The sequence below is a fragment of the Streptosporangium sp. NPDC023615 genome, assembly GCF_040640155.1.
In the GTDB taxonomy this organism is placed as follows: Bacteria; Actinomycetota; Actinomycetes; order Streptosporangiales; family Streptosporangiaceae; genus Streptosporangium.
The window spans coordinates 56,595-109,027 of record NZ_JBFABE010000023.1 but is presented as its reverse complement, the minus strand read 5'-3'; the positions used below and the strand labels follow the sequence as shown (position 1 = coordinate 109,027).

Annotated in this window: 50 protein-coding genes (1 of these 50 only partly in view); 28 read left to right on the top strand and 22 right to left on the bottom strand. The window is 69.1% G+C overall.

The window, feature by feature from the left end:
• The first annotated feature begins 518 nt into the window (after positions 1-518).
• The 19 genes from AB0G16_RS18670 to AB0G16_RS18580 all read left to right on the top strand — a co-directional run bounded on the left by AB0G16_RS18670 (position 519) and on the right by AB0G16_RS18580 (position 24,471).
• Complete coding sequence (locus AB0G16_RS18670; RefSeq protein ID WP_362806104.1) at positions 519-1,811, top strand: folylpolyglutamate synthase/dihydrofolate synthase family protein; 1,293 nt, start codon at positions 519-521, stop codon at positions 1,809-1,811.
• 67 nt (positions 1,812-1,878) lie between these two features.
• Positions 1,879-2,217, top strand: coding sequence for a DUF4233 domain-containing protein (locus AB0G16_RS18665; protein WP_362806102.1), 339 nt, complete (start codon positions 1,879-1,881; stop codon positions 2,215-2,217).
• A gap of 11 nt (positions 2,218-2,228) precedes the next feature.
• The gene (locus AB0G16_RS18660) at positions 2,229-4,052 is read left to right on the top strand and encodes a hypothetical protein (RefSeq protein ID WP_362806100.1); all 1,824 of its coding nucleotides are present in this window, start codon (positions 2,229-2,231) and stop codon (positions 4,050-4,052) included.
• A gap of 106 nt (positions 4,053-4,158) precedes the next feature.
• Positions 4,159-4,569 carry a nucleoside-diphosphate kinase gene (gene ndk, locus AB0G16_RS18655; protein ID WP_362806098.1) on the top strand — a complete coding sequence of 137 codons (411 nt, stop codon included), beginning with the start codon at positions 4,159-4,161 and terminating at the stop codon, positions 4,567-4,569.
• A gap of 192 nt (positions 4,570-4,761) precedes the next feature.
• Positions 4,762-5,793, top strand: a complete 1,032-nt coding sequence (locus tag AB0G16_RS18650) for a rod shape-determining protein (protein ID WP_362806096.1) — start codon at positions 4,762-4,764, stop codon at positions 5,791-5,793.
• Positions 5,793-6,713, top strand: coding sequence for a rod shape-determining protein MreC (gene mreC / locus AB0G16_RS18645; RefSeq protein WP_362806094.1), 921 nt, complete (start codon positions 5,793-5,795; stop codon positions 6,711-6,713). Before AB0G16_RS18650 ends, mreC begins: the two co-directional genes overlap by 1 nt.
• 3 nt (positions 6,714-6,716) lie before the next feature.
• Complete coding sequence (gene mreD, locus AB0G16_RS18640) at positions 6,717-7,244, top strand: rod shape-determining protein MreD (RefSeq protein WP_362806092.1); 528 nt, start codon at positions 6,717-6,719, stop codon at positions 7,242-7,244.
• A 58-nt stretch (positions 7,245-7,302) separates the two neighbouring features.
• Positions 7,303-9,369 (top strand): penicillin-binding protein 2, encoded by a 2,067-nt coding sequence (gene mrdA / locus AB0G16_RS18635; protein WP_362806091.1) that lies wholly within the window; start codon positions 7,303-7,305, stop codon positions 9,367-9,369.
• Positions 9,370-9,511: 142 nt separating this feature from the next.
• Complete coding sequence (rodA, locus tag AB0G16_RS18630; protein WP_362806106.1) at positions 9,512-10,669, top strand: rod shape-determining protein RodA; 1,158 nt, start codon at positions 9,512-9,514, stop codon at positions 10,667-10,669.
• Between the two features lie 210 nt (positions 10,670-10,879).
• The gene (locus AB0G16_RS18625; RefSeq protein WP_362806089.1) at positions 10,880-12,790 is read left to right on the top strand and encodes a TIGR03960 family B12-binding radical SAM protein; all 1,911 of its coding nucleotides are present in this window, start codon (positions 10,880-10,882) and stop codon (positions 12,788-12,790) included.
• A 101-nt stretch (positions 12,791-12,891) separates the two neighbouring features.
• Entirely contained in the window at positions 12,892-13,671 is a 780-nt protein-coding gene (locus AB0G16_RS18620) for a TIGR03936 family radical SAM-associated protein (RefSeq protein ID WP_362806087.1), read from the top strand.
• A 97-nt stretch (positions 13,672-13,768) separates the two neighbouring features.
• Positions 13,769-16,876, top strand: a complete 3,108-nt coding sequence (locus AB0G16_RS18615; RefSeq protein WP_362806085.1) for an Rne/Rng family ribonuclease — start codon at positions 13,769-13,771, stop codon at positions 16,874-16,876.
• Positions 16,877-17,207: 331 nt separating this feature from the next.
• Positions 17,208-17,510: a 50S ribosomal protein L21 gene (gene rplU, locus AB0G16_RS18610; RefSeq protein WP_362806083.1), complete on the top strand. Its 303-nt coding sequence runs from the start codon at positions 17,208-17,210 to the stop codon at positions 17,508-17,510.
• A gap of 19 nt (positions 17,511-17,529) precedes the next feature.
• Positions 17,530-17,799, top strand: coding sequence for a 50S ribosomal protein L27 (gene rpmA, locus AB0G16_RS18605; protein ID WP_344895807.1), 270 nt, complete (start codon positions 17,530-17,532; stop codon positions 17,797-17,799).
• 103 nt (positions 17,800-17,902) lie between these two features.
• Complete coding sequence (obgE, locus tag AB0G16_RS18600) at positions 17,903-19,261, top strand: GTPase ObgE (RefSeq protein WP_362806081.1); 1,359 nt, start codon at positions 17,903-17,905, stop codon at positions 19,259-19,261.
• Positions 19,262-19,376: 115 nt separating this feature from the next.
• A complete protein-coding gene (gene proB, locus AB0G16_RS18595) occupies positions 19,377-20,501 on the top strand; it encodes a glutamate 5-kinase (RefSeq protein WP_362806079.1) in 1,125 nt (374 codons plus the stop codon).
• Between the two features lie 17 nt (positions 20,502-20,518).
• Entirely contained in the window at positions 20,519-21,805 is a 1,287-nt protein-coding gene (locus tag AB0G16_RS18590) for a glutamate-5-semialdehyde dehydrogenase (RefSeq protein WP_362806077.1), read from the top strand.
• A 385-nt stretch (positions 21,806-22,190) separates the two neighbouring features.
• Entirely contained in the window at positions 22,191-22,355 is a 165-nt protein-coding gene (locus tag AB0G16_RS18585; protein WP_362806075.1) for a hypothetical protein, read from the top strand.
• A 229-nt stretch (positions 22,356-22,584) separates the two neighbouring features.
• Positions 22,585-24,471 (top strand): protein kinase, encoded by a 1,887-nt coding sequence (locus tag AB0G16_RS18580; RefSeq protein WP_362806073.1) that lies wholly within the window; start codon positions 22,585-22,587, stop codon positions 24,469-24,471.
• 180 nt (positions 24,472-24,651) lie between these two features.
• On the opposite strand, the gene AB0G16_RS18575 is transcribed toward AB0G16_RS18580, so the two are convergent.
• Together AB0G16_RS18575 and AB0G16_RS18570 are read right to left on the bottom strand one after the other, a co-directional pair.
• On the bottom strand, positions 24,652-25,431 hold the full coding sequence (locus tag AB0G16_RS18575) for a neutral zinc metallopeptidase (RefSeq protein WP_362806071.1): 780 nt from the start codon (positions 25,429-25,431) through the stop codon (positions 24,652-24,654).
• Between the two features lie 96 nt (positions 25,432-25,527).
• Positions 25,528-26,553 carry a M48 family metallopeptidase gene (locus tag AB0G16_RS18570; protein ID WP_362806069.1) on the bottom strand — a complete coding sequence of 342 codons (1,026 nt, stop codon included), beginning with the start codon at positions 26,551-26,553 and terminating at the stop codon, positions 25,528-25,530.
• 74 nt (positions 26,554-26,627) lie between these two features.
• On the opposite strand from AB0G16_RS18570, the gene nadD reads away from it, so the two are divergent.
• Positions 26,628-27,248 (top strand): nicotinate-nucleotide adenylyltransferase, encoded by a 621-nt coding sequence (gene nadD, locus AB0G16_RS18565; RefSeq protein ID WP_362806067.1) that lies wholly within the window; start codon positions 26,628-26,630, stop codon positions 27,246-27,248.
• Positions 27,249-27,257: 9 nt separating this feature from the next.
• On the opposite strand, the gene AB0G16_RS18560 is transcribed toward nadD, so the two are convergent.
• From AB0G16_RS18560 to AB0G16_RS18530, 7 genes are all read right to left on the bottom strand, one after another.
• The gene (locus AB0G16_RS18560) at positions 27,258-28,487 is read right to left on the bottom strand and encodes a site-specific integrase (protein WP_362806065.1); all 1,230 of its coding nucleotides are present in this window, start codon (positions 28,485-28,487) and stop codon (positions 27,258-27,260) included.
• Positions 28,484-28,666, bottom strand: coding sequence for a helix-turn-helix domain-containing protein (locus AB0G16_RS18555; protein ID WP_362806064.1), 183 nt, complete (start codon positions 28,664-28,666; stop codon positions 28,484-28,486). Before AB0G16_RS18555 ends, AB0G16_RS18560 begins: the two co-directional genes overlap by 4 nt.
• Positions 28,663-30,045: a replication initiator gene (locus AB0G16_RS18550; RefSeq protein ID WP_362806062.1), complete on the bottom strand. Its 1,383-nt coding sequence runs from the start codon at positions 30,043-30,045 to the stop codon at positions 28,663-28,665. The genes AB0G16_RS18555 and AB0G16_RS18550 overlap by 4 nt, the downstream gene beginning before the upstream one ends.
• Positions 30,046-30,146: 101 nt before the next feature.
• Positions 30,147-30,308, bottom strand: coding sequence for a hypothetical protein (locus AB0G16_RS18545; RefSeq protein WP_362806060.1), 162 nt, complete (start codon positions 30,306-30,308; stop codon positions 30,147-30,149).
• Positions 30,309-30,377: 69 nt separating this feature from the next.
• On the bottom strand, positions 30,378-31,061 hold the full coding sequence (locus tag AB0G16_RS18540; protein WP_362806058.1) for a DUF2637 domain-containing protein: 684 nt from the start codon (positions 31,059-31,061) through the stop codon (positions 30,378-30,380).
• Between the two features lie 31 nt (positions 31,062-31,092).
• Entirely contained in the window at positions 31,093-32,457 is a 1,365-nt protein-coding gene (locus AB0G16_RS18535) for an FtsK/SpoIIIE domain-containing protein (protein ID WP_362806056.1), read from the bottom strand.
• Positions 32,447-32,791 (bottom strand): hypothetical protein, encoded by a 345-nt coding sequence (locus tag AB0G16_RS18530; RefSeq protein WP_362806054.1) that lies wholly within the window; start codon positions 32,789-32,791, stop codon positions 32,447-32,449. The genes AB0G16_RS18535 and AB0G16_RS18530 overlap by 11 nt, the downstream gene beginning before the upstream one ends.
• A 130-nt stretch (positions 32,792-32,921) precedes the next feature.
• On the opposite strand from AB0G16_RS18530, the gene AB0G16_RS18525 reads away from it, so the two are divergent.
• Positions 32,922-33,257, top strand: a complete 336-nt coding sequence (locus AB0G16_RS18525) for a winged helix-turn-helix domain-containing protein (protein ID WP_362806052.1) — start codon at positions 32,922-32,924, stop codon at positions 33,255-33,257.
• A gap of 13 nt (positions 33,258-33,270) precedes the next feature.
• On the opposite strand, the gene AB0G16_RS18520 is transcribed toward AB0G16_RS18525, so the two are convergent.
• Together AB0G16_RS18520 and AB0G16_RS18515 are read right to left on the bottom strand one after the other, a co-directional pair.
• Positions 33,271-33,447 (bottom strand): hypothetical protein, encoded by a 177-nt coding sequence (locus AB0G16_RS18520; protein ID WP_362806050.1) that lies wholly within the window; start codon positions 33,445-33,447, stop codon positions 33,271-33,273.
• Positions 33,444-33,659, bottom strand: coding sequence for a hypothetical protein (locus AB0G16_RS18515; protein ID WP_362806048.1), 216 nt, complete (start codon positions 33,657-33,659; stop codon positions 33,444-33,446). The genes AB0G16_RS18520 and AB0G16_RS18515 overlap by 4 nt, the downstream gene beginning before the upstream one ends.
• A gap of 151 nt (positions 33,660-33,810) precedes the next feature.
• On the opposite strand from AB0G16_RS18515, the gene AB0G16_RS18510 reads away from it, so the two are divergent.
• Complete coding sequence (locus AB0G16_RS18510) at positions 33,811-34,548, top strand: XRE family transcriptional regulator (RefSeq protein ID WP_362806046.1); 738 nt, start codon at positions 33,811-33,813, stop codon at positions 34,546-34,548.
• A gap of 2 nt (positions 34,549-34,550) precedes the next feature.
• On the top strand, positions 34,551-35,027 hold the full coding sequence (locus AB0G16_RS18505; protein WP_362806044.1) for an NUDIX domain-containing protein: 477 nt from the start codon (positions 34,551-34,553) through the stop codon (positions 35,025-35,027).
• On the opposite strand, the gene AB0G16_RS18500 is transcribed toward AB0G16_RS18505, so the two are convergent.
• From AB0G16_RS18500 to AB0G16_RS18490, 3 genes are all read right to left on the bottom strand, one after another.
• On the bottom strand, positions 35,010-35,561 hold the full coding sequence (locus tag AB0G16_RS18500; protein WP_362806042.1) for an HD domain-containing protein: 552 nt from the start codon (positions 35,559-35,561) through the stop codon (positions 35,010-35,012). The two genes, AB0G16_RS18505 and AB0G16_RS18500, sit on opposite strands and share 18 nt — an antisense overlap.
• 66 nt (positions 35,562-35,627) lie before the next feature.
• The gene (locus AB0G16_RS18495) at positions 35,628-36,101 is read right to left on the bottom strand and encodes a winged helix-turn-helix domain-containing protein (protein ID WP_362806040.1); all 474 of its coding nucleotides are present in this window, start codon (positions 36,099-36,101) and stop codon (positions 35,628-35,630) included.
• Positions 36,102-36,112: 11 nt separating this feature from the next.
• Entirely contained in the window at positions 36,113-36,457 is a 345-nt protein-coding gene (locus AB0G16_RS18490; RefSeq protein ID WP_362806038.1) for a hypothetical protein, read from the bottom strand.
• 173 nt (positions 36,458-36,630) lie between these two features.
• Between AB0G16_RS18490 and AB0G16_RS18485 the strand changes: the two genes are divergently transcribed.
• The 3 genes from AB0G16_RS18485 to AB0G16_RS18475 all read left to right on the top strand — a co-directional run bounded on the left by AB0G16_RS18485 (position 36,631) and on the right by AB0G16_RS18475 (position 42,928).
• A complete protein-coding gene (locus AB0G16_RS18485) occupies positions 36,631-37,365 on the top strand; it encodes an XRE family transcriptional regulator (protein ID WP_362806037.1) in 735 nt (244 codons plus the stop codon).
• 243 nt (positions 37,366-37,608) lie between these two features.
• Positions 37,609-39,369 carry a DUF262 domain-containing protein gene (locus tag AB0G16_RS18480; RefSeq protein WP_362806036.1) on the top strand — a complete coding sequence of 587 codons (1,761 nt, stop codon included), beginning with the start codon at positions 37,609-37,611 and terminating at the stop codon, positions 39,367-39,369.
• Between the two features lie 544 nt (positions 39,370-39,913).
• On the top strand, positions 39,914-42,928 hold the full coding sequence (locus AB0G16_RS18475) for an NACHT domain-containing protein (RefSeq protein ID WP_362806035.1): 3,015 nt from the start codon (positions 39,914-39,916) through the stop codon (positions 42,926-42,928).
• Positions 42,929-43,740: 812 nt separating this feature from the next.
• Here the strand turns inward: AB0G16_RS18475 and AB0G16_RS18470 are convergent.
• From AB0G16_RS18470 to AB0G16_RS18450, 5 genes are all read right to left on the bottom strand, one after another.
• Entirely contained in the window at positions 43,741-44,247 is a 507-nt protein-coding gene (locus AB0G16_RS18470; protein WP_362806033.1) for a hypothetical protein, read from the bottom strand.
• A gap of 60 nt (positions 44,248-44,307) precedes the next feature.
• The gene (locus tag AB0G16_RS18465; protein WP_362806031.1) at positions 44,308-45,108 is read right to left on the bottom strand and encodes a hypothetical protein; all 801 of its coding nucleotides are present in this window, start codon (positions 45,106-45,108) and stop codon (positions 44,308-44,310) included.
• 67 nt (positions 45,109-45,175) lie between these two features.
• Entirely contained in the window at positions 45,176-46,636 is a 1,461-nt protein-coding gene (locus AB0G16_RS18460) for a serine/threonine-protein kinase (protein WP_362806029.1), read from the bottom strand.
• Between the two features lie 2 nt (positions 46,637-46,638).
• Positions 46,639-48,906 carry a PQQ-binding-like beta-propeller repeat protein gene (locus tag AB0G16_RS18455; RefSeq protein WP_362806027.1) on the bottom strand — a complete coding sequence of 756 codons (2,268 nt, stop codon included), beginning with the start codon at positions 48,904-48,906 and terminating at the stop codon, positions 46,639-46,641.
• 99 nt (positions 48,907-49,005) lie between these two features.
• On the bottom strand, positions 49,006-49,647 hold the full coding sequence (locus AB0G16_RS18450) for a hypothetical protein (RefSeq protein WP_362806025.1): 642 nt from the start codon (positions 49,645-49,647) through the stop codon (positions 49,006-49,008).
• Between the two features lie 66 nt (positions 49,648-49,713).
• Between AB0G16_RS18450 and AB0G16_RS18445 the strand changes: the two genes are divergently transcribed.
• Positions 49,714-50,805 carry a hypothetical protein gene (locus tag AB0G16_RS18445; protein WP_362806023.1) on the top strand — a complete coding sequence of 364 codons (1,092 nt, stop codon included), beginning with the start codon at positions 49,714-49,716 and terminating at the stop codon, positions 50,803-50,805.
• Between the two features lie 15 nt (positions 50,806-50,820).
• Here AB0G16_RS18445 and AB0G16_RS18440 read toward each other — a convergent pair whose 3' ends face one another.
• Entirely contained in the window at positions 50,821-51,045 is a 225-nt protein-coding gene (locus tag AB0G16_RS18440; protein ID WP_362806021.1) for a DUF397 domain-containing protein, read from the bottom strand.
• Positions 51,046-51,177: 132 nt separating this feature from the next.
• On the opposite strand from AB0G16_RS18440, the gene AB0G16_RS18435 reads away from it, so the two are divergent.
• A complete protein-coding gene (locus AB0G16_RS18435) occupies positions 51,178-51,369 on the top strand; it encodes a DUF397 domain-containing protein (protein ID WP_362806019.1) in 192 nt (63 codons plus the stop codon).
• Here AB0G16_RS18435 and AB0G16_RS18430 read toward each other — a convergent pair.
• Together AB0G16_RS18430 and fxsT are read right to left on the bottom strand one after the other, a co-directional pair.
• Positions 51,350-51,637: a DUF397 domain-containing protein gene (locus AB0G16_RS18430; protein WP_362806017.1), complete on the bottom strand. Its 288-nt coding sequence runs from the start codon at positions 51,635-51,637 to the stop codon at positions 51,350-51,352. The two genes, AB0G16_RS18435 and AB0G16_RS18430, sit on opposite strands and share 20 nt — an antisense overlap.
• Before the next feature lie 38 nt (positions 51,638-51,675).
• Positions 51,676-52,433 carry the 3' end of an FxSxx-COOH system tetratricopeptide repeat protein gene (gene fxsT, locus AB0G16_RS18425; RefSeq protein ID WP_362806015.1) on the bottom strand. The gene runs 3,436 nt beyond the window's last position, so the window shows 758 of its 4,194 coding nt (coding positions 3,437-4,194); the start codon falls outside the window, past its right edge — the gene reads right to left on this strand; the stop codon is at positions 51,676-51,678.

Here is a 52,433-nt window from a genome sequence, read left to right as displayed (position 1 = left end):
ACTGCACCGGGGACGGTGTGGGAGAGTAGGTCGCCGCCGGACAATCTTTCGTGAAGGGCCCCCACCGTCGGTGGGGGCCTTTCGTGTTTCCGGGACAGATACCGGTTTCGGGTGCCGGCTGTTCCAGATCACACCCGTCCGCGTCCCCGGCCAAGGGGATCGGAGCCCGGTGCCGACTCTCCCCGTTCTCCTTCAAGCCGCCGCTGACGACCTTCCCGGTGGAACGAACTGACCGCGTGCGGCCATCGGAGCCGGGCGTCCCCGCTCCATGGGCAGGCCGTCCGGGCGCCCGTCACCCATCCGGTTCCCCTCCTCAGGTCTGACGCGACCTGACCGAGCCGGATACGACATGCCCGGAAACACCGATGCACGCCGGGGCGGCCCCGCATGCCCGGGTGACCGGACCACCCGGCGTGTGCCGCGTGACCGGCGTTCTCCGCCCCGCGGGCCGGTCCGGGAGGCGAAGGAAAGGTCAGTAGGCTGGAGTCGTGGATTACCGAGCCGTTGAACAAGCGATCATGCAGCGTGGTGTGGAATGGAACTTCGAGCCCAGCCTCGACAGGATCGCCGCGCTCGTGGACCTGCTCGGCTCCCCACAGCACTCCTACCCCGTGGTGCACGTGGCGGGCACGAACGGCAAGTCGACCACGACCCGCATGATCGAGGCGCTCCTGCGTGAGCGCAACCTGCGCGTCGGCCGTTTCACCAGCCCTCATCTCGTCTCCATGCGAGAGCGCATCAGCGTTGACGGCGTCCCGCTCAGCGAGGAACGCTTCGTCGAGATCTACGCGGACATCGCGCCCTACCTCGAGATGGTCGACGCCCGGGGCAGGCGGCTCTCCTTCTTCGAGACCCTCACCGCGATGGCGTTCGCAGCCTTCGCGGACGCCCCGGTGGACGTCGCGGTCATCGAGACCGGGATGGGTGGCATCACCGACGCCACCAACGTCGCCGACGGCGCCGTGGCGGTCATCACGCCCATCTCCCTCGACCACGTCGACTACCTGGGGCCCGATGTCGGGACGATCGCGGGGGAGAAGGCCGGCATCATCAAGCCCGGCGCGGTCGCGGTGCTCGCCCAGCAGAGGCTGCCCGCGGCCGAGGTGCTCATGCGGCAGGTGGCCGAGGTCGGAGCCACCGTGGCCCGTGAGGGGCTGGAGTTCGGCGTGCTGAGCCGTGAACTCGCCATCGGGGGGCAGCTGCTCCGCCTGAAGGGGCTCAAGGGGACCTACGACGACGTCCTGCTCCCCCTGTACGGAGCCCACCAGGCCGGCAACGCCGCCTGCGCGCTGGCCGCGGCCGAGGCGCTCACCGGTGGTGACGAGCCCCTCGACGCCGAGCTGGTACGGCAGGCGTTCCTGGGGGTGCGTTCTCCGGGCAGGCTGGAGGTGGTGCGCCGGGGGCCCACGGTGATCGTCGACGCCGCGCACAATCCGGCGGGCATGCAGGCGTCCCTGGACGCGGTGCAGGAGGCTTTCGGCTTCGAGAAGCTCGTCGGCGTGGTGGCGGTGTTCGAGGACAAGGACGTCCAGGGCATGCTGGAGCTGCTGGAACCGATGATGGACGAGATCGTCGTCACCCGGAACTCCTCACCCAGGTCCATGGACGTCGACGACCTCGCCGCCCTGGCCGAGGACATCTTCGGCCTCGACCGGGTGTACCAGGTCGAGCGGCTGGACAACGCGATCGACCGGGCGATCGGCATCGCCGACGCCCTGGGGGAGTTCAGCGGGGCCGGGGTGCTGATCACCGGGTCCGTGGTCACCGCCGGCGACGCCCGGGTCCTGCTCAAGGTGGAGGAGTCCGGATGACCGGGAACGGGACGGCCCGGGAACCGGCAGGCGCCCTGCCGCCGGTGCGGCCAGGCGGGAGCGAGAAATGATCACGGTCACTCCGGGCATGCGGCGTCTGTGCGCCAGCGTGCTCGGCATGGAGGCGATAGTCGTCGGGTTGCTCACGCCGGTGGCGATCAACGTCCAGGGGGTCGAACCGGCCGTGGCGGCGACCGTCGGCCTCGGCCTGGCGTTCCTGTGCGTCGTGGTCATCGGCCTGCTCAAGCGGCCTTTCGCGTACGTGATGGGCAGCGCGATCCAGGTGCTCGCCATCGCCTCGGGGCTGATGGTGCCGACCATGTTCGTCCTCGGAGCGATCTTCGCCGCGTTGTGGATCACGGCGATATTCGTCGCTCGCCGTGTCGAGGGCGTGACTTCTCGCTAAAGTCGGCCAACATGGCCGTCCCTCCCATCCAGCCGACGCGGGCGGTGGCAGCCGGGCCCGCGGGCCTGGTGCGCGCGCTCCGTGTCTCCCCGATGCTCGACGTCGTGCTCGGGCTGCTCGTCGCGATGACGCTGCCGCTGGCGATCGTCGCCATTCCCAACACCATCTCGGTGGTCGCGGCCCTGCTGCCCCCGGACGTCTCGCAGATAGCGATGATCCGTGCGCACGGGCTGGCGTTGCCCGCGATGGTCCTGACCGTTCCGGTCGCCGTGGTGGTCCTGCGCCGGATGAGGGCGGCCCCGATGGTGGTCGCCGGGCTGGCACTGCTGGCCTTCGCCGACGCCGCCGGCGGGTACGCGGGCTCACCCGTGCCGGTGGGGGCCCTGCGGGTCCTGCACGGCGTGGGAGCGGGTCTGCTGGTCCCGGCCACGCTGATGGCCGTCTGGGGGCGCTCGCCGCTCCTGAGGGCCGTGTGGGGGGCCTCGCTGGCGGCGGCCCTGCTCGCCGCCCAGGCGCTCGCGCTCTGGCCGCTGGACCAGGTCGACTCCTGGCGTGTCACGCTCCAGCCGTACCCGCTGCTCACCGGGGCCGCGCTCGCGCTGGCCGCCCTCTACCTCGTGCTCTGGCTGAGGGAGGGCGAGGGCGCCGTGCCCGAGCCCGTCCTCGCCGGGAGCGGGCGGACGCTGTGGACGATGGCGCCCGCCGCGGGCGTCGCGGCCCTGGCGGTGGGCAGCACGTTCGACTGGCCGGCCGGCCTGGTGGTCCTGGCGGCCCTGGGCTCCGTCCTGTCGCTGCTGGCCCTGGCCTCGTGGGGGGCCTCCAAGGGGGCGGTGCAACGCGCTCCGGCGTACGCGATGATCGCGGTGGGTGTGGTGCTCCTGCCGACCGCGGCCCAGACCACCTACGTCGAGCTCGGCGGGCTGGGCGGTCCCGGGCTGTCCGGGCTCTGGCCGGCGTTCGCGATCGCGGCGGCGGCGGGTCTCGTGTCCGCCGCGCTGGTGAACCGGTCCGGCGACCCGGCGATGCCCGTGCTCACCGCGGGCGGGCTCGGGGTGCTGGTGGCGGGCCTGTGCGCGGTGCGGCTCTTCCTTCCCGCCTCGGCGGGGTTCTCGCTGATCCTCCCCTTCGTGCTGCTCGCGGTCGGCGCCTCGGTGGCGCTCACCGCCGCGCTGCGCTGCTGTGACGAGGGGGCCGCGCTGTCGGCGCTCTCGCTGTTCTTCCCCGCGGTGCTCGCGGGCTTCCTGCTGGGCAGCGGGGTCCAGGTGACCCGCCTCGAACCGGTCCTGAAGGAGACCAGCACCCCGCAGGCACTGGTCGACGGGTTCGTGGACGCCCTGCATCTGTGGGCGCTGATCGGAGGCGGCCTGGTGCTCGCGGTGATCGTGCTCGGTGCGGTGCTGGGCCGGTTGCGGCCCGGAGCGCCGACGGATCCGCCGGGGAGCGCCGCCACGGGCGTGGCGTCCCCGACCGGGCCGACGGCGGGCCTGGTGCCCTCTCCCGCCGGGGAGGCCGACCCGATGGGCGGTGGATGGCCGGGTGCCATGGCGTCCGGCCCGGTCGGCACGGCTTCGGGGGCGATGTCCTCCGGGGCGATGGCCGCCGCCGGGGGCGGGGCGGGAGCCGACGGGAGCGGCAGGGCCAGGCCCCGGCACGAGCCGGATCGCGATCCCTCCCGTGACCCCGCGCGTGACCCCGCCCGCGATCCCGGACGGGAGGCGGAGGGGGATCCCGGGCGGGAGCCGGACCCCGAGAGGGTCGCCACGCCGCCGGTCGTGGTGCCGCCGCCGGCGCCCTCGCCGGAGGACGGCCCCGGCAACGGCCAGACCCTGCGTTGATCCCGCCGGCCGGGGTGAAGCCGATCGCGGGGAAACACGCCGGGGACGGTAAACTTCGCGCGTTCATCGCAGTCGGCGACCCACGCATGTTCAAAGGAGAACGTCAGTGTCCGAGCGCACCCTAGTCCTGATCAAGCCCGACGGTGTGGCGCGCGGCCTCATCGGCGACGTGATCGCCCGTGTCGAGCGCAAGGGCCTGAAGGTCGTGGCGATGGAGCTGCGCACCCTGGACGTCGAGACGGCCAAGGCGCACTACGCCGAGCACTCCGAGCGGCCGTTCTTCAGCGAGCTGGTGGAGTTCATCACCTCCGGCCCGCTGGTGGCGCTGGTGCTCGAGGGGCCGCGCGCCATCGAGGCGTTCCGCTCCCTGGCCGGCATGACCGACCCGGTCAAGTCCCCTCCCGGCACGATCCGTGGTGACCACGCCCTGGAGATCGGGGAGAACGTCGTCCACGGCTCCGACTCCCCCGAGTCCGCCGCCAGGGAGATCAAGATCTTCTTCCCGGACCGCTTCTGAGCGTCCGCCCCCGCGTGACCTCCGGGCCCCGCCGTCCTTGTGGACGGCGGGGCCCGCCGCGTTTGGCGAGCTCAAGAATTTTGCCGGGGCAGGCCGGCTCATTGCGCTCAAGGGTGGGTACATCACGTTACGATTCGAGTGCGTTCCGTAGTTTTTCGCCGACCACCTGACGGAAGGAGGCCAGCCTTCCTCATGGGCAGCAATCTTGCTTTCCTGGGCCGTGACATGGCGGTCGACCTCGGCACAGCGAACACCCTCGTCTACGTGCGGGGCCGTGGGATCGTGCTCAACGAGCCGTCGGTCGTGGCGATCAACACCACGACCGGGAAGATCGTGGCCGTCGGCATCGAGGCCAAGCGGATGATCGGCCGTACTCCCGGCAACATCGTCGCCATCCGGCCGCTCAAGGACGGTGTCATCGCCGACTTCGACGTCACCGAGCGGATGCTCCGCTACTTCATCCAGCGGGTGCACAAGCGCCGCCACTTCGCCAAGCCGCGCATCATCATCGCCGTGCCGAGCGGGATCACCGGCGTCGAGCAGCGGGCGGTCAAGGAGGCCGGGTACCAGGCGGGCGCGCGCCGGGTGTACATCGTCGAGGAGCCCATGGCCGCCGCGATCGGCGCGGGGCTGCCGGTGCACGAGCCCACCGGGAACATGGTGGTCGACATAGGCGGCGGCACCACCGAGGTGGCGATCATCTCGATGGGCGGCGTGGTGACCAGCCAGTCGATCAGGGTGGGCGGTGACGAGCTCGATCACGCGATCATCGCCTTCGCGAAGAAGGAGCACTCGCTCATGCTGGGCGAGCGGACCTCCGAGGAGATCAAGATGGCCATCGGCTCCGCCTGCATGCTGCCCGAGGAGAGCCACGCCGAGATCCGGGGACGCGACCTGGTCAGCGGCCTGCCGAAGACGATCGTGGTCTCGGCCGCCGAGATCCGCAAGGCCATCGAGGAACCGCTGAACGCGATCGTCGACGCGGTCAAGACGACGCTCGACAAGTGCCCCCCGGAGCTGTCGGGTGATCTCATGGACCGCGGGATCGCCCTCACCGGCGGCGGGGCGCTCCTGAAGGGCATGGACGAGCGGCTCAAGGCCGAGACCGGCATGCCGATCCACCTGGTGGACAACGCCCTCGACTCCGTGGCGCTGGGGTCCGGCAAGTGTGTGGAGGACTTCGACGCCCTCCAGCAGGTCCTGGTCCCCGAGCCGCGGCACTGATGAAGGACACGCGCCGGGCACGGATCAACCTGGGGCTGCTGCTGGCCGCCGCGCTCGTGCTCGTGACCGTCGACCACCGTTCGGGGGACCGGTCGCCGTTCGGGCCGTTCCGAGGGGCCGGTACGACGGTGTTCGGCGTCGCGGAGAGGGCCGGGGCGGGGGTCGTGAGGCCGGTCGGAGGTTTCTTCGAGGCTATGACCGGCGCCTTCTCGGCGCGTGACCGGATCGAGGAGCTGAAGGCGGAGAACCGCAGGCTCAAGCGTGACCTGATGGCCCAGAGCCTGGACCGGGGGCGCTCGGAGGAGCTGCGCAGGCTGCTCGGCGTCGCCGGGACCGGCGGCTACCGGGTCCTGACCGCCCAGGTGATCGCGCGGCGGGGGGCGCCCGGCTTCGAGGAGGCGGTCGAGCTCGACGTGGGACGCGGCGACGGGGTCCGTACGGAGATGACCGTGCTGAACGCCGACGGCCTGGTCGGCAGGGTCGTCCGGACCGGCCCGTCCACCTCCACCGTGGTCCTGCTGAGCGACGCCGCCTCGGCGGCGGGGGCACGCCTGGAGGGCAGCAACGAGATCGGGGTGGTGCACGGCGTCGGGGAGAGCGGCCGGCTGGTCCGGTTCCGGCTGCTGGACTCGACCGCGCCGATCACCGTCGGGCACCGGATCGTGAGCTTCGGCTCCCATCGGGGCGTGCCGTACGTGGCGGGGGTGCCGATCGGGGTGATCGAGCGGGTGGAGGCCACGCCGGGGGAGCTGACCCGCATCGCGTACGCGCGGCCGTACGCCGACCTCACCGCCCTGGACGTGGTCGGCGTGGTGGTGCGGGCGCCCGAGCGGGCACCGCGCGACGCGGTTCTCCCCCCGTCGCCGCCCTCGGGGCCGCGCACCGCCGACGCCCGCCGCGTACGGCGAGAGGGGTTGTGAGCGATGGGCCGCACGGTGGCGTTCGCGGTGCTGGTCGTGGTGACCATGGTTGCCCAGGTGACCGTGGTCAACAGGCTCCCGCTGCCCGGGCAGGCCGCGCCGGATCTGGTACTGCTCGCCGTGGTGGGGTACGCGCTGGCCCGCGGTGCCCTGCCGGGCGCCGTGGCGGGGTTCGCCACGGGGCTGCTGAGTGACGTCCTGCCTCCGGTGGCGCATCTGTTCGGGCACAACGCGCTGGTGTTCTGCGTCGTCGGCTTCGTCGCGGGGCGGGCGGCGCGGGGCCGGCCGGGCGCCGAGCCGCTCGTGGCGCTGGCCTGCGCGGCGGCCGGGCCGATGATCGCCATGGCGACGGGTGCCCTGGTGGGGGATCCCAGGAGCGACCCGTCCGTGATCATGACGGCGTTGCCGCCGGCGGTGGTCTACAACCTGTTCGCCGCCCCGCCCGTGGTGTGGGCGGTGCGCAGGCTGGTCCGCGGGCCGGAGCCTCAACCGCTCCACCTGCGCGGGTACGTGCTGCGGGGCCGGGCGTGAGCACCGCCGGACGGGCGGGCGACGGGGCGTCGGGTGAGGCGGGTGGGAAGGGGCGGTCATGGGGTTGATGCGGGGGCGGCTGGTCGTGGTGCAGGTGCTGGTGGCGTCGATGCTGGCGGTGCTCGCGGTGCGGCTCTGGCAGGTGCAGGTGGTGCACGGGGCGCGCTACGTGGTGGCCGCGACCGAGACGCGCACGCGTGACGTGGTGGTCCCCGCGGTGCGGGGGCAGATCCTCGACGCGTCGGGCCGTCCGCTGGTGCGCAACCGGACCACGCTGGTGGTCTCGGTCGACAGGACCCGGTTGAACCGGATGGACGGCGACGGCCGGGAGGTGCTCCGCAGGCTGGGCGCCGTGCTCGGCCGCCGCCCCGACGATCTGCGCGAGCGGATCAGGGCGTGCGGTCCCGGGGTGGCCCGGCCGTGCTGGCCCGGTTCCCCCTTCCAGCCGATCCCGATCGACGCCGACGTCACCACCCGCGAGGCCCTGCAGATCCTGGAGCGGCAGGAGATGTTCCCCGGGGTCACCGCCGAGGTACAGGCCGTGCGGCAGTACCCGCGCAAGGGCGCGGGCGCGCAGGCGCTGGGCTACCTGCAGCCGATCACGCAGGAGGAGATGGACCGTCACGGCGGGCGCAGGCCCGCGTTCTCCGGGGTGGACCTGGTGGGCAGGGACGGGCTGGAGTCGGTCTACGACGTGCCTTTGCGGGGGACGCCGGGGACGCGGCGGATGCAGGTCGACCGGCTCGGCAAGGTCATGGGGGTGGAGCGGAACGTGCCGCCGGTGCCGGGGGACACGCTGATCACCAGCATCGACGCCCGGGTGCAGGCGGTGGCGGAGAAGGCGCTGGCCGAGGCGATGAAGGGGGCGCCCAAGGCCGACGGCGCGGCGGCGGTGGTCCTGGACGCCAGGACGAGCCGGGTGGTCGCGCTGGCGAGCGCGCCGACGTACGACCCGGCGGTCTGGACCGGGGGCATCTCCGAGGGCGAGTACCAGCGGCTGCTGTCGGGCAAGGCGGGGAAACCACTGGTGTCGCGGGCCATCAAGGGCGAGTTCGCGCCCGGCTCGACGTTCAAGGTGTCGTCGGTGGCGGCGATGCTCAAGGACGGCTACCCGCTGCACGGCCGCTACGACTGCCCCGGATCCTTCATGGTGGGCGACCGGCCGTTCAACAACTTCCGGGGCATCCCCCTGGGGTCGCTCACCCTGCACATGGCGCTGGTGAAGTCCTGCGACACGATCTTCTACCGGGCGGCCTACGAGCAGTGGCTGCGCGACGGCGGCCTCAATCCCAAGGGGCGGACCAAGGAGCCGATGGCCACCATGGCACGCGCCTACGGGTTCGGCCGCCCCACCGGCATCGACCTGCCGGGGGAGTCGCCGGGGAGGATCCCCGACCGGGCCTGGAAGAAGACCATGTGGGCGGCGACCAAGGAGACCAACTGCAAGCGGGCCAGGACCGGTTATCCGGAGGTGGCCAGGAAGAGCCCCAGCAGGGCGGCGTTCCTCAAGCGGCTGGCGTACGAGAACTGCCTGGAGGGGTTCCAGCTACGCCCCGGGGACGCGGCGAACTTCTCCATCGGGCAGGGTGACGTGCTGGTGACGCCGCTGCAGCTGGCGGCGGCCTACGCGGCGCTGGTCGGTGACGGCAGGCTGCGCAGCCCGCGGGTGGGCTGGGCGCTGGTGCGTCCCGACGGCACCAAGGTCAAGGAGATCAAGGTGCCGGTGACGGGCAGGCTGCCGCTCTCGCCGAAGGAGCGGGCCTACATCAAGGGGGCGCTGAGCGAGGTCGCCTCCGACGGCACCGCGGCCGGGGCCTTCTCGGGATTCCCCATGGACAAGGTCAAGGTCGGCGGCAAGACCGGCACCGCCGAGGTCTACGGCAAGGCCGACACGTCATGGTTCGCCTCGTTCGCCCCGACGGACAAGCCCCGGTTCGTGATCGTCGCCATGGTGTCGCAGGGAGGCATGGGCGGTCAGACCGCGGCTCCGGCGGTACGGAAGATCTACGAGGGCATCTACGGGTTCGCGCCGGACGGTACGAGGGCCGGCCCTCCGATCCTGGCGGGCGGGCGTCCGGCGAGCTCGCTCCCGGTGATCGCGCGGGACGGGACGGTGGCGCGGTGACGTCCGCCGGAGGGACGTCCGGCGGGGCGACGTCCGCCGGAGGGACGTCCGACGGGGTGATGTCCGCCGGGGCCACGTCCGGCGGGGCGACGTCCGACGGGGGGACGGGGTGAGCCGGGCCGGACGGGCCGCGGTCGCGCCGGTGGCCAGGGGGGCGCCGGCGAGGGCGTCCCTGGCGGGGAGGACGGTGGCGGCGGCCTCCGCGCTGAGGCGGACGGACGGGCTGATGCTGGTGGCCGTCGCCGCGCTGGCGGTGATCGGCACGATGCTGGTCTGGTCGTCGACCAGGACGTGGGCGGCCGGCTCCACCGGCCTGGTCAAGAAGCACGTCCTCAACCTCGTCATCGGTGCGGTGCTGGCCGCCGTGACCGCGATGGTGGACCACCGGGCGCTGCGGGCCTTCGCGCCACTGGTGTACGGGGTGACGCTGGTCGGGTTGTGCCTGGTGCTCACCCCCCTCGGCAGCACCGTGAACGGCGCCCACTCGTGGATCATGCTCGGTGGCGGGTTCGCGTTCCAGCCGTCGGAGTTCGCCAAACTCGGCCTGGCGTTGATGCTGGCCATGCTGCTGACCCGGCGGGCCAAGGGCACCGAGCGGCCCCGCGGCCCGTACGTGGTGATCTCCCTGGTGGTGGCCGCCTCCACCATGGCCCTGGTGATGCTCCAGCCCGACCTGGGCACCACGATGGTCATCGGGGTGATCACGGCCGGCACGATCGTGGTGGCCGGGGTGCGCAAGCGCTGGATCGCCGGGCTCGGCCTGGCGGTGATCGGGGCGGGGGCCGCGGCGTGGTTCCTCGACGTGCTGGAGCCCTACCAGATCGCCAGATTCACCGCGTTCCTCAACCCGTCCGCGGACCCGCGCGGGGTCGGCTACAACAGCACGCAGTCGCTGATCGCGATCGGGTCGGGGGAGGTGTTCGGCAAGGGGCTGTTCGGGGGCGGCCAGACCACCGGCCGCTTCGTGCCCGAGCAGCACACCGACTTCGTCTTCACGGTGGCGGGGGAGGAGTTCGGCTTCCTCGGGTCGGTCACCGTGGTGGCCCTGCTGGGGGTGATCCTGCTGCGCGGGGCGCGGATCGCCCGCGAGTGCGAGGACAGGTTCGGCATGCTGGTGGGCGGGGCGATCGTCTGCTGGCTGGCCTTCCAGACGTTCATCAACATCGGGATGACGATCGGGATCATGCCGATCACCGGCCTGCCCCTGCCGTTCGTCTCCTACGGGGGCACCGCCACCTTCGCCAACATGATCGCCTTCGGACTGCTCCAGGCGATCCACCGGCGCGGGCATCCGGTCTAGGGGCGGGCGCGGGAGCCCGGCCGCGCGGTCATCCGCCGGCGCGGGAGTCCGGCGGATCAGGAGTCGGGCGGATCGGACGTCCGGCGGATCGGATCGGCCGCCCCGGGCGCCGGTCCGATCGGCGTCCGGGCCGGTCGCGGGGCGCCGGTGGGGTACCGGTGGGGCGCCGAACGCCTGGTGCACCCCTCCGGGGCGGATATTCTTGACGGCATGCCTGTCGAGTCGCTGTTTCCCCGCCTGGAAGCGCTCCTGCCCAGAGTGCAGAAGCCGATCCAGTACGTCGGAGGTGAGCTCAACTCGACCGTCAAGGACTGGGACGAGACCACGGTCCGCTGGGCGCTGATGTATCCGGACGCCTACGAGGTCGGGCTGCCCAACCAGGGCGTCCAGATCCTCTACGAGATCCTCAACGAGCTGCCGGAGACGCTGGCTGAGCGGACCTACGCGGTCTGGCCCGACCTGGAGGCGCTCATGCGCTCCGAGGGCGTGCCCCAGTTCACGGTCGACGCGCACCGGCCGGTGCGGGCGTTCGACGTGCTCGGGCTGTCCTTCTCCACCGAGCTCGGTTACACCAACATGCTGACGGCGCTGGACCTGGCCGGCATCCCGCTGAGGGCGGCCGACCGGGGCGAGGACGACCCGATCGTGCTGGCCGGGGGCCACGCGGCGTTCAACCCCGAGCCGATCGCCGAGTTCCTCGACGCCGCCGTGCTGGGCGACGGGGAGCAGATCGCCATCGCGATCACCGAGGTCATCCGGGAGTGGAAGGCCGAGGGCTCGCCCGGCGGGCGGGACGGGCTGCTGATGCGGCTGGCCGAGTCCGGCGGGGTCTACGTGCCCAAGTTCTACGACGTCGACTACCACCCCGACGGCCGCATCCAGCGTGTGGCGCCCAACAGGCCCGGCGTGCCGTGGCGGATCCACAAGCACACGGTCATGGACCTGGACGAGTGGCCGTACCCGAAGAAGCCGCTGGTGCCGCTGGCCGAGACCGTGCACGAGCGGTTCAGCGTGGAGATCTTCCGCGGCTGCACCCGCGGGTGCCGGTTCTGCCAGGCCGGCATGATCACCCGCCCGGTGCGGGAGCGGTCGATCACCACGATCGGCGACATGGTCGAGGCGGGCGTGAAGGCCTCCGGGTTCAACGAGGTCGGCCTGCTGTCGCTGTCGTCGGCGGACCACTCCGAGATCGGCGAGGTGGCCAAGGGGCTGGCGGACCGCTACGAGGGCACCAACACCTCGCTCTCGCTGCCCTCCACCCGGGTCGACGCCTTCAACATCGACCTGGCGAACGAGTTCTCCCGCGGCGGACGCCGTTCCGGCCTGACGTTCGCCCCGGAGGGCGGCTCGGAGCGGATGCGCAAGGTGATCAACAAGATGGTCACCGAGGAGGACCTGATCCGGACCGTCACCACGGCCTACACCCAGGGCTGGCGGCAGGTGAAGCTCTACTTCATGTGCGGCCTGCCGACCGAGGAGGACGTCGACGTCCTGGGCATCGCCGACCTGGCCAGGAAGGTCATCAAGGCGGGCCGCGAGGCCACCGGGTCGCGCGACGTGCGCTGCACGGTCTCCATCGGCGGGTTCGTGCCCAAGCCGCACACGCCGTTCCAGTGGGCCGGTCAGGCCGACCACGAGACGGTCGACCGCAGGCTGCGGGCGCTGAGGGAGGCGCTGCGCGGAGACCGCGAGTTCGGCCGCGCCATCGGCATCCGCTACCACGACGGCAAGCCCTCGATCGTGGAGGGCCTGCTCTCGCGGGGGGACCGCCGCGTCGGCGAGGTCATCCGCGCGGTGTGGGAGGACGGCGGCCGGTTCGACGGCTGGAGCGAGCACTTCTCCTACCAGCGCTGGATGGACGCGGCCGAGAAGGCCGGCGTCGACGTCGACTGGTACACCACGCGTGAGCGCGGTGAGAACGAGGTGCTGCCCTGGGACCACCTCGACGCCGGTCTCGACCGCGAATGGCTCTGGCAGGACTGGCAGGACGCGGTCAACGACGTCGAGGTCGAGGACTGCCGGTGGACGCCCTGCTACGACTGCGGCGTCTGCCCCACGATGGGCACCGAGATCCAGATCGGGCCCACCGGGAAGAAGCTGCTGCCACTCACGGTTGTCTGAGACGGGCGGTGCGTGAGCGCCGCCCCTCGAAACGACGACCACGATCCGGGAAGGACGACACCGCCCTGAAACCAGCTCCCGACGGGCCGCCGCCCGCGCCCGTGGTGCAGCGCCTGCGTGTGCGCTACGCCAAGCGTGGCCGCCTGCGTTTCACCAGCCACCGCGACATCTCCAGGGCCCTCGAACGAGCGGTCCGGCGGGCCGACGTCCCGGTGGCGTTCAGCGCGGGTTTCTCGCCCCATCCGAAGATCTCCTACGTGGGAGGGGCCGCCCCCACCGGCGTCGCCAGCGAGGCCGAGTACCTGGAGATCAGCGTCACGCGCGCGTGCGATCCCGAGCGGCTCAGGGTCGCCCTGGACACCTCGCTGCCCGACGGTCTCGACGTGCTCGACGTCGTCGAGGCGGGGAGCACGAGCCTGGCCGACCGGATGGAGTGCTCGGCGTGGGAGCTGCGGCTGCCGGGGGCCGATCCCGCCCTGGCCGGGGCGGCGGTCGAGAAATTCGTCTCCGCCGATCAGGTCGAGGTCGAACGCCTTACCAAGAAGGGGATGCGACGCTTCGACGCCCGCGAGGCCGTGCTCAGCCTCGCGGTATTTGAGGGAAATGAGACAACAGCAGGTCAGGCGTCCGGTCAGCCATGTGTCATACTTCGCATGGTTGTACGGCACGCAACTCCTGCCGTACGACCCGACGACGTTCTCACTGGACTGCGTCTTGTGGCTGACTTCGCGCCGCCGGTGCCCCCCGAGGTGACCAGGCTGGCGCAGGGCCCGCTCGACGTTCACACCGGTGAGCCCGCCGACCCGCTCGGCCTGGACCGCGACACCACGCGCGGCGGCGAAGCGGAACCGGTGGGCAGGCACGTCGACGGCGACACATAGGACTTGGCGCCGGGCCCCTGGCCTGGCGGACAGTGAGAGACGAGAGCTCCCGCGCGGCGCGGAGACGTGCCCGGGAGCTGAACGGGAGAGCGTCCGCATGCTCGAGAACGAGCCCGAGACCGGGGCCAGCGGCCCCGGCGGGAACACCACGACAGATCAGCCGCGGCCGGTCCGCCGCAGGGCCGCGAGCCGGCCCGCGGGACCTCCGCCGGAGGAGCCGGAACCGGCCCCCGCGGCGCAGACCACCGGCGCACGGGCGGGCGGTGCCACGGCACCCGCCGAGGAGCCGCCTCAGGCCTCGCCCTCCCCGCGGGCCACCGGCTCCGGGACGGCGGCCGAGCCCGTCACCCCCGTGCCCCCCGTGCCCCCCGTGACCTCGGAGCCGGTTGCCGCCGGCAGCGCGGCCGGGGCCGCTTCCGGGGCCGTACCCGAGACGGTGGAGGCTCCCAAGCGGGCCACCAGGCGCAGGGCCGCCGCGTCCGCCGACGGCACGACCACCACCACGCGCCGTAGCCGCGCGAGGAAGACGGCCGAACCGGCCGCCGAACCGACCGGGACGGAGCCCGCAGGGGTCGTCGATCCCGTGATCGCCGCGTCTCCGGCGTCCCCGCCGTCCGGGGTGTCCGAGGCGCCCGCGCCGGCCGTGGCCGAGCCCTTCGCGGCCTCCGACCCCTTCGCCGTGCCCGACCCCTTCGCCGTGCCCGGCTCGTCCGCGCAGGCCGCGCAGGCCGCGCCGGCCGCCGAGCAGGCGCCCGCCGCCCCGGCCAGGCGCACCCGCGCCCGCAAGAAGGCCGCCGCGCAGGAGGCCCCGGCCGAGCCCGCGGTCTCCGAGCCCGTCGCTCGCGATGCCGCCGTCCCCGACGCCGCCGTCGCCGAGGCCGTCGTTCCCGAGTCCGCCTCCCCGGCCGGTGAGCCGGCCGCGGCGCGGACGGGCGAGGACGTGGCCCCCGACGAGGACGCCGACCCGGCCGCCGAGGCCGACGCGGCGGCGCTGCTGCTGGAGATGCCCGCCGACGAGCCGCTCGACGACGAGCCCGCCGGTGAGGAGGTCGTCGAGGAGCCCAGGCCCGGCCTGTTCGCCAACCCCTTCGGCCTGACGTCCCAGGAGCGCTCCGAGGTGCCCTCGGTGACCTTCCAGGCGCCCGCCGCGGTGTTCCAGCCGCTGTTCCAGGCCCCCGACCCGCAGCTCGCCACGCAGGCCCCCGTGCGTCCCGCGCCGGTCCAGCCGCCCGCCCCGCCGGTCGAGGCCGAGCCGGTCGAGGCCGAGGCCGCCGAGGAGCCCGAGGACGACGACCTGGACGAGGGCGACGACGCCGGAGGCCGCAGGCGCCGGCGTCGCAGGGGCGGCCGGGGCCGCGGCAAGGCCCGCGACCTCGACGAGGGCGAGGAGTCCGAGGCCGAGCAGGCCGACGAGGAGCGCCCCGAGGCCGACTCCGACCCCGACGCCGATGCCGACGACGACACCGAGAGCGGCAGCTCGCGTCGGCGCCGGCGCAGGCGCCGCAGGGGCACCGACGAGGCCGCCGACGTGCCGGACGACCCGCCCAACACGGTGGTGCGCATCCGCGCCCCCCGCGCCGCCCGCGCCGGGCGCGGCACCTCGGTGGACGAGGTGCAGAGCGTGCGCGGCTCCACCCGCCTGGAGGCCAAGAAGCAGCGCCGCCGCGAGGGGCGCGAGCTCGGCCGCAGGCGCCCGCCGATCATCACCGAGTCGGAGTTCCTGGCCCGCCGGGAGTCCGTCGAGCGCATGATGGTGGTCCGCCGCACCGGCGGGCGCACCCAGATCGCGGTGCTGGAGGACAACGTCCTCGTCGAGCACTACGTCAACCGCGAGGCGAGCCAGTCGTACGTGGGCAACGTCTATCTCGGCAAGGTGCAGAACGTGCTGCCGAGCATGGAGGCGGCGTTCGTCGACATCGGCAAGGGCCGCAACGCCGTCCTGTACGCCGGCGAGGTGAACTTCGACACCGCCGGGCTGGAGGGCCAGCCCAAGCGGATCGAGGTGGCGCTGAAGTCGGGCCAGTCGGTGCTGGTGCAGGTCACCAAGGACCCCATGGGCCACAAGGGCGCCCGGCTGACCAGCCAGATCAGCCTGCCGGGACGCTACCTGGTCTACGTGCCCGACGGCTCGATGACCGGGATCAGCCGCAAGCTCCCCGACAAGGAGCGCACCCGCCTCAAGAGCATCCTGAAGAAGGTCATGCCCGAGAACGCGGGCGTCATCGTCCGCACGGCCGCCGAGGGCGCCTCCGAGGAGGAGCTCGCCCGCGACGTGGCCAGGCTCTCGGCGCAGTGGGAGAACATCCAGCGCAAGGCCAAGCCGGCCAGCGCGCCGGAGCTGCTCTCCTCCGAGCCGGACCTGACCGTCCGCGTGGTCCGCGACGTGTTCAACGAGGACTTCGCCTCGCTGGTCGTGGCCGGCGAGGACGTCTGGGAGACCGTCGACGAGTACGTCCGCTACGTCGCCCCGCACCTGGCCGACCGGCTCAGCCGGTGGGAGGAGAGCGGCGACGTCTTCGCGGCGTACCGGATCGACGAGCAGATCGCCAAGGCCATGGAGCGCAAGGTCTGGCTCCCCAGCGGCGGCTCGCTGGTGATCGACCGGACCGAGGCCATGACCGTGGTCGACGTCAACACCGGCAAGTTCACCGGCCAGGGCGGCAACCTGGAGGAGACGGTCACCCGCAACAACCTGGAGGCGGCCGAGGAGATCGTCCGCCAGCTCCGGCTCCGCGACATCGGCGGCATCATCGTGATCGACTTCATCGACATGGTGCTGGAGAACAACCGGGACCTGGTGCTGCGGCGGCTGCTGGAGTGCCTGGCGCGCGACCGTACCAAGCACCAGGTCGCCGAGGTCACCTCGCTGGGCCTGGTGCAGATGACGCGCAAGCGGGTCGGCCAGGGGCTGCTGGAGGCGTTCTCCACCGTCTGCGAGTGCTGCAACGGCCGCGGCCTGCACGTCTCGGCCGAGCCGGTCGAGGCCAAGCCCGAGCCGCGCGGCACCCAGGGCAAGATGGCGGTCGAGAAGGCCGTGTCCGAGAAACTCGGCAAGGACGGTAACCACGCCGTGGCGGCCGGTGACCAGTCAGGCCGTGATACGGTGACCGATGCGCTTGACGGTGTCCAGAACGAGGACGGTCAGGCAGCGCAGGCTTCTGGCCGGGGGCGGAGACGCTCCCGCAAGGCCAGGCCGGCCGAGTAGGTCCCGTCCCGGAGATCTCGCCGCGACGAGGTCCGGCCAGGTGGTTCCCGCGAGGCGGTGCGGAACCCGTGACATGTCACGGGCCCCGCGCCACCCCGGGGGGCGTCACCCGGCCGGCCGCCGCGGGCAGGGATTCCGCGGGACGGGGCTCGGAGCCGGCACCCCCGACGTCCCGCCCGGTTCGACCAGGACACCGTCAATCCGGTACTCTGGTGAACCGGTGCGCTCATGGCGCGCCCTGTTCGCGCGCCTACCCGGTACGTCATCAACGACCACAGCCGGATGCGGGGCGCAGCATCCAGCGAGCAAGCAGTCAAAGAAGGGTTCCGCGGTGTACGCGATCGTTCGTTGCGGCGGCAGGCAGCAGAAGGTCTCCGTCGGTGACGTCCTTGAGGTGGACAAGGTCGCCGGCGAGGTCGGTTCCACGGTTTCGCTGCCGACGGTCCTCGTCGTCAACGACGGCGACGTGACCACCGAGGCGGGCAAGTTCACGGTCGCCGCCGAGATTCTCGGTGAGACCAAGGGTCCGAAGATCCGGATCCTGAAGTACAAGAACAAGTCGGGGTACAAGAAGCGCCAGGGTCACCGCCAGCGGTACACCCAGGTGAAGATCACCGGCATCGACCAGACCTGAGTTTCGGGAGTTTTGCGAGATGGCACACAAGAAGGGCGCGTCGTCCACTCGGAACGGCCGTGACTCCAACGCCCAGCGACTCGGTGTGAAGCGCTTCGGTGGTCAGCTGGTCAACGCCGGTGAGATCATCGTCCGTCAGCGCGGCACCCACTTCCACCCCGGCGACAACGTCGGCCGTGGCAGTGACGACACGCTGTTCGCACTGGCCGCGGGCCACGTGCTGTTCGGTGTCAAGCGCGGACGCCGCGCGGTGAGCATCGTTCCGGTCACCGTTCCGGCCGCGGAGTAGATTCGCGCCGAAAGACGTTCACGGCAGGGGTGGATCGCATTCAGCGGTCCGCCCCTGTTCGCGTTGTAAGCAGGAATTGCCGTAGATAGGGGTAAAAACCAGCATGCCGGACTTTGTGGACCAGGTGGTCCTGCACATCAAGGCCGGTGACGGGGGGAACGGCTGCGCCTCTGTCCATCGGGAGAAGTTCAAGCCGCTGGGGGGGCCGGACGGGGGCAACGGCGGCCGGGGCGGCAACGTGATCCTGGAGGTCGCCGCCAACACCGCGACGCTCCTGGAGTACCACCACCGCCCGCACCGCAAGGCCGAGAACGGCAAGCAGGGGAGCGGCTCCAACCGCGACGGCGCGAACGGCGCCGACATCGTCATCCCGGTGCCGGACGGCACCGTGGTCAAGGACGCCGGCACCGGTGAGGTGCTGATCGACCTCATCGGGGTGGGCACCCGCTACGTGATCGCCGAGGGCGGCCACGGCGGGCTCGGCAACGCCGCGCTGGCCTCGGCCAAGCGCAAGGCCCCCGGGTTCGCGCTGCTGGGCGAGCCCGGCGACGAGCTCGACGTGATGCTGGAGATGAAGAGCGTCGCCGACGTGGCGCTGGTCGGCTTCCCCAGCGCGGGCAAGTCATCACTGATCGCGGCGCTCTCCGCGGCCCGCCCCAAGATCGCCGACTACCCGTTCACCACGCTGGTGCCCAACCTCGGGGTCGTCACCGCCGGCGAGACGGTCTTCACGGTCGCCGACGTGCCCGGCCTGATCCCCGGTGCCTCGCAGGGCAAGGGGCTGGGGCACGAGTTCCTGCGCCACGTCGAGCGCTGCAACACGCTGGTGCACGTGATCGACTGCGCCACCATGGAGCCGGGGCGCGACCCGATCAGCGACTACGAGGTGATCGAGGCCGAGCTCGCCGCGTACGGGAAGCTGGAGGACCGGCCGCGGCTGGCGGTGCTCAACAAGTCCGACGTGCCCGACGCCCGGGAGCTGGCCGAGATCGTCACGCCGATGCTCGTCGAGCGCGGCCTGCGGGTCTTCTCGATCTCCGCGGCCACCCACGAGGGGCTCAAGGAGCTGACCTACGCCATGGGCGAGATGGTCGCCGCGGCCAGGGCCGCCGCCCCCGTGCCCGAGCCGACCCGCCTGGTGATCAGGCCCAAGCAGCACGGCGACACCGGCTTCTCCGTCCGCCGGGTCGACGACGACACCTTCCAGGTCACCGGGGTCAAGCCGGAGCGGTGGATCCGCCAGACCGACTTCACCAACGACGAGGCCGTGGGGTACCTCGCCGACCGGCTGGAGCGGCTCGGCGTGGAGGAGGAGCTCACCAAGGCCGGCGCCAGGGCCGGGGCCGAGGTGATCATCGGTTCCATGGAGAACGGGTACATCTTCGACTGGCAGCCCACGCTCAACGCCGAGGCCGTGCGCCAGGGGCCCCGCGGGTCGGACAACCGGCTCGGCGGGCGATGACCGCTCTCCCGGATGCCGCTCTCCCGGATGTCGCTCTTCCAGATGCCGCTCACCCCGGTGACCGCTCTTCCCGGTGACCGTTGTGGACGGTGACCGTCTTCGAAAGGTGCCCGTCGTGGACACTGCGCGCGAACGGATCCGTACGGCCGCACGCCTGGTCGTGAAGGTGGGTTCGTCCTCGCTCACCACCCCGCAGGGAATGATCGACGTCGACCGGGTGGACGCCCTGGTCGACGTGCTGGCCGCCCGGCGGGGGTCGGGAACCCAGATCGTGCTGGTCTCCTCGGGGGCGATCGCGGCCGGGCTGGGCCCGCTGGGGCTGCCGGCGCGGCCGCGTGACCTGGCGACCCAGCAGGCCGCCGCCTCGGTCGGCCAGGGCGTGCTGGTGGCCCGCTACACCTCCTCCTTCGCCCGGTACGGCCTGCGCGTCGGCCAGGTGCTGCTGACGGCCGACGACATGATGCGCCGCTCGCACCACGTCAACGCCGAGCGCACCCTGGGCCGGCTGCTGGAGCTGGGCATCGTGCCGGTGGTCAACGAGAACGACACCGTGGCCACCGACGAGATCCGCTTCGGCGACAACGACCGGCTCGCCGCGCTGGTGGCCCACCTGACCCGGGCCGACGCGCTGGTGCTGCTGTCGGACGTGGACGCCCTCTACGACGGCGACCCCCGCCGGCCGGGAGCCCGCAGGCTCACCGACGTGCGCGGGCCCGCCGACCTGGTCGGGGTCGAGCTCGGCAAGGGCGGCGCGGTCGGCACCGGCGGCATGGTCACCAAGGTGCAGGCCGCCACGATCGCCACCGGCGCGGGGGTGCCCGTGGTGCTGACCGCCGCCGCGCACGCCGCCCAGGCCCTCGCCGGGACCGACGTCGGCACCTACTTCCACCCCGGGGGGCGCCACCCGGGCACCCGCCTGCTCTGGCTGGCCCACGCCACCACCGGCCGGGGCCGGCTCCACCTGGACTCCGGCGCGGTCGAGGCCGTGGTGGGCCGGCGCATGTCGCTGCTGCCCGCCGGGGTCACCGGCGTGGAGGGCGAGTTCGCCGCCGGGGACCCGGTGGACCTGTGCGGGCCGCGCGGCCGGGTGGTCGCGCGCGGCCTGGTCAACTTCGACGCGGCCGAGATCCCCGGGCTGCTCGGCCGCTCCACCCGGGAGCTGGCGGCCAGCATGGGCCGGGAGTACGAACGAGAGCTCATCCACCGCGACGACATCGTCATACTGGAAACCCACAACTAGTTCTTTTGGAGCGCGAGATGTCCGAGGACTTCCTGAAGGTGGCCCTGGCGGCCAAAGAGGCCGCCGCCGAGCTGGCCCCGCTGCCGAGGGCGCCGAAGGACGCCGCGCTCCGGGTGATGGCCGACGCTCTGGTGGCGGCCTCCGCGGAGATCGTCGCGGCCAACGCGCTCGACGTGCGCAGGGCCGGTGAGAGCGGCATCTCCGCGTACATGATCGACCGGCTCCGCCTGGACGAGGCCAGGATCGCCTCGATCGCCGAGGCGGTCCGCCAGGTCGCCGACCTGCCCGACCCGGTGGGCGAGGTGATCCGGGGCAACGTCCTGCCCAACGGGCTGGAACTGCGCCAGGTGCGGGTCCCGCTCGGAGTGATCGGCATCGTCTACGAGGGCCGCCCCAACGTGACCGTGGACGCGGCGGCGCTCTGCCTGAAGAGCGGCAACGCGACCCTGCTGCGCGGCTCGTCCAGCGCGTACGAGTCGAACACGGTGCTGGTGAGGGTCATGCAGGAGGCGCTGGAGGGCACCGAGGTGCCGGCCGGGGCGGTCCAGCTCGTCCCGGGGACGTCCCGCGACTCGGTCAAGGAGCTCATGCGGGCGCGCGGCCTGGTGGACGTGCTGATCCCGCGCGGCGGCGCCTCCCTGATCAACTCGGTGGTGGAGGAGTCCACGGTCCCGGTGATCGAGACCGGCGTGGGCAACTGCCACGTCTACGTCGACGCGGACGCCGACGTCGAGCTCGCCGTGCGGATCCTGCTCAACTCCAAGGTCCAGCGGCCCTCGGTGTGCAACGCCGCCGAGACGCTGCTGGTGCACGCGGCCGTCGCCGACGCCTTCGTGCCGCGTGCGCTGGCCGCGCTGGCCGCCGAGGGCGTGACCGTGCACGGCGACGCCAGGATCGCGGCCTACGGCGACGTGGTGCCGGCGACCGAGGAGGACTTCCGCACGGAGTACCTCTCGCTGGACATCGCCGCGGCCGTGGTCGACTCCCTGGAGGAGGCGGTCGCGCACATCAGGACGTACGGCTCGGCGCACACCGAGGCGATCGTGACCCGCTCGGTCGGCGCGTCGCGCAGGTTCGTCTCCCTGGTCGACTCCGCGGCGGTGGCGGTCAACGCCTCCACCCGGTTCACCGACGGCGGGGAGTTCGGGTTCGGCGCGGAGATCGGCATCTCCACCCAGAAGCTGCACGCGCGCGGCCCCATGGGGCTGCCGGAGCTGACCTCGACCAAGTGGGTCTACACCGGCGAGGGGCACTTGCGCACCGCGGAGGGCACGGTCCTGGCCTCGGCCGACTCCTGCTCCTGACGCGGGCCGACCTCCCGTACCGGTGCGGCGCTCCCGCCACCGGCGACGGGCCGACACCCGTCACCGGCGGCGGGCCGACACCCGTCACCGGCGGCGGGCCGACACCCGTCACCGGAGGCGGGACGGCGCCCGCTCCCGGCAGGTGGGCCGATGCCCGTTCCGGTGGCGGGGCGGCCCGGGGTGACCGGCCTTCCGCGACGGGAGGCCGGTCCTGTCGTGGGAGGGGTGTCCCGAAGCTCGTCCGGGCCAAGCCGGCCTCGTCTTATTACCGTGAGTTATAGTGTGTCGCTCACCGTGATCGAGATGGCTTGTGGTTTGACTGGACTTCATGGAAATCGTAGTGGCATTCCTATTTATAGCTTTTGTCCTCTTTGGTGCTGATCGCTTGTTGCTGTTGCTGGAGAGCCGGGGTCATGTCACCTGGCGCCGGAGCAGGCGCCGTGACCTGTCGGCCGAACCCACGGCCGAGCTCGACAGCCTGCTGGAGGACCCGTTCCGTGGACCGGAGGCCCACCCGTCGCCGGCCCACCGGCCGCCGGACCAGCCCTGAGGCCCGTTCCGCTCTCGGCCGGGTTCGGGTCCGGCCCCGCCCGGTCCCCGGAGGACGGGCGCCCGAGGGGAACGACCTCTTTTCGGAACTCCGGCGTGCCGCCGGGAAAACATCGCTCTCGCCCGCTATGGTGTGGTCTCCTATGGCTGGAGAGCAGGGAAGCGAGCGGGAGCGAGCGACCCGATAGGCGCAGAGGTCCCTGACCCATGTGGCCGACGCAGGAGGTCACGTGGGTCGTCTCGGGCGGGTCGGTCCTTACACGTTGCTGGAGCGTCTCGGCCGGGGAGGCATGGGCGAGGTCTACCTCGCCTCCGGGCGCCGGGGCGACAGCGTCGCGCTCAAGGTCCTCCACGACATGGTGGACGCCGGCTTCGAGGCCCGGATACGCCTGGAGCGGGAGGTCCGCGCGCTGCGCAGGGTCGAGAGCCCCTATGTCGCCCGCGTCGTGGACGCCGACCTCGAAGGGGAGCGCCCCTACCTGGTCATGGAGTACATCGAGGGGGAGACGCTCCTGGAGCGGGTGCGCCGCGCCGGCCCCCTTGAGGGCGGCGGGCTGCTCACGCTCGCGCACGGCCTGGCCACCGCCCTGTCGATCATCCACGCGGCGGGGGTGGTCCACCGCGACCTCAAACCCGCCAACGTGCTGGTCGGCGAGGACGACGAGCCGGTGCTCATCGACTTCGGCATCGCCCACGTCCTGGACGCCACCCGGCTCACCCTGACCGGCACCTTCCTCGGTACCCCGGGTTACGCCGCCCCCGAGCTGTTCGCCGACGAACCGGTGGGCGAGCCCGCCGACGTGCACGCCTGGGCGGCCACCGTGGCCTTCGCCGCGACCGGGCGCCCCACCTTCGGCCGGGGCACGGTCGAGGCGCAGATGTACGCGATCCTCAACGGCCAGGCCGACCTGGAGGGCGTCCCGGCCGCGCTGCTGCCCCTGATCCGCGCGGCCCTGCATCGCGAGCCCGCGAAACGTCCCACGGCGGCCCTGCTGTGCGGCCGCCTCGGACGGCTCGTCCGGACCGCTCCTCCGCCGCCCAGCAGGACCGGGCCGCCGGCCAGGCGGCAGGAAGGACGGTCCGGGGCCGGGGCCAAGGGCGACGGCACCGCCGGGAACGACCGGCCGCCCAAGGCGGGGAGGGGCAGGGGAAGGGCGTCCACCCCGGCGGACGGGCCGTCCGGGCCGATACGGCCCGCGCGTCCCGTCACCGGTGCCGACGGCACGTCTCGCGGCGGTCGGCCGGGGCCGGCGTCCGCGGCCGACGAGGCGCCCCGCGCGGCGAGAGGGCCCTCCGCGGCCGGGGAGGCCTCCGGTGGCGGGCGCTCCACCTCACCCGCGACCGGCGAGACCTCCCGGGGCGGCCGCTCCCCGGGAACCGGCGAGACCCCGCGTCCCGGTCGGGGTCCGGTGCCGGAGACCGCCCGTTCCGGCCGCGCTCCGGCCTCCGAGCCCGCCCGTTCCGGCCGGACCTCGACGGCCGAGAGGGCGCGTTCCGGGCGCCGGGCCTCCGTGGGCACCGGGCCGGTCCGGCGCGGGCCGGTGAGGAGCCGTCCGGAGACCACGACGGGGAAGGCGGCGGGGCGGGGCGGGGCGGGGCCGCTGCCCGCGGGTAACGGGGCACTGCTCCTGCTGGCGGTGCTGGCGGTACCGTGCGTCGTGGCCACGGTCATCTGGCCCGCCGCCACCTTCGTCGTGACCGGTCTGTTCATCACGCTGGCCCGTACGCTCTGGGTCGGGCACCGGCTGGTCAGGAAGCGCCGCTCGGCCCGGGTCCGGGGCGCGCTGCGGGTGGCGGGCTTCCCGTTCGTCCTCACCGGCTCGCTGCTGACCGCGCTGGTGTGGCCGGGACTGCCGGCGGCGGCCCTGGCCGGGTCGGTCCTCTGGCTGACCTTCGGCGGCTCGCTGCCGCCGCAGTGGTGGGAGACCCCCGCGCCGGTGGCCCTGTCCGGCGTGGTGTTCGGTGTCGTCTGCGGCGGCGTGCTCGGCCGGGAGATCGAACGGATCGGAGCCGAGCTGGTCGAGCTCCGCAAGGAGGGGCTGCGCGCGCTGGCCGTGCTGGGCGGGTTCGTCGCCCTGTGCTCCGCCGCCGTGCAGGTGATCGCCCTGCTGGTGTAGGGGGCGCCCTACGGGTGATCCGTCCTGCCGGTGCGGGGGGCCGTAGGAGTGGTCGCGTCCTGCCGGGGCGGCCGGGGCGGCCGGGGCGGCCGGGGCGGCCGGGGCGGGGCCGCGTCCCGGCGGGCCGGGGGCACCGCGCTCGGGTGTGAGCGCGGTACCCGGCGGGGTTCCGGGGCGCGTTCAGGCGACCTGGGAGGAGGGGGCGGCCCAGGTGTTGCAGGCGGCCAGGTCGCTTCCGGCGTGACCGCGGGCCGTCCAGGCGGCCCGGTTGGAGCCCTTGCCGTACGTCCGGGCCTGGCCCTTGAGATCGCCGTTCCCCCTCAGGACGCTCAGCAGCTTCTTCCAGTCCTTGCCGTCGCGGCCGAGGGAGTCCTGGACACTGCGGATGAACACGCCGCCCAGGCAGTCGCTGTACAGGTTGAAGCGCCGGATCTGCTCGTACATCTCACTCTTGTTCGCGTACGGCGTCTTGTCGTACGCCGCGTGGATGCCGGACAGGGACGCCACGTGGTAGCCGTACAGCGCGGCCGTGTGGTGGAGCAGCCAGAGATCGTCGGTGTTCTCGAGCCAGTCCTTGCCGATCCGGATCGCGATCGTCCGGGACCGGGGGCAGTAGAGGGAGTAGGATCCCGGGTCCTTCTCGAAGGTGAAACCGCAGTACTTCCTGGGCAGCCTGTCGAAGAACTTGACCTTCGGTGCGCCGAACGACATCCCCGCCGTGGTGATGTGCCCCTCCCACGCGGTGTTCAGGCAGCCGACCATCGCCTTCATGTACCGCTCGGCCTGCGCGCGCGAACCGTCCTTGATCGGAGGTTCGGTGCAGGTGGAGGCGGCGAGGGTGCCGGAGTCGTACAGGGCGTTCTCCGTCAGGGCCGGGTTCTTGACCGGGTAGGCGTGCGCCGTGCCGGTGAGGAGCATCCCGGCCGCCCCGGCCATGGCGATGATCGTGCGGATTCTCATGGTCAACGATGGTAGGGGTAATGCCTTCGCCTGGAGGACGTAAAAAACGAAGGGCCCGGGAGTGCGATGCCCGGACCCTTTCGGTGGTGCTCCGCGTTAGTTTCCATCGCGGCGGGAGAAGCGGTTGAAGATACGCTCCCCGGCGTTGACGGCACCCTCGGCCACGTCGCGCAGGACGCCGATGAACGGGTCCTGCGACTGCGACCAGGATTCCCGGTAGGAGCGGGCGGCGGCCCTGATCTCCTCGGAGATCTTCGCGTCGGAGTCGTCGGCGCGGCGAGGATACTCACCGCCGACGATCCTGGTGTACTCGCCGCCACGGCTCCACTTGTCGAGCTCGGCGACCCGGGAGACGGCGAACGGGTGGGTGGTGCCCAGCAGGTTGAGGACCTTGAGCAGGCCGTCGCGGACGTCGCCGGCGGTGTCGTACTCGCGGGCCTGGTCGAGGAAGGCCTCGACGTTCATCTCGTGAAGGCGTGAGCCTCCGGCGAGCTTCATCAGGGCGCGCATCGCCGCGTCCGGGTCCTGGCCGCAGAGCAGGCCGCCACGGTCGGCGGACAGCTCGGACTTGCGGTGCCACTCCTCCAGGCCGGCCACGATCGCGCGCAGGCCGATGTAGCCGAGCGGGATCCAGGCCACCCGGCTGGCCAGGCGGGTGAGGATGTCGAGCATGGTGCGGTACACCGCGTGGCCCGACAGGATGTGGGCGGTCTCGTGGCCGATGGCGAAGCGCTGCTCCTCGGAGTCCATCAGGTCCAGGAGGCCGGTCGTGACGACGATGAACGGGTCGTCGAAGCCGATCGCCTTCGCCTGCACCAGCGGGCTCTGCTGGACGTAGACCTCGGGAATGCGGTGCAGGTCGAGCGTGTAGGCCGCGTCGCGGCCCATGTCGTGCAGGGCTCGGAACTGCGTGTCGCTGGTCCGTACGGCCGAGGCGAGGTAGATCAGGCGCAGCCGGCGCTCGCTGACCAGGCCGGACATCTGCTTGAGAACCGTGTCGAATCCGCTGAGCGATCGCAGGGCGACCAGCGCGGACCTGTCGGCGGGATGTTCGTAGGCGCGTGAACTGATGCCGGGAAGCTGCACGCGGTTGCGATCCGGGGTGGTGGTCATGTCCGGCATGCTACGTCGGCCTCGCCTGCCCCGCGCGGGGGGTGATTAAAAGCTGGGTGCGGCTTGAGCGTATGGTCCGTTTCATGATGAACGCGGCTACCGGTGGGACCAGACGGCGCCTGGGTGTCATGGGCGGTACCTTCGACCCCATCCATCACGGCCACCTGGTCGCGGCCAGTGAGGTCGCCCACCACTTCGATCTCGACGAGGTGGTCTTCGTACCGACCGGACAGCCGTGGCAGAAGGCCGACAGGACCGTCTCGGCCGCCGAGGACCGCTATCTGATGACGGTCATCGCCACCGCCTCCAACCCGCGCTTCTCGGTGAGCCGCGTGGACATCGACCGCCCCGGCCCGACCTTCACCATCGACACGCTCCGTGAGATCTCCGCCGCCTGGGGACCCGACGTGGACCTCTACTTCATCACCGGCGCCGACGCCCTCGCCCAGATCCTGAGCTGGCACAACGTCGACGAGCTGTTCGACATCGCCCACTTCGTGGGTGCCACCAGGCCAGGTCACGTGCTGCACGACCCGGGCCTGCCCCGGGGCAAGGTCAGCCTGGTGGAGATCCCCGCTCTGGCGATCTCCTCGTCCGAGTGCCGCGACCGGGTGGGCTCGGGGGAGCCGATCTGGTACCTCGTCCCGGACGGCATCGTCCAGTACATCAACAAGCGCGGGCTGTACCGGGGGCCGGAGGATTGACCAGGGCTTTCACCGTCCGGCCTCCGGTTCAGGGCACATCGAGGGCACATCGGCGAAGACGGAGTCGACGGCGGCTCTCGCCCGGTCGTCGGCGTCCGGCCACAGATGCGCGTAGATGTTCAAGGTGGTCACAGCCGAGCTGTGGCCCAGCAGGTGCTGGATGGTCTTGACGCTCTCGCCGTACCGGATCAAGGCCGAGGCGTAGGTATGGCGGCAGACATGCAGCCCGGTTCCCTGGGGAATGCCGACCGTGTCGGCCGCCAGCCGCCAGATGTCGCTCCACGTTCCCCTCTTGATCGGTGTGCCGCGCGATGTCGTGAACATCAACTCGGCCTCCCGTAGGACCGGTTGCCGGGGGTTGATCCGATCGATGATCTCGACTGCCGTCGCGGGGAACTCCTCGAGATGGGTTGCGAGAATGGTCGTGACGCTGCCAGACAGGGGAATCGTGCGATGGCTCTTGGGTGTTTTGGGCGGCCCGAGGTAGACCTCATTGCCCTTTGCCGCGCTGGTGATGAGCTGCTGTTCGACCTTGAGGATCCTGCGCTGAAGGTCGATCTTCCCAATTTCAAGTCCGAAGATCTCGGAAGGGCGTAGACCCGTCCCTACAGCGGTCAGCACGATGGCCCGATATCGGGCAGGGACGGCGTTCGCGAGTGCCATGACGGTCTGCACATCCAGCGGTGTGACCTTCTTCGTCTCCGGAGCAGGTAACCGGATGCCGACGCACGGCGAGTGCCCGATGACCCGGTCCCGGACGGCCGCCAGGAAGATCGAGCTTACGTAGCCGTACAGGACGTGCACGGTGGAGGGGGCGAGCTCCTCCGAGCATCGCCGTATAAGCGTCTGTACGTGCCCAGGACGGACGGAGGCTATGGTCTGCTCACCGAGTACCGGGTAGACATGGATGCGCAGCGCACGGTCCACCAGGGTGACGGTGGACTCCCTGTGCACCTGGCTCGTCCGCCACTGCTCGGCGAACTCCCGGAATTTGACCTTGCCACGGGCGGCATCCACGTACTGACCCGAGGAGAGATCACTCTTAGTTTTCGCGTCGAACGTGTCGGCGGCCGACCGCTTCGTGAAGTTCCTCTTCCGCTGTTCGCCTCGGTCGTCTCGCCAGCGGACCTGCCAGCGCTCACCCTTGCCGTGGTCAATGGTGGGGGTTCGACCATGCTCGGAGCACTTCGGGTCACCTGGCTTGGGGTGGGACTTGTGCCAGCGGTCGTAGACGGTCATGACTGCTCACGCACCCATGCATAGATCTCCTCGGGCAGGTAGCGCACGTGACGACCCACCTTGTAGCCCTTCGGTCCCTTGCCGAGGTAACGCCACTGGTAGAGGGTGCTCACCGGGAGGCCCAGGAAGTCGGACAGCCGTTGGACATCCCACATGCGTTCGTCGGTGGTCGTGCTCACGGAGCCTCCTCTATCGGGAGGATCACAGGGATGCCGGTCAACGCGGCGGCGAGGAGTGCGTCACCGAGGGAGTGGCCCTTTCCGGTGTACTCCCATTCGGCGACGACGAGGACGGTGTCCTCGTCGAAGAGGGGCAGCCGACCGGTGGTGATCTCCTTGTCGCGGGCGTAGGTGGTGCGGTCGGCGCGGATGTCGCCGAGGGTGGTGGAGTAGTGGCGGGAGCGGGTGGAGAAGTGGCCGCGGAAGCCGAGCATGTGGGCCCAGTGGGTCAGCCGGAGGTCGGCCAGTTCGTCGAGGGCGCCGAGGCGCTGGCATTCGGCGATGAGGCGGCGGGGGTGTTCGCGGAGGTTGAAGGCGGCCAGGTCGTCGAGGGGGTTGATGCGTCGATCGAGGGTGCCGACGCATTCGGCGGCCTTGGTGGCGTACTTGGCGATGTAGCCCGCTACGGCCTGGTCGGTGAGGTCGCCGTCCAGGGTGATCGGGCGGGTGTCGATCTGTTCGCCCCAGTGCAGCACACGGGCGGGTGCGTCGAGTACGGCCGGAGCGGTGACGGAGACGGCGGTGGTGGCATGCCGTACGGCGTCGGTCAGGGTGTCGGTGGTGGCCCAGGCCGGAGGTGGGGAGGTGGGTCCTTCGGGGCCGTCGAGGCGGATGACGGCGTGGAAGTGGACGACGCCGCGTCGCTGGTACTCGGCGACCTTGGCGAAGGAGACGGTGGCCTGCTCGCGCAGTTCCCGCAGGGTCAGGCCGGCGGATTTGGCGACGCGGCGGCGCAGGGCGTCGGTGAAGTACCGCCACAGTTGCGGGGCCAGGGCGTTGAACAGCACCGAGCCTTCGTAGTCGTAGCAGTCCGGGCAGAGCGGTTCACCAAGGCAGGTCTCATCGGCGTGGTGCCGGGCCGTGCAGGACATGACCCGGCCATGCGGGCAGGTGGGGGCGTCGCGGCGGGCGTGACAGGGCAGCGCCTTGCCGTTCTGCTCCCGGCGGGTGTGCACGGTGCCGAAGGAGGGGGCGGTGAGGGTGAGGAACAGGCAGGGATGCGCGGTGACGGTTTCGGGGACGCCCTTGCCGCCAGCCAGGCCCGCGCGGATGAGCTGGTAGGTGTCGGCGCGGTAGGTCTCGGCGCAGGCCGGGCAGCGGGAGGCGCGACGGGTCTTGCACGGGACGCGAAGAACGCCATCAGGTTCGGTGCGAGTGCTGTAGCGGTGGAGCAGTTCGCCGGTGGCCCGGTCGATGTGATCGACGCGGCCTCGCAGGTGGATCGGCTGACGACAACCGTTCGTGGCGCGGACCTGGGCGGCCCAGCGGGTGTAGTCCGGGTCGTGCAGTCGGGTGATCATGCCCCTGATCGCGTGCGGGATGGCCGTGGATACGGGCAAGATGAAGACCTCCTTTCACTCGTTGGGGTGCGAAGGGGATGGCCCCCGACCTGGTAGGCGTCTTGGCGGATGTACGGCCAGGCCGAGGGCGCCGACGACTCTCAGCAGAAGCCGAGACCGTCGCAGTAGGAGCAGGTGTCGCCGTAGGAGTCGAGGCCACCCCCGCCGCACAGGCAGCGCCAGCGGTGCGGCGTGGCCAGCGAGAACGGTTCCCGCTCGCAGATGGGCGGGGCGATTGCTTCTTGGCCAGCATCAGACGACATCGGCGACTTCCAGGTAGGCGGCCAGGTCCCGCAGTCCCTTGATCACGGCGGGTCGGCGCTCGGGGCCGGTCATCGTGGTTCCCCTTGTCTCTGCGCGGGTTTGGTGACGGTGTGCAGGCTGCGGAGCAGGTCGGTGGCGAGTTGGTCGGAGACGCCCAATCGAGCGCGAAGCGTGCTGGCGGTGATGGGCCGGCCGTGTTGGGCGTGGTGTTCGATGGCCACGCGGCGGGCGAAGGTGACCAGCGCCGGGGACGGTCCGGTTGAGTCATCGGGGACGGCGTCGGCGGCGGGGGTGAGTTCGGGGATCGGCGGCGCGGGGACCGGTGCGGTGGAGGCGGTGACCGTCACCGCGGATGAGGAGGCGGAGTGGGAGACGGCCGCACGGCGTTCCAGCATCGAGACCGCGATGAGGAACGCCCCGGCGGGTGTGGCGGCGACCAGCCAGCCCCATACCGATGCTTCGGCTTGGTGCAGGTTGGCCGCCAGGGAGAGCAGGACGCCACCGGCTAGGACGAGCGCCGGCCAGGAGACCGGTCCGGAGCGCTGGCGTCCGGTCTTGGCGTCACGCTGGCGTTCGCGGGCGGCCATGACGCAGGTGAGGTCGACGCAGACGGCCACGGCCCAGGCCATCCAGCCGTGTTGTCCGTGCTGGGTGGCGGTGTCGTGGATGTGGGTGAACGATCCGGCACCCGCGATGGCGGCCAGGATGAGGACCGGCCCAGAGTCGAGCAGGTAGCGGGCGAGGTGTCGCATCGTTTCCCCCTTTCTGATCGGGTCGGTCGGTTCAGGCGTCGAGAAGTTCGGTCAGGTCGAGCTCGCTCGTGGCCGCGTCGTGGATGCCGGAGGTGATGTCGGCCCAGGCCGGGGTGAGGTCTGAGTACATGCGGGCGGCGTGTTCGGCGGCCTGCTCGGAGACGTAGAAGGAGCGAGCGCGGTACCACTGACCGTCCTGTCCGGCGACGATGGCCACACCGGGGGTCTCGGCGGGGATCGCGCGGGCGGAGACCAGCGCGGCGGGGTCGAGGTCGCCGAGGGTCATGGTCGCTGTCTCCGGGTCGTTGACCCGGTGGCAGATGCGGCCCGAGCACTGCGCGCGAAGCGCGGTGACGCCAGGGCCGAGGTCGGAGCCGATGCGCTGGCCGCAGCAGAACAGGTAGATCCCGAAGGCCCGCCCGAGCTGGGCCACGCGGAGCAGCGCGGTTGAGGTCTTGGCGATCTCGTCTTTCTCGCTCTTGTCGGCCATCAGATACAGCTCGGCCAGCTCGTCGACCAGGACCACGATGGGGATAGGCCGTATGCCGGGTGGGAGTTGCCAGATGTTGCGGGCGCCTGCCGTACGACACAGGCCCATCCGGTCGATCATCAGTCCCACCAGGTCATCGAGCAGGCCGACCGACTCGGCGCGGGAGGTGGCCAGCGCCGACAGGCGCGGGGTGTAGGGGGTGAACTCCACGCCGCCTTTGAGGTCGAAGCCGACCAGCGCCACCGGTTGCGGGGCCAGGCCGACGATCAGGGCGTTGGCGAGGTTGGATTTTCCGGACTGGGTCGCTCCGGCGTTGAGCCAGTGCGGCACGGTGCGAAAGTCGATCTCCCAGGGCTTGCCGGTCTCCAGCTGTCCCACGGTGACCTTGAGCAGTTCGGAGGAGGGTGGCAGGTCGGCGACCCGGACGAGGGGATCGCGCATGGTCGTGGCCAGGACGATCCGTCCGGGGCGGGGTGAGGAGACGCGGACGGCGTGGACCCGCCAGGAGTGCGCGAGGCGTTCGGCGGCCTTGGCGTAGTCCTCGGGGATCTGGCCTTCCAACAGGTGGAGGGTGACGCGCCAGCCGTGCCGGGTGGGCAGGGGCAGCCACATCCAGGGTTTGGTGTCGACGGCGATGCGTTGGAAGCGGCGGCGGACCTTGACCAGGCCGGTGGAGGCGACCGCGCCGGGGGTGAGGGTGAACCACCAGCGCTGGCGCTTCTTGGTCAGGCCGCAGCCTAGGGCGACCTTGCGCCAGGTGGCCCGGACGCCGATGGCCGTCAGCGGATAGCCGGCCACCAGCCAGAAGGAGCGGTAGTGCCAGCGCCGCCAGGCCCACAGCCCGGCCACCACGACGGCCACGACAACGACGGCATCGAGGAGCGTGAGCAGCAGGTCATCGCGCAAGAGTGCTCACCTCCATCGGGAGGATCGAGGCGGCGCGGTAGCTGATGCCCCAGCGGACTTCGCCGTTGCGGGTCTGCTCCCAGACGAAGCCGACCAGGTCGACGGGGTGGACGGGCATGCCGAGGGTGACAGGCGGTTCGCCGGAGGTGTTGACGCGGATCAGCTCGATGCGGCCGGTCGCGTCGATGGCCGACATGGCGACTTCGTAGACGGGGTTGCCGCTCTTGTCGGTCTTGATTTCGCCGGTGTCCTTGTTGACCAGGCGGGGGCGGGGTGCGGCGACGCAGACGAACTGCAGTTTGGCGGTGTCGACGGGGATGGGGATGTTGCGCATGGTGGGTGACCTTCTATTCGACGTAGCCAACATAGTTAACCTAGTTGGCTCGGTTGTCAACGTTCTCATGGTTGGCTTGGTTGCGCGTCTGTGCTGAACTAGGAGCAAGCAGACGGCGGAAGAGGGATGGATGGTCAAGAACACCGGGCGGCCCGGCTACCTGCAGATCGCCGACGATCTGCGCGAGCAGATCCGTACCGGCGCCCTGGCCCCCGGAGCCCCGCTGCCGTCCACCACCCAGCTCGCCGAGCGCTACGAAGCCTCGTTGAGCGTGGTGAAACTCGCCGTCGGCGTCCTGCGCAACGAGGGCTTAGTGATCGGCCAGCAGGGCAAGGGCGTCTTCGTCCGGGAGGGCGCCGCGCCGGCGCCGGCCCCGTCGGATGAGCTGACCGAGATCCGCGCCACCTTGCACGACCTGTCGGAACGACTCGCCCGGGTCGAGTCTGCTCTGAACGACCGCCCGTAGGCGGTGTGTGCGGTCATCCGCGGACGTGGCAACCGGTCACCCGCCGCGCCAAGACCGCCGAACGGGTCGGCGCGGCCGTGCGCAGGCTCATGCACCGGTCCTCCTGGCGCATCCCGATCAGAACGAGCGTGTAGCCGACGACCACGACGGCCGTGAGCACCAGGGCGACGATGAGAGGGATCGCGCTCACGTCCAGATCACCCCCGCCTCCACGGTGCCGCGCGGGTAGCCGGCCGGGCGCCGGACCTCGCCGCGCCGCCTGCTCGCCTTACGTCGCTTGGCCTGCCGCCGCAGCCAGCGTGCCGAGGCGTGGCACTTCCGGCAGAGCGTCTGCCCTTCCTCCACGGCCGCGCCGCAGGCGCAGACCGGTCCCTCCTCCAGCGAGGCCATCAGGTCGATCATGTTCGCGTCTCCCTTCGTCGAGTCGGTGTCGTGCGGTGTGACACCGAGAATCCGCCCGAAGGGTGGGACGAGATCACTACAGGACGGGACATGTTCGGGACGTCCGGCATACGATGTCCAAGTCCCCGGACGTCCCTGACGGGCAGGTGAGATGGCGAACGAGCGGCTGCGCGCGGCGCTGTTAGCGAAGGGTATGAGCGTCGCGGTACTGGCCGAGGCCATCGCGGTGGATCCCAAGACCGTCGAGCGGTGGATCACCAAGGGACGCGAGCCGTACCGGAAACATCGATTCGCCGTGGCGTCGCTGCTGGGTACGGACGAGACCTACCTGTGGCCGCAGGCTCTCAGCCAAGAGCAGGTCGTGGCCGCGTCCGAGAGCGAGATCATCAATGTGTACCCGCATCGGTGGACGATGCCCCGGGGGGCGTGGGAGGGCCTGTTCCGCGGTGCGTCAGAAAAGATCGACATCCTGGTGTACGTCGGGATGTTCCTTGCCGAGGACGCCGGGCTGATCCGGCTTCTCGCCGAGAGGGGCAGGTCCGGGGCCCGGCTTCGCGTCCTGCTCGGCGACCCGGAATCTGAGGAAGTGATCCGGCGTAGCGCCGATGAGGGCATCGGCAAGGACGCGATCTCAGCGAAGATCCGGAGCGTGCTCTCCCTGTACGCGCCGTTGCGCGAGGTGGCCGAGTTCCGGATGCACGGCACGACGCTCTACAACTCGATCTTCCGGGCGGACGACCAGGTTCTCGTGAACACGCACGTGTATGGTGAGGTGGCCTCCAATGCGCCAGTGCTTCATCTGCGCAGGGTGGCCGGCGGGGACATGGTGACCACGTACCTGGACAGTTTCGACAAGATATGGAACGAAGCCCGCCCGGTAGAGTGGTGATCATGTCTCGGCGGATCGACTACCACGACGACCCCGGTGCCCCCACGCCCAACAGCATGGTTCCATCCGTGAACGCGGTGGTCACCAACGACGCCGGCGACATCTTGATGATCCACCGCACCGACAACGACAACTGGGCACTCCCCGGGGGTGCGATCGATCTGGGCGAGTCGGTCCCGCAGGCCGCGGTACGCGAGACGGCGGAGGAGACCGGAATCACGTGCGAGATCACCGGAATGGTCGGGATCTACACCGACCCCCGGCACGTGATCCTCTACACGTCCAACGGCGAGGCCCGGCAGGAGTTCTCCATCGTGCTCACAGCACGTGCCATCGGGGGATCGCCGACGACGAGCAGCGAGTCACGCGAAGTGCGATGGGTTCCGTGCGAGGACGTCCTGTCCCTCCCGATGGACCGGGCGATGCGGATGCGGATCGAGCACTACCTGAAGGGCGCCGACCTACCGCACATCGGCTAGCGCCGCTTCAACAGAGGCGACCGCAGCCAGAAGCAACGGCTCGTTGATGCCGATGACACGGGTCACCAGGTCGCCGGGACCGTAACGGGCACGGATCTCCGCCAGGCGCTCATGCACGGTGAACCGCTCGCCGTTCGGGCCGGTGGTGATGTCACAGTAGATGAGCGCTTCGGCCAGCTCGGGCCGTCCCTCACGGAACTCGGCGGTCAACAGGTCGATCAGACCGAGCTCCCGAGCCTCGTTGATGGCAACCGAGTGGTAGGCCACCAGACCGCACAACGTGTCGTCGACCCGCTGAACGTCTCGCAGGTATCGGGCACCGTCGAGCGGATGAAAGCCAGTGTCGACGAGATCAGGTGCGTAACCGATGTCATGCAGCCAGGCCGCGGTGATCAGCAGATCAGCGTGTTTCCCGAGGATCGGCGTCAGCGAGACGGCACGCGCGGCCACCCCTTGCGTGTGCGCCCAGCGGCGTGGCAACGGCTCCCGGAGAAAATGTTCGGCCAGCTCACGAGCCCATTCGGCGTGTTCCATGCGGTTCACGATAAATGCCGACCCCCGGAGGACGACCAGAGCGAGAGCGAGACGTCTCAAGACGTCTCAGACTTGGGCCGATCGGACGAAGCGGCCCTTACCGTGTTGGGCGACGATCAGCCCTTCGCGTTCCAGTTCGGCCAGGGCATGACGGACGGTGTTGCGCGACGCCCGATGCCGACGGCGCAGTGCATGCTCACTGGGCAGGGGGGCGCCGGCGGGAAACGCCCCTGCGCGGATCTGTTCGCGCAAGGCGCGAGCGATCACCTGATAGCGGTAGGTCGCCTGCAGATCTGGGGCGTCCCCTCTCACGACACGTCCTTTGCCGGGCAGGGTGACGATCAAGCCTTCGTCCTCCAGGACGGCCAAGCCACGACGGGCCGTGGACCGGGCGATGCGGAACTGGTCGACGAGAGCCATCTCTGAAGGCAGGACGCTGCCCGGCGGGTACGCGCCTGTGGTGATCTGGTCGCGGAGCCAATCGGCGAGCAGGTGGTAGACCCGCCCGCCGGTCAGCCATCTGTTTTCGCTATGGGACATCGTCGCCGAGCTCAGGAGCGATAAGCGTTGACGATCTGACCCAGATCCAGGCCCAGCTCTCCCTGCTCGCCGTCGCGCCAGCTGGCCTGGGCCGCCTCAGCGATCCGATCGGCGGCGGGGAACAACTTCAAGCACGAGACCCGCTCGTCGTGCTGATCGCCCCAGTAGAACCACAGGAACGGCAGATGGACGTAGACGCGGCGAGGGCGGAATGCGCTGTCGGTGACGTCCAGGCACGGCCGATCCTTGCTGTCGGTGATCAGGACCGCGATGACCTCCCGGTTGATCAGCTCGTTGCGGAGCGCGGTGAGCAACTCGACCTGATAGGCGTACTGGTTCTCTTTCACGGTGCTCATGGATGAAGGACTCCCATCGGACGGTGAGGGCGGAGCCCTGGGTGGGCGGGGCTCCATGCCGACGAGCTTCGCTGTCCGGTAAGAACTCGGGCACCGCAAGTTAGGGACGTCTAGGGACGTCTTATGTTAGCGTCGCAAGCACCGGCCCTCCTGCCGCGGAAGGTGCGTCCCCGATGAACGAAAACCTCCGGCACGCCTTGATCCGGGCGCGACTACAGCCCGTCGACATCGCCGCCCGCCTGGCGGTCGACCCCAAAACCGTCGCCCGCTGGATCAGCGGCCGCATCCCCCACCCTCGCCACCGCTTCGCGGTCGCCGATCTTCTCGGAACCCACGAGAACGACCTGTGGCCTGACGTCTCCTACGGCCGACGCCACATCACCGGCGAGATCAAGGCCGTCTATCCCCACCGCTGGTCCGTACCCGCCGAAGTCTGGCGCTCGTTCTTCCAGGCCGCGGAGAAGGAGATCGGCATCCTCGTCTACAGCGGACTGTTCCTCGCCGAGGACGCCGGCCTTCTCCGAATCCTCACCGAGCGAGCACGGGCAGGGGTACGGGTCCGCATCCTGCTGGGCGACCCCGACAGCCCGCAGGTCGCCGCCCGAGGCACAGAAGAAGGCGCCGGCAGCGACGTCATGGCCATCCGCATCCACAACGCCCTCGCCCTTTACCGCCCCCTTCAAGACATCGAGGGCATCGAGATCCGCCGGCATCGCACCGTGCTCTACAACTCGATCTACCGCGCCGACGACAGCCTGTTGGTCAACCTGCACGTGTACGGCACCCGAGCCTCCGAAGCACCCGTCATCTACCTGACCCGCACCGAGGCCGACAACGCCACTCTGACCTACCTCGACAGCTTCGAACGCGTCTGGAACAGCACCGAAACCGCAGGTCAGGCGATCTGATGACCTTTTGGCTTCAAGATCGAACGTAACTTATCTGTTCGCTTTCAAGGGCGATCCGCCTGCGGCGTCTCGCCGCGCGTTGGGCGGTCGCTGGCCGCGCTGCGGCTCTTCGGCCGGTCGCGGCCAGCACCGCCCACGCGACATTGCATTCTATATGCGAATATTTCTCATGTTGATATCAACGACTGAACAACGTCATGAAATGACCATGCGGTACGGTCCTCGCCGTGGCAGACTAGTCGCATGTCTGAATTCGACTCACAGCCGAAGTCAATCCAGTCCATCTATGCGTGGTACAGCGAAAACAAGCTCCTAGTTAATCGCCGCTATCAGCGCAAGCTTGTGTGGACCTTGGAGGAAAAGCAGAAGCTAGTCGATTCGGTTCTTAAAAACTATCCAATTCCCGCTATATTGCTTGCTGAACGAGAAAATGGCGTCTATGAGGTGATCGATGGTCTGCAACGCCTCCATACCATCGTCTCATTCATCGAAACCGCGTTCACGACAATCGATGGTAGATATTTCGATGTAGCACAGCTTGTTACGGCGAAGAACCGATCTAATCGCGGTAAATTCTCGATATCCGATGGGGATAAGCTGTCCGCCCAGGAGGTGGGCACGCTTCTTGATTACACAATAGCAATGTACGTGATGCGAAATGCTTCAGATGAAGAAGTTGATGACGTTTTCTCACGGATTAATACTTATGGACACAGGCTGAGCGAGCAAGAGCGAAGGCAAGCGGGAGTAAGGGACGATTTTTCGGCTCTCGTTCGAGAGCTTTCTTGTGAGGTTCGTGGAGACGCGTCAAGCGATGTCCTCACTTTGGAAAAAATGCCATCTATAAGCATTGATCTTCCAAAGACGAAGCATGGGTACGAAGTTGAAGCGGACCAAGTTTTTTGGGTTGAGCAGGGAATCCTAAGGTCAACCGATCTAAGAGACTCTATGGACGAGCAGTGCATTGCTGATATTGCGTCTTCAATTATCGGCGGCAAAATAGTTGAACGTTCAAAGGATGCGCTTGACCAGCTCTATGAAACCGGATCATCTGAGAATAAGCGGATTATTGCCGCACTAGATAGCTATGGCTCGGAAAGGTATGCAGCCGAGTTTAAACTATGCTTGGACGAAATACGTGCAATCTGCATTGAAGGAAGTAGTCGGAAACTCCGGTCGATAATTTTTTCCAAGTCAACCACCAACCCATTTCCGGCGGTTTTTGCTGTACTGCTCATTGCCTTCCATGAGCTACTAATTGGAGAAAATAAGAAGATCGCAGACTATGGGGCTATCAAGGAGGCAATTACGAACCTAGACAAACGTATAGAAACTAGCAGGGCATCAACCTCTCCTGACCAGCGCCGAAAGAACGTCAATACCATAAAAGGGTTGATCCGCCCACATCTTGTAGACGGTGAGGCGCGTGATGTCTACGGTGATCATACCGTAACGGATATCGACGCCATCATTCGGCGGTCCGAGATTGAAGCGCCCCACTATGAGCTGAAGCAAGGGATGCTTCGACTTGACAATAGACGAGGTATTGACCCGGATATATTGAATCGCATTATCTGCACGGTCGGTGCGATAGCAAATAACGGGAAGGGGAGAGCTGGAACAATTCTAATTGGAGTCGCAGACAAAGAGGCTGATGCGACGAGAGTGTACGCCTTAGATGGTGTGGAAGCTCGGAAAGTAGGCCGTCGCTTCGTTGTTGGTGTCCGGCGGGAAGCTGTGGTACTCGGTGAAACATCGGAAAGATATTATGCACGCTGGAAAGAGGCAATTCGTTCATCCGATCTGCCTCGCGGTTTGAAAGGTGATGTACTCGCCAATCTTGTGTATTCCGACTACTATGGGCTAGGTGTAATCGTTATTCGAATTCCTGGTCAGAGGGAACCATCAGTTATTGATGGCAAGCTTTATGTTCGAGAAGGTGATGAAACGGTGGAGGTTTCGGAGCCGTCTCGAGTCATGGAAGTCGCAAAACGCTTCATCTAAACGGGGCTGGTCAAGCAAATTAATCGCATATAGGTAGTCTGAAGGTACTAGGTAGCTGTATTCGGTGTTGCGGCCATAACGATCGCTGGCGTCGCCGCTCACCGCACATCGCTGGGGCGATCGACTGCCGCAGCCCTCCTTCGTCGGGCCTTGCCATCGGATGACCACGCCTGAGGTTGCACGAGAACTGGCTACAACATCGGTCACTACAAGCACATGACGATAGCCCTCGACCACCACTGACCTCGGCTAGAGCCGCTGGCAACTGGGTAGTTGCTCCACCCGAGAAGCGGAAGTTCGGAGGTTCAGCTTTGCCTTTAGCTGCAACCCCTAACTCGCATTAATGCCTAGGACGGATCGCCGTTCGAGCCCATGATTTTTGCTGGACATACGGGCATTTGATGCTCAATGATGTATGTAGGTAGCATAGATGTACGTCCGGCTACGAATTGGGTGGAGCTGTCCTTGATGGGCTACCAAGCTGAGTGCGAGCACCCTCGTAGAGTTCTGTGATGATTAAGGTCGCCTCTATGAGGATACGTTTATGGACCTAGCTGTTCTCGTGACCGTAGGCGGAGCCGTTCTCTTGTTCGGTGCTGGTTGGCTCATCGACAAGTTCTTCGGGGGACTCATTGAGGAAATCGGTAAGCGTACTCTTGATCGGCTGCTGCGTCGACCGAGTAAGGGTTTGCTAGGCCAACGAGCTCTTCGTAAGTACGTCAACGATGTGCGGCGGAACTACGCCACCCACACCATGAGCTTCCGCCAGGATGATGCAGCCATCACCGTCGAAGAGGTCTATATTCCGGTCCAGTATCAGTCCGGCGGGCGGCGGCTAGACGTCGAGCAGGCCGTTGTAGGACAGAGTCGTGTAGTCATCGTCGGCGAGCCCGGTGCAGGAAAGTCAATGCTGCTCAAGCACCTCATGTTGGCTTGGGCCCGTGACCCTATGCGCGATCCGCACGTACCGGTTCTCATTGACCTACACCAGTACGGCTCCAGCACCCTGAGAGAACTGCTAGCCAAGGCGCTAAGCCATGGTCGCCGGCAGATCAGTCTTGAGCAGTTGGATGACGCGCTCGATGCAGGGCGCCTACGGCTGTATTTCGACGGTCTGGATGAGGTGACCAGGGATAACTTTCCAGCCGTCCTCAATGAGCTTCGGGAGCTGGCCAGAGGAAACAGCGGTTGTCCTATGGTAGTAACCTGCCGCGAGTCAGTCTATAGAGGCATTCTGGCCGCTGAGTTTGGCGCGCCGCTCAAGGTTGCCGAACTCGATGACGCCGCGCTACGCCGACTGCTGTTACTCCTGATCAAGGACCGCAAACGATGTGAGTTGCTAGTGGCTGCGCTACATGCGAATCGACAGGTACTGGAGCTTGCTCGAAGCCCAATGCTGCTCACTATGATCTCCTATCTCTATGAAGAGGGTCTTTTCGGCGAGCGGGCAGAAAAGCTGCCCAAATCTCGATCAGAGTTCTACGAGCAGGCTGTTGCTTACCTATTACGCAGGGATGAAGCGCGTGGCTTGAACAGTATGACCCGCCACGGACCCGCAGTGAAGCTAGCGGTTCTGCGCAAGGTGGCATTGTTGTTAATGAACAAGCCAAGCGGGAGGACGATCAGTCACCGCGAGTTGCTGGCCGAAGTCCGGGCGGAGGCAGACGATTTCAATCTAGAGCCCCGTGAGGCGACTGAGTTGATCGATGAGATCGTCGACCGCAGTCGGCTGCTGATCCGGCTCGTCGACGCCGACCAGGTCTACGCCTTCCGTCACCTCACTCTTCAAGAATATCTTGCGGCAGTCGAGTTGACCAAGCGTGGCGACGAACTACTCAAGCTGTACAGAGGCAACCCCACCACTTGGCAAGAGGTAGTGCGAATCTGGTGTGGGCAAGTCAGCGAGGACTGTACTTGGCTACTGCGCGCAATCTACACCGATCCCGAAGCTCATCCACTGGTGCTCCTCTGCCTTGCCGAAGCAACGAGAGTTGATCATGCATTCGCCGAGAAAGTCATCGATGCTTTCATCGCCCGAGTGCGCCGTGAGGAGCCCTTACAGGAGTCGGTTATCCGCGCCCTAGGCACACTGGCGGGCGCAGGTGGGCCGCGTGGTCGCCGGGTACTGTCTGCGCTGTTGGAAATAGCTGATCCAGACGTGGACGCTCCGGCGCATGTTGCCTACCGCGTACTAGCAGCCTCTGGTGCCCCAGAAGCCCTCCGGCGTCTACTTGAGGCTGCGGACTCGATTCCCACAGCTCGCCATGCTCTGCGAACTATGGGCGACCTGGCTGTACACGGTCTGGCTAAAGAGTGGCGGATATGGACGATCGATGAGCTGGGCCTTCTCGGAACACCTGCTGCCGCCGAGGCTTTGTTCGAGCTACTGCCGGAGTTTCATGACCCCCAGCGAGTGGCCTGGTGGCTAGCGGCTCTGCTAAACAGCGACGATGTGCGGGCGGCATTTAGCGGCAACACGAGCCAAGAGAACTCCACATGGATCACCAAGCCGTATCGTGGTGATTGGTCGCCTCAGCTTTGCTCTGTGGTCGAGGTAGTTGTTAAGACTCTGCGTGGTTCGGAGATCTCACACTTGGTTGAAAAACAGCGTTCCAAAGCTTCGCCTGGTTTATCTTCGGCTTCGGTGCCTCCGGCTGGATTACCGTCTATCTTCCCACCCATCGCGCTCGCTGCCCTGGCCGCCGATCCCAACCCTATAGTGCGACTCAGCTTGAAACTCTCCGAGCCTGAGCGGGTGGCTCTTGAGGTAGTCAAAAGCCGGGTAAGAGTGTCACCCGGTATGCTTGAGTCTCATGATTCCGGTCAGGTTTGGTCTGCCCTGTGGAATATTTCCCACAAAAACGCTAATGATAAGGAACTCCGTACGGCTGCTGACAAGTTAGCAGAGCTGGTTATCAGTAAGGCGGAGATCGGCGAGGCGGTCAAGAATCTCCTGTGTGCTCTTGAGTGGCCAATGAGGGCGGTCATAGCAGGTGGATTACTTAAAGGTTGGGGAGGCCGCCAAGACTGGGCGCTACTTAAGGAAGTCAGGCCGAAACCCGTATTGCTACGCCGGATCTTCGCTGTCTCTCTATCGCTGACAGCGCTTCTCGTCGTAGGAGCTGGCTGCTATCGCCTCGTATCCACCATCCGCGGTTCCTGGCCTGGGGGAGCCACTTTGCTGGTATGGGTGACGTCGGGGGGAATCGTATTACTCCTGGTTGCAGGAGTACTATGTGTGGTCACATCACTCTTCGATATTGCCAGACTCTTCAGTATTGCCAGCTATATTGTGACATTGCTAAGTGGTGTTGTGGGCGGCGTTGGGCTGCTCATGTGTGGCCTGATGACGCTCGCTGACGGACAAGCTCCGCTCGTTGGTGGCTATGGGATTTGGCTCTTAATTTTTACTATCGGTATCTGCATACTCTTTGGTCTTGGTTACCGTCAACGTTACCGTCTATGGGCTAATCCTTATCGTCGTCTTCTTGTTCGTTGTGCACCGCATTGTTTACCATCGCATACTACTCCAGTGCAGATCGGATTGTTTAGTCACTAAAAAGCTTTACGGGATTACGTGGCCGTTGAGATATGGAAGTCAATCGGTATTAATCTTCCGCGCCTTTGTGGCTGCTGCTCCTTGAAGCAGGAAAGCGCGGCGCGCTTTTCGGTCGCGATCGGTTCGGTTTGGCTCGCCGACAGCTAGGTGAACCTCTTCGTTCCCGATGAGCTTCAGGCGGTGACCCTGTTTACCCATGGATCCGATGCCCCAAGCTCCTGCACGTCTGGCTTCACCTGGAGTCGGTGATCATCCTGGTTGATGTCGCACCTGACTGGGCGCTGCGGATCATGCCTGGCGAGCCGGGGGGAGAGTCACATGATGAAGGAACTCGGTAGCCACGTTGACGCCGTTCCTTTCCCTGCCGAGGTTCTCTTCATGAGGCATATGGGGGAGAAGCTGGTGCGGGTACTGGAGGGGGGCGCTACTGAGGATCCCGGCCAGTGAGTGCAAGCGAAATTCGTCTTCGACGGAGAGGCGTGGTCGCGTGGAGCTTCGGAGATGATCTCCGCCTGGCCGATGGCGAGTCGTCAGGGCCGTTAGAGGAACTGCTCACGGTTGCAAACGCCTGTCCTCATTTGAGAGCCCTGCAGGGCACATCCAGGGCACATGACCAAGAGAAACCCCGAGGATCAGCGGAAGGCGCCGAGAAGTGAAAACGCGCCCTGACCAGGTCTGTCGTACGTAGGACCTGATCAGGGCGATTGGGTTGGCGCTACATCAACAAGCGCGGGCTGTACCGGGGGCCGGAGGAGTGACCGGGGCTCTCCGTGTACGGGCCATGGCGACGTGCCGGCCGCTCGGGGAGGCCCTCAGCCGCGCTTCCCGGGTGAGATCGACAGCAGTGCCCGGCCCTTCTTGATCGACACCAGGCTCACCTCCACCGGGGTGCGTTCGCGGAACGAGAAACTGGAGCTTCCGCCCTCGCCGAGGGTCTGCCACGCGCCGCCTCCGTTCGCGTGCTCCACCCAGTACGTGATCGTGTTCGCCTTGACGGCCACGACCTTGAACCTCGGGTAGTGGAACTTCTTGGCGTTCAGCCGGATCGTGACCGGTTCGGAGAGCTTCAACAGGCAGTCACCGTCGAAGCAGTCCTTGACCCTCGTGGTGGGCTTGCGGGACGGGGACGGGGACGGGGACGAGGGCGGGGACGGGGTCGCGGTCGGGCTCACGGCCGGGGCCTCGGGGCTCGTGGTGCTCGTGGTGCTCGTGGCAGGTGTGCCGGGCGTGTGGGAGGAGGGGGCCGCCTGTGGTCCGGCGTCGGGCGAGCCGCAACCCGTCAGGGCGCACACGGCGAGCACGGGAAGGAGTCTGCGCATGTCGTGGCGTTCCTGTCGCTCGGGGGACCGGCGTCGGGCGAGCGCCGGTGACACGCGAGGTTATTCGATCGGCTCCGGGAGGGGTCCCGGGGAAGCCGGGTCGAGGATCACCAGGTCCGCCTGCTGGATCGTGGCGGTCACCAGCAACTGCGTGATGAGGTTGTGGTTGAGCGCGTTACCCAGGGGTGGCGGGATCTCCTCCTCCCGTAACCCGGCCACCTCGGCGCTGAGCCGCCGGCGCACCTCGTTGACGATGTGCGCGGCGCGCTTGCCGGTCCAGCTCTCCCCGGGGCGCAGTCCGCCCAGCTCGTCGGCGACCTGGGCCCAGGTCAGCGGCTGGGGGTACGGTTCCTGGCGGAGGTAGCGCTGGCTGAGGCACACCAGCACCAGGTGCTCGACCGGGCTCAGGTCCCAGGTCCTGGGGCCGGCCGTCTCGGCCTCGTGCCGGCCGGGGGCGCAGCGTACCGCCGTACCGGCGGCGATCCGTACCTCCAGCAGGTGCTCCTGACGCGGGGACACGATGAACAGCGGGGTGTACGCCGAGGGCAGCTCCGCGTGCTGCCCGCCGAGCACCAGGCGCGAGCCGGGGAAGCGGATCGCCAGCCGGCCGGTGTTGTGCAGCACCCATCCCGACCGCGTCCCGACGATGCGCCCGTGCCGCCGGCTCACGTGCGTGTCGTCGCCGCCGACACAGACGTGGACGTCCGGCTGGCACCGCCCGAACACCAGCTCCAGCCCGGCGTCGGGCGCCACGCGCATCCCCCCGTTCGGCCCCATGGCGAACAGCGTGCCGGGCACGGCCGGGGGCAGCCCGTGCGCGAGGCTGCCGAATTCCCTGGGCAGGATCTCCACCTTCGTCACGACGGTCGTCTCCTCCTTGCGGTCCGCTCACACGCCAGTGGTCGCCCTCCGGGAGGGGCCGGATCGTTCAGACGGCCCCGTCACCCCCTCCACGGCTGGGCACGAGGGTGCTGGAGGAGTTTCCCGCGCCGGCCTCGAAGCCGTCCACGAGCACCCGCCACCTGACCGCTCCGGCGGGGAAGCGGAATCGGATCCGCCACTGATTGATATCCGGACTTTTTGGTATTTCGATGGTCTTCCGCCAGGGCAGTTTCACATCCTTCAGCGTCTTCGACCGGCCGTCCACCGTGTAGGTCACCGAGATGAGCCGGACATCGCCCGTCAGGTGGAACTCCAGCTGACGTCCGCGCGCGGCGGACGGGGCCGGGGCGGCGGGCGTGACGGTGAGTGCCGGTACGCCCGGCGTGGCACCGGTGCCCGTACCGGGAAGGACGCCGGTGGGTACGGCCGGCGCGGCGTCGTCCCGCACTCCCGGGCCCGCCACCGGAGGGCGTCCGGCCCCGCCGAGGACGACGATCACCGCCACCAGGACCGTCAGGAGGGCGCCGGCTCCGGCCCAGACGGACCGGCGGTGGCCGCGCGCCGTCCCTCCGGTGCCGGTGCCGGTGCCGCCGTCGCGGGGGAGCGGCGGGTTCTCCGCCTCTCCCGCACGCCGCCCGATCGCGGCGGCGACCGGGGCCGGCAACGCGTACGCCCGGCCGGGCCCGTCGTGCCGCAGCGCGGCGATGCGGTCGATCAGTCCGTCGGCGGTGGGTCGGCGGCCGGGCTCCAGGTCCATGCAGGAGGCGATCAACGCCCGCAGGTCGTCCTCGGCGATCTCGTCCAACCGCGGCGACTCGGTCCGGACGCGCGACACCCTCACGTGCCACGGCCCCTCGCCGAACGGCTCCGCCCCCGTCCGGGCGAACACCAGGGTCGCGCCGAAGGAGAAGACGTCGGCGGCCGGTCCGGTCGTGTCACCCGCGATCTGCTCGGGGGACATGAAACCGGGCGAGCCGGTCCGCGTCCCCGGCCGGGTGATCGTGGCGGCGTCCACAGCGCGGGCGATGCCGAAGTCGATCAGCCTCGGGCCGTCCGCGGTCAGCAGCACGTTCGCGGGCTTCAGGTCCCGGTGCACGATCCCGGCGCCGTGGATCGACCGCAGCGCCTCGGCCATCCCGGCCGCCAGCGCCCAGACCGTACCGGCCGGGAGGGCACCCGCGTCGCGTACGGCCTCGTCGAGCGACACCGACGGCAGGAACTCGCTCGCAAGCCAGGGCACCTCGGCGGCGGGGTCTGCGTCGAGCACCGCCACGGCGTACGCGCCGCCGACCGCCCGCGCGACCATCACCTCCCGCCGGAACCGCCGCCGGAACTCCCGGTCCTCGGCCAGTTCGGGGCGCACCATCTTGATCGCCACCGCGCGGCCGCCCGCGGAGCGCCCGAGGTATACCGTCCCCATGCCGCCGGAGCCGATCCTGGCCAGCACACGGTAGCGCCGGTCTCCGGTCCCGACCCAGCGCGGGTCGTCGTGTTCCAGAGGCCGCACCGCTACCCCCGGGTCCCGTCGGGCGGGGCGAGGGCGTTGACGTACCCGTCCCTGGTGGCGACGAACACCAGCCCGCCTGCGCTCACCGGACCCGACCTGAGCGTCATGTCGGCACCGTACGTCCACAGGACACGGCCGGTCGCGGGGTCCAGCGCGTGGACCCGCCTGTCGGTGCCGCCCACGTAGAGCGTGCCGCCGTACAGGCCGAGCGCGTTGCCGTAGCCCTGGGGAGCACCGGCGCCCAGCGCGCGGGACCACACCGTCTCACCGGTGGTCGCGCGCATCGCCAGCACGCCGTCTCCGGCGTCGGCGTACACCATCCCGCCGCCGGCCTGGAGCAGGAACCCGTTGCCCGCGCCGACCCTGCGCCAGGCGCGCTTCCCGGTGTCGGCGCGGACGGCGTGCAGGACGTACCGGGTGTCGCTGACGAGGAAGAGACCCTCCCCGTAGCTCACGCCGAAGGCCTCGCCGATCGGGTACGACCACCTGCGCCTGCCGTCGCGGGCCCGCAGGCCCGTCAGTTCGCCGTGGCCCGCCGCCGCCACCGTGCCGCCGCCGGCCGTGAACCCGTCGAGGCCCGTGACGGTCGCCGACCACCGCACCCGCCCGTCCCGCGCGTCCAGGCCCATGAGCCGCTCACCGCCGCCGACGCCGCCGACGCAGGCCACCGGCCCGGTGACCACGGCCTGGAGCGGTGAGAACCCGGGCCGCACGTCCACGATCCACAGCGTCCTGCCGTCACGCGGGCTGACCGCGGACATGTGCGGCGAGCGCGACGAGATCAGGAACGCGAGGCCGCCGGAGGTCCCGGCCAGCTCCCCGCGGCGCTTCCACCGGACCCGTCCGGTACGGGGATCGACGGCGTAGGTGTCACCGGCCTCGCCCCTCACCAGCACGAGATCCTCGCAGAGGAACAGGTCGGCGTAGTAGTCACCGCTCTTCACCCGCCACCGCCGGACGGCTCGCGGTGGCTCGGCGGAGGAGGGGGGCGCCCCGGAACGCGACGGGTCCGAACGCGACGGGTCCGAACGCGACGGGTCCGAACGCGACGGGTCCGAACGCGGTGGCCGCGGCTCCGGCGCGGCGGCCGGAGGCTCGCCCCGGCTCCACAGCAGCGCCCCGAGCCCGCCCGCGGCCAGCGCCCCCACCGCGGTCCCGGCGATGACACTCCGGCGCCGGACGCCCCGGGGGCCTCCCGGCGCGACAGGGAACGGCTCGGCGGTCGCCATGTTCATGACCGCGTCGTCGAGCACGGGGGATCCGCCCGGCTCCTCGGGCAGGCCGGGCGCGTCCACCGGCCCCTCCGCCGCTCGCGGTCCCCCGGGCCCGTCCGGCCTCCCGGGCCCGTCCGGTCCCTCCGGCCCGACGGGCGCGATCGCCGGGGCCGGCGGCAGGACGGTCCGGGCCGTGCGGCGGTCGATCTCGTCGGCGACCGCCGGGGGCAGCCATCGGGTTCCCTGCAGCGAGACCGCGCCCTGCTCCCCGAGCCGTCGCAGCACCTCTCCGGCCGAGGGGCGCCGCGCCGGGTCCGGCCGCAGGCAGTCGACGACCATGTCGCGTAACCACCCCTGTCCGATCCCGTCCAGGTCCGCCTGACCGGTCATGATCCGGTACTGCCGCGACCCCGCCGGGCCCGTCCCGAAGGGTTCGACCCCGCCGGCCGCGTAGGCCAGCACGACGCCCAGCGTGAACACATCGCTCGCGGGCCCGACCTCCACCCCGGCCACCTGCTCCGGCGCCATGAAACCCGGCGTGCCGATGGGAACCCCCCTCTGAGTGATCGTCGCCTCGCCGCTCGGTCTGGCGATCCCGAAGTCGATCACGCGCGGCCCGCCGGCGGTCAGCAGCACATTCGCCGGTTTCAGGTCGCGGTGCACCACGCCGGCCCGGTGGATGGCGGCCAGTGCCTCGGCCAGCCCGCCCGCCAGCGCGCGCAGCGACTCCGGCGGTATCGGCCCGAACGTGTCGACGGCCTCGCGCAGGGTCATCCCGGGCAGGTAGGCCGTGGCCAGCCAGGGCGCCTCGGGGTCGGCGTCCAGCACGGGCGCGGTGAACGCGCCGATCACCCGGCGCGCCGCGGTCACCTCACGCCGGAACCGCGCCCGGTACTCAGGGTCGGCGGCCAGGTGTCTCCTGATGACCTTGACGGCGATCAGCCGCCCGCTCCGCGACCGCCCCAGGTAGACCACGCCCATGCCGCCCGAGCCCAGCCGCGCCAGCACCCGGTAGGGCCCTATCCGGTGGGGATCGTCGGCCCGAAGCGGTTCCACCCGCCTCGCCTCCCCGAATCGCTTCGCGCACAAGGCATCACCGCGAGAATTCTAGGACGGATCACCGGTGAGCCCCAGTGGTAGCCGATCGATGGCCCGTCACCGTCCGGCGCTCCACAGGTTCTCGAAGGTGCGCAGCAGGTGGTCGTACATCACGCTGCCGTTCCCGAATACGAAACAGGGCGTGTTGCGCCCGTGTGCGCTCGATAGATACGGAGTGAAATAGGCGAAATGATCGGTGATGATCGCCCGGCAGGTATGGGGGGCATCGAAAAGGCGCATCTCCACCTCCGGGTTGGCGGCGACCACCGCCGAGAGGTAGGCGATGTTGGCGGACACCTGCTTGGCGAGCAGGCCGGACTCGAAGCCCGGGTCGACGCGCCGCATCTCCTCCTCCCGGCTCTGGAGCCAGCGCCCCGGATCGGCCGGGTCGGGCAGCAGGATCTGCACCGACCGCAGCCGCGTGTGCCGCTGCCGCCACACCTCCTGGAAGCTGTCGCGGGTCAGCTCGTTGCCCCGCCCGGCCAGCACCTTGATCCAGCGGGCCGCGCGCAGATCGGCCGCGAGAGCGGTATTGGCCGCCGACTGTTTCTTGTAGGCGCGTACGACCCCCAGCCCCGATACGCGGGACAACAGTCGTAACAACAACTTTCTCGGCCATGACAATCCGAACCACCCGGCGGCCACCGTGAGCCCGGTGGCGATAAGCGAACTGGCGATACCGATGACGAGCTCCCGCACTTGAATCTCCTTCGCAGGACATATCGTGTGCCGCCGGGACGCGTGCGGTCTAGGGTGGAAAACCCGATGTTCTGCATGGAGCCCACCATGATAGGCGTCATCACCGCTCTTCCCCTGGAATTCACCGCCGTGCGACATGCGCTCGGTCCGCTCCGGAAAGTCTCGCCGCCCGGCGATCCCAATCGGTACGTCACCGGTGAGACGGGGGGCGGCGTGGTGGTCACCTGCCTGGCCATGACGAGCAATGTCCCCGCCGCCGACGCGTGCGCCCATTTGACGCGCAGTTTTCCGCGGGTGCGAACGTTGGTGATGTGCGGGATAGCGCTCGGCGTACCGTGTCCGGGCGACCCGGAGCGGGACGTACGGCTCGGCGACGTCGTGGTGGCCACCGAAGGGGTGGTCCACTACGCGCACCGCCGGGTCACCGAGGCCGGCGGCGCGCCCCGGGGGCCGGTCCTTCCGGCTTCGCCGTCGCTGCTGCGGGCGGTCAACGAGGTGCGCGCGCTGGCGCTGGGCGGCGGGCCGCACTGGGCCGGGGCCGTCGGCCCGCCGTCGGCCGCCTACCGGCGCCCGGAGCCGGGGGAGCCCCGGGTGTTCTACGGGAAGATCGGCAGCGGGGACGAGCTGCTCCGCCACGCCGCCAGGCGCGACGAGATCGCCCGCCAGGACGGTCTGCTGGCGATCGAGATGGAGGGCGCCGGCGTGGCGTGGAGCGCGGCGCTGAACGGCGCGAGCTGCCTGGTCGTACGGGGCGTCAGCGACTACGGCGACACCGCGAAGTCGGACGCGTGGCAGCCCGCCGCCTCGCTGGCGGCGGCCGCCTACCTGCGTGCGATGCTGGAGCACCTCACCCCCGCCCGCCCCGCCACCGGCCCGCTCACCCTGCTCGACGTCGCCGAGGCGCTGGAGCGGGTGCCGTCCCTCCAGACACCCTCCGATCGCGACGACGTCCTGCAGCTCCTGGACCCGGCGATCGCCGGCCGGGTGAAGCGCGACCCCCGGACCCGCCAGGCGGTCCTCAGCCTGGCCGACGTGTGCCGCAGGTATCCCGACGGGCTGGAGCGGCTCCTGGAGGTCCTGCGACGCATGGAGGGCGACTCCGAGCCGGTGCGGGAGCTGGCCACGCTTCTGGGTGAATTCCGCGCCCAGGTTCCCTAGTGCTTCCCGCGGGGCTTACTGGTCGAACTCGCCGTCGACCGCGCCGGCGACGAACGCGTCCCATTCGGCCCGGGTGAAGACGAGGACGGTGCTGTCGTCGGTGCCCCCGTTGCGCATGAGGATGTTCTCGCCCACGAACGCCACTTCCACGGGATCGTCGATCTGCTGGTCGCTCGTTCCGCGTATCCAGACAATGGATGACAGGTCGAATTCTGTCGCCTTTGGTTTGATATGCACCATATCCGTAGTTTATGACGGAATCGTGCCGGGCGCAGGTAAGTCGCTCAAGGGCGGGCCCTGTCGGTGTGGGGAGACCCCACCCGATAGAGTAGCCGTGTGATCACTCTACGCTACCAAGGAGGGGAGTAGTCCATGTCCCAGTCGCCCGTATGGCGCAAGAGCAGCTACAGCACCGAGCAGAACCTCGGCACGTGTGTGGAGGTGGCCCGGCTGGACCGGCAGGTCGGGGTTCGCGACTCGAAGAACCCCGCCGGCCCGCACCTGACGTTCACGCGGAACTCGTGGGCGGCCTTCGTCGGCGCCGTCAAGAGTCGAGCGATCTGAGCGGTGGGACGTGCCGCCGGCGCGCCGCACGTCCCACCTGGTTGTCGAACTCTCCTCGTTTCACGGCCGCCACGAAGGCTTCCCAGGAATTCATGGACACCACGAAGCATGCTTCGTGGGGGTCCTTGGTGTCCTTGACGGCGCGATGCGATCCGAGGTTCGCCACGGCCACGCATGTCCCCTGCCCGTCGCTCCACGAACTTTTGCGCCAGAGAGAATCCGCACTCTCGTTCACGTCGCAGTACTCCAGGTCCGCAGTGGAACGCATCGGCAACCGTACGACTTCTTTGATGTTAATAGATCTTCTTATAGACCGATAGGATATATATCGCAGTTCGCGCGATTTCCCTTGACGGCATCGAGGAAGCCCGGGTGATCCTCCCCGAAGGTTCTCCGGTAACCCGTCAGGGTCGAGGCGAGCAACTTGTCCGCCTCCTGTGTGTCGCCCGTCGCGCGCAGATCGAGGCTCAGGTTGAACGCGCACGTCAGCGTGTTCGGATGGTCGTCGCGAAGCACCCGCCGTATCCGCTCCAACGTCTGCCGGTCCCGTTCCAGCGCCTTGTCGTACCGCTCCAGGGCGAAGAGGTCGCTGGCGAGGTTGATCGCGCAGACCAGGGTCCTGGGGTGGTCAGGCCCGAGCACTTCCGTCAGGGTCTCCAGGGCCGCCTGGTCGAGCTTCCGGGCCTCCTCCGCCTGACCGGCGAGCCGCAGGCTCACGGCGATGTTGACGTCGGCGGTCGGCGTGTTCGGGTGGTCCGGGCCGAAGATCTCCTCGTAGAGCTGCCGGGCCCGCCGCCCCAGTTTGACCGATTCGGCGATCCGGCCGACGTGGCGCAGGTTGATGGCATGGTTCATGGAGACGGCCACCGTCACCTGGAATTCCTCCCCGTAGCGGGCGAGGAACAGCGAGATCGCCTCCTCCGACAGCTCCAGCGCGGCATCGTGGTGTCCGGCCTTGCGGCTCATGACCGACAGCAGGGCGATGCCCTCCATGGTGCCCGGGTGGGAGTTGCCGTAGCGCCGGCGCATCTCGCCGGTGTGGAACTTCTGGAGCTCGAACGCCG

Excerpts from the sequence above, each read along its gene's own strand:
- AB0G16_RS18505 (WP_362806044.1), top strand. The coding sequence starts at position 34,551 with ATGTCTCGGCGGATCGACTACCACGACGACCCCGGTGCCCCCACGCCC.
- AB0G16_RS18650 (WP_362806096.1), top strand. The coding sequence starts at position 4,762 with ATGGGCAGCAATCTTGCTTTCCTGGGCCGTGACATGGCGGTCGACCTC.
- AB0G16_RS18480 (WP_362806036.1), top strand. The coding sequence starts at position 37,609 with ATGTCTGAATTCGACTCACAGCCGAAGTCAATCCAGTCCATCTATGCG.
- AB0G16_RS18665 (WP_362806102.1), top strand. The coding sequence starts at position 1,879 with ATGATCACGGTCACTCCGGGCATGCGGCGTCTGTGCGCCAGCGTGCTC.
- AB0G16_RS18440 (WP_362806021.1), bottom strand. The coding sequence starts at position 51,045 with ATGGTGCATATCAAACCAAAGGCGACAGAATTCGACCTGTCATCCATT.
- mreD (WP_362806092.1), top strand. The coding sequence starts at position 6,717 with ATGGGCCGCACGGTGGCGTTCGCGGTGCTGGTCGTGGTGACCATGGTT.
- AB0G16_RS18540 (WP_362806058.1), bottom strand. The coding sequence starts at position 31,061 with ATGCGACACCTCGCCCGCTACCTGCTCGACTCTGGGCCGGTCCTCATC.
- AB0G16_RS18615 (WP_362806085.1), top strand. The coding sequence starts at position 13,769 with ATGCTCGAGAACGAGCCCGAGACCGGGGCCAGCGGCCCCGGCGGGAAC.
- mrdA (WP_362806091.1), top strand. The coding sequence starts at position 7,303 with ATGGGGTTGATGCGGGGGCGGCTGGTCGTGGTGCAGGTGCTGGTGGCG.
- AB0G16_RS18510 (WP_362806046.1), top strand. The coding sequence starts at position 33,811 with ATGGCGAACGAGCGGCTGCGCGCGGCGCTGTTAGCGAAGGGTATGAGC.
- AB0G16_RS18475 (WP_362806035.1), top strand. The coding sequence starts at position 39,914 with ATGGACCTAGCTGTTCTCGTGACCGTAGGCGGAGCCGTTCTCTTGTTC.
- mreC (WP_362806094.1), top strand. The coding sequence starts at position 5,793 with ATGAAGGACACGCGCCGGGCACGGATCAACCTGGGGCTGCTGCTGGCC.
- AB0G16_RS18500 (WP_362806042.1), bottom strand. The coding sequence starts at position 35,561 with ATGGAACACGCCGAATGGGCTCGTGAGCTGGCCGAACATTTTCTCCGG.
- AB0G16_RS18485 (WP_362806037.1), top strand. The coding sequence starts at position 36,631 with ATGAACGAAAACCTCCGGCACGCCTTGATCCGGGCGCGACTACAGCCC.
- AB0G16_RS18495 (WP_362806040.1), bottom strand. The coding sequence starts at position 36,101 with ATGTCCCATAGCGAAAACAGATGGCTGACCGGCGGGCGGGTCTACCAC.
- AB0G16_RS18590 (WP_362806077.1), top strand. The coding sequence starts at position 20,519 with ATGTCCGAGGACTTCCTGAAGGTGGCCCTGGCGGCCAAAGAGGCCGCC.
- AB0G16_RS18435 (WP_362806019.1), top strand. The coding sequence starts at position 51,178 with ATGTCCCAGTCGCCCGTATGGCGCAAGAGCAGCTACAGCACCGAGCAG.
- AB0G16_RS18430 (WP_362806017.1), bottom strand. The coding sequence starts at position 51,637 with ATGCGTTCCACTGCGGACCTGGAGTACTGCGACGTGAACGAGAGTGCG.
- AB0G16_RS18575 (WP_362806071.1), bottom strand. The coding sequence starts at position 25,431 with ATGAGAATCCGCACGATCATCGCCATGGCCGGGGCGGCCGGGATGCTC.
- AB0G16_RS18490 (WP_362806038.1), bottom strand. The coding sequence starts at position 36,457 with ATGAGCACCGTGAAAGAGAACCAGTACGCCTATCAGGTCGAGTTGCTC.
- AB0G16_RS18545 (WP_362806060.1), bottom strand. The coding sequence starts at position 30,308 with ATGTCGTCTGATGCTGGCCAAGAAGCAATCGCCCCGCCCATCTGCGAG.
- AB0G16_RS18470 (WP_362806033.1), bottom strand. The coding sequence starts at position 44,247 with ATGCGCAGACTCCTTCCCGTGCTCGCCGTGTGCGCCCTGACGGGTTGC.
- AB0G16_RS18660 (WP_362806100.1), top strand. The coding sequence starts at position 2,229 with ATGGCCGTCCCTCCCATCCAGCCGACGCGGGCGGTGGCAGCCGGGCCC.
- AB0G16_RS18445 (WP_362806023.1), top strand. The coding sequence starts at position 49,714 with ATGTTCTGCATGGAGCCCACCATGATAGGCGTCATCACCGCTCTTCCC.
- AB0G16_RS18515 (WP_362806048.1), bottom strand. The coding sequence starts at position 33,659 with ATGATCGACCTGATGGCCTCGCTGGAGGAGGGACCGGTCTGCGCCTGC.
- nadD (WP_362806067.1), top strand. The coding sequence starts at position 26,628 with ATGATGAACGCGGCTACCGGTGGGACCAGACGGCGCCTGGGTGTCATG.
- AB0G16_RS18570 (WP_362806069.1), bottom strand. The coding sequence starts at position 26,553 with ATGCCGGACATGACCACCACCCCGGATCGCAACCGCGTGCAGCTTCCC.
- AB0G16_RS18525 (WP_362806052.1), top strand. The coding sequence starts at position 32,922 with ATGGTCAAGAACACCGGGCGGCCCGGCTACCTGCAGATCGCCGACGAT.
- AB0G16_RS18670 (WP_362806104.1), top strand. The coding sequence starts at position 519 with ATGCAGCGTGGTGTGGAATGGAACTTCGAGCCCAGCCTCGACAGGATC.
- obgE (WP_362806081.1), top strand. The coding sequence starts at position 17,903 with ATGCCGGACTTTGTGGACCAGGTGGTCCTGCACATCAAGGCCGGTGAC.
- AB0G16_RS18530 (WP_362806054.1), bottom strand. The coding sequence starts at position 32,791 with ATGCGCAACATCCCCATCCCCGTCGACACCGCCAAACTGCAGTTCGTC.
- AB0G16_RS18560 (WP_362806065.1), bottom strand. The coding sequence starts at position 28,487 with ATGACCGTCTACGACCGCTGGCACAAGTCCCACCCCAAGCCAGGTGAC.
- AB0G16_RS18625 (WP_362806089.1), top strand. The coding sequence starts at position 10,880 with ATGCCTGTCGAGTCGCTGTTTCCCCGCCTGGAAGCGCTCCTGCCCAGA.
- rpmA (WP_344895807.1), top strand. The coding sequence starts at position 17,530 with ATGGCACACAAGAAGGGCGCGTCGTCCACTCGGAACGGCCGTGACTCC.